The sequence below is a fragment of the Serratia sp. H1w genome, assembly GCF_000633355.1.
GTDB lineage: Bacteria > Pseudomonadota > Gammaproteobacteria > Enterobacterales > Enterobacteriaceae > Chania.
This window is the reverse complement of sequence record NZ_AYMQ01000119.1, coordinates 1-51,450: the sequence shown is the minus strand read 5'-3', so window position 1 is coordinate 51,450 and position 51,450 is coordinate 1. Positions and strand designations below refer to the sequence as shown.

Here is a 51,450-nt window from a genome sequence, read left to right as displayed (position 1 = left end):
CACATTGAATACATGACCGTTTATTGCGCTTTGTTGTTTGGATATCATGGTCAGGGTGGTGTTGTGGTTTGTCGGCTATCAACATCTGGCAGTGTTGTTTCTCTTACTAGGGTTGAGCACCCTGTTTGTCATGATGAGCAACCTGTTCACCTCGGCCATGATTGTTGACACCATTGAATATGCTGAATATCACACCAATAAACGCTGCGCGGCCATCACTTTTTCCGGGCAAACCTTTACCGGGAAAATGTCGGTAGCCGTTGGTGGCGGATTGATTGGCGTCTATTTAACTCTGATTGACTATATTCCGCAGGCGGCAACGCAAACCGAAAGCGTCTTGCAGGGATTGTTCTTTGGTATCAGCCTGTTACCTGCCATCGGCTCAGCTATCCGTATCGGTTTCATCTGGTTTTTTGATTTTACCGAGGATAAACACGCGCAAATCAGCCAGTTACTGGCCGAACGCCATGCGGCGCAACGGACAGATAGTCAACAGGTTGACGACGGGCAAAAAAGCCTTGAGCCAGCCAAGCAAAGTTAAGTGAATACGGAGTGGCCTGTTGATACAGGCCACACTCAAGATCATGCCCGATGCTGCTGGAAACGTTCGCTGCGGTAGAAACTCAAGATACACCAACCAAGCGCAATCAAAGCCAACGGCGCACCGACGAAACCAATGTTTGGCATCCCCAGATGCAGGCTGACCTGATTACCCAGCAACGCCCCACCACCGATACCAAAGTTATACAGACCGGAGAAGATCGCCATCGAGACGTCGGTCGCATCTGGCGCCAGGCTTAATACCTTCGCCTGCATCGAAAGGCCAATCGCCATGATGGCCATGCCCCAAATCACGCACAGCAAAGTCAGGGTCGTTTCATTACCGGAAGCGGGCAACAGCAATAACAGGCTGATAGCCAGCAAACCAATCGCGCCCATAAAGAAACCAGACGGAAAACGCTCACTGTAGCGGCTGAACAATAGGCTGCCGACAATGCCTGCCGCGCCAAACAGCAGCAGCATCAAGGTGGTAAAGTTGGCAGACAGCCCGGCGACGGTCTGGATAAACGGCTCGATGTAGCTGTAAGCGGTAAAGTGCGCCGTCACCACGATGATGGTCAACATATACAGGCTGACCAACTCCGGGCGTTTAAACAGCAGGGGAACGCTGGCCAGTGAACCGGAATGTTCGCTTTTCAGCACCGGTAACAAACGCCACAGCATCACCAACGCCAGGGTGGCGCACACGGCGATACCAATAAATGTCATACGCCAGCCCAACAATTGCCCCACCACCCGGCCTAACGGTAAGCCCAACACCATCGCCAACGCGGTTCCCCCCGCCAGCATACTCAGCGCCTGCGCCTTCTTGCCTGCAGGAGCGACACGAATGGCCAATGACGCGGTGATCGACCAGAATACCGAGTGCGCCAAGGCCACACCGGCACGCGAAATCACCAAGATGGTAAAGTTCCAGGCCACAGCGGTAAGCACATGGCTGGCAATAAACAGGATAAAAACCCCGATCAGCAGTTTACGCCGCTCGATCTTGCTGGTCAGCAGCATGCAGATCAGCGACATCGTGGCGACGATCCAGGCATAAATGGTGATGATCAGCCCCACCTGCTCGGTTTGCATCTCAAAGCTTTGGGCAATATCGCTCAATAACCCGACCGGGATAAATTCGGTGGTATTGAAGATAAAGGCCGAAATGGCCAAGACGACGACACGCATCCAGGCGGTCGAGCGGGAAGTGCTGATTTCATCCATTGTAAGGTGTTCCGGAACAGGGGCTGGCAGTAACGCCATTTTAACCAACCCCTAACCAGAATGCGACCTGCATCACACTTTTGTGGCGCTGTTTTTTTCAACAGTGGTTGCCCCTCACTCCAATCCTCTCCCAAAGGGAGAGGGGGCTGTGCAGTGTCGTATTCAGGAACAGAAGACTTACCTTAACAACTTGATGTATAAGAATAATATTGTAGTTATGATGCGGCGCGGGCGGTCCCCTCTCCCTTTTGGGAGAGGGGACTGTGCAGTGTTGTATTCAGGAACGGAAGACTTACTTTAACAACTTGATGTATAAGAATAATATTGTAGTTATGATGTGGCACAGGCGGTCCCCTCTCCCTTTGGGAGAGGGTTAGGGTGAGGGGGACTTACGCGCCCCCCAAATACGCCTTTCTCACCTCCTGATTGCTCAGCAGCTCCGCACCGCTGCCGCTCAGGCGGATTTGCCCATTGACCATCACATAGCCGCGATCGGATAGCTTCAGCGCATGGTTGGCGTTTTGCTCCACCAGGAAAATCGTCATGCCACTTTTGGTCAGCTCGCGCAGGATGCTGAATATCTGTTTGACGATGAGCGGCGCCAATCCCAGGCTCGGCTCATCCAACAGCAGCAGCTTGGGGCGACTCATCAGCGCACGGGCTATCGCCAGCATTTGCTGCTCACCACCGGACATGGTCATCGCGCGCTGGTTACGCCGCTCTTTCAGGCGTGGAAACAACTCATACATCCGCTGCATATCCTCAGCGGCATACTGGTTGCCGAGGGTGATGGTGCCCATCAGCAAGTTTTCCTCTACGGTCATGTCCGGGAAAATCCGCCGCCCTTCCGGGGCCTGCGCGATACCGCTGCTGGCCACAAAATGCGTCGAACGTTGGCTGATATCGGTCCCCTGAAACAGGATCTGACCACCGCTGATACGAGGTTGACCGAAGATCGACATCAACAAGGTGGATTTACCTGCTCCGTTGGCCCCAATCAACGCCACCGTTTCCCCTTGCCTGACCTGCAATGAAACCTGTTGCAGCGCCTGGATCGGGCCGTAATGCACATCAACCTCACGAAACTCCAGCATTACCTCACTCATCCTGCCAGCTCCTCTTCGTCTGCGCCCAGATAAGCGGCGATCACGCTGTCATTGTGTTGGATCTCCTGTGGCGTCCCCTCGGCGATCACGTTGCCGTGATCCAACACGATCACCCGGTCGGAAATCTCCATCACCATGCCCATATCATGTTCGATCAGCAGCACCGTAATGTCATGGTGCTGGCGCAGAAAACGGATGATCCGGCTCAGCGTGGCGGTTTCCACCGGATTTAGCCCGGCAGCGGGTTCGTCCAGGCAGATCATTTCCGGCGTGGTACACATTGCGCGGGCAATCTCCAGCCGCCGCTGCTGGCCATAGGACATCTCCCCCGCCAGCCGGTTGGCGCAGTCCACCAACTCGACCACTTCCAACCAGTAAAAGGCGCGATCCAACGCATCATTCTCTGCCCGCCGATAGGCTGGCGTATTGAGCACGCCAGCAATCAGGTTGCGGTTGCTCAACCGGTGTTGCGCCACCAGCAAGTTCTCCACTACCGACATTTCGCGGAACAGGCGGATATTCTGGAAGGTGCGGGCCAGCCCGGCACGGTTCACCAGGTGGGTGCCACCAAACATCTTGTAGTACAGGCGTGACCCCAGCTGCGCGGGGTTGATCCAATCCCCTGCGCGGAATTTCTGCCCCAGAATACGGATCACATCGATGGGCCGTTTGTGAGTATTGAGCAGGATCGCCCCACCGCTGGCGCGGTAAAACCCCGTCAGACAGTTGAATACCGTGGTTTTCCCCGCGCCGTTCGGGCCAATCAACGCGGTGATCGAGCCACGCTCCACTTCCAGGTTCACATCGTTCAGCGCCTTGATGCCGCCGAAGTGCATCATCAAATGTTCAACGCGCAAAATGGCATCGCTCATGGTGCAACCCCCTTGCGTGGCGTAAAGCTGGTACGGCTGATACGCACCAGACCGCGTGGCCGCCAGATCATCATCAACACCATCAGCACGCCAAACAGCAATACCCGGTATTCGGCAAAGCTACGCAGCAGCTCCGGGGCCACCGTCAGTACAAAAGCGGCCAGCACGACGCCGATGGTCGATCCCATACCTCCTAACACCACGATCGCCAGGATCAGGGCCGATTCGAAGAAGGTAAACGAAGTCGGATTGACGAACCCTTGGTAGGTGGCAAAGAACACTCCAGCAATACCCGCAGTAGAAGCCCCCATCATAAACGCTGAGAGTTTGACCAACACATGATTAAGCCCAAGCGAACGGCAGGCGATTTCATCTTCACGCAATGCCTCCCACGCTCGCCCTATTGGCATATGCGTCAAGCGGTGTTTGACGAACAGCACCAGCAACACCACCAGGCACAATACGGAGTAGATAAAAATAAACTTCAGGTTGGGGTTGTAGGTCATGCCAAGAAACTCGTGGATCGGTATCCCCCCTTCCTTCGCCCGACGACCAAACTCCAGGCCGAACAAGGTCGGTGCGGGGACCGAAACGCCGTTTGGCCCACCGGTCAACGACACCCAGTTATTCAGCACCAAGCGGATGATTTCACCAAAACCCAGAGTAACAATCGCCAGATAGTCACCGTGCATACGCAGCACCGGGAACCCCAGCAATGCACCAGCTAGCGCCGCCATTAGCGCCCCCAGCGGCAACATCGCCCAGAAACCCAGACCGAGATATTGATAGCCAAGCGCCAGGCCATAGGCCCCTATGGCATAAAACGCCACGTAACCCAGATCGAGCAACCCTGCCAGCCCCACCACAATGTTTAATCCCAGCCCCAACAGCACATAAATCAGGCCGAGGATCGCCACGGTCAGCAGGTATTTGGTCGCCATAAACGGGAACAGTAATGCCAATACCGCCAACAGCGGCAGGATCCAGCGTAGACTGGTTCTGGCACCAACTGGCCGAACATAAACCCCGTCATTGCCGCCCTCAAAACGCGCCGATACCTTGCGCCCCAGCGACGTTTGCAAAAACAGGCTAAGCAGCAAGCGCCCCGCCATGACCACCGCAATAATCAACACCAGGCGGCGTGGCTCAAAGTTGAAACTGTAGCCGTCCAGCACGATGCCAACGATCGGGCCGAATACAATCAGCGCGATCAGGCCCGCCAGAACGGCATCCAACAGGCTGCGTTTAATACTCAGCCCTTGATGAACTGTGGATTGAGACATAGTTTCCCTCACACCTTAGCGACCATTGGCCGCCCCAGCAGGCCCTGAGGGCGGAAAATCAGGATCACCACCAGCAGACCGAATGAAAACACATCCTTGTAATCCGAGTTCACCATGCCGGCAAACTGTGCCTCTGCCACGCCAAGCAGCAAGCCACCGAGCATCGCACCAGGCAATGAGCCAATCCCCCCTAGCACCGCGGCGGTGAAGGCTTTGACGCCAATAATAAAGCCCACGTAAAAATCGAAGGTGCCGTAGTTCATGGTGACCAGCACCCCGGCCAGCCCGGCCATCGCCGCACCAATCACAAACACCAGCGAGATCACCCGGTCGGTATTGATGCCGAGTATCGACGCCATCTTGCGATCTTGTTGGGTCGCCCGGCAGATACGCCCCAGACGAGTGCGTTGGATCACGTAGGTAAACACCGCCATGCCCACTAGCGCGGCCACCAGAATAAACACCTTGGTGTAGGTGATCTGGATCGTCCCGCCATCAAAGTTAAGACGAAAAACCCCGTCCAGTAAGGTTGGGATCCCCTGCTGGCGTGGCCCTTGGCTGATCTGCGCATAGTTTTGCAGTATCAGCGACATGCCGATGGCGGAAATCAGCGGAGCCAGACGCGTGGAATTACGCAGCGGTTTATAAGCAATACGTTCGATCACCCAGCCATAAACGCTGGTGACCACGATGGTGAAGACCAGTGTGCCCAGAATCAACAGCGGGAAAGAGTGCAGGCCAAAGAAAGAGAGTAGCGCCAGGCCAATCGCGCACAGGTAGGCAGAAATCATATACACCTCGCCGTGGGCGAAGTTGATCATGCCAATGATGCCGTACACCATGGTATAGCCGATGGCGATCAGGCCATACACCGCGCCAAGGGTCAGGCCGTTAATCAGCTGTTGCAGGAAGAATACATCCATAATAAGCAATCTCACCTGATGGGCGGGCCGCAAGTTCAGCACCACGCGGCCCAAAGGGGATTTAGGAACGGATCCGCCGCACGCTCGGATCCGTTGATCTTTACATCACAGCTGGTGATATTTGCCTTTGTCATCCCATTGGTAGACCACGTAGTCTGATACTTTCAGGTCACCTTTTTTATCCCAGGCTTTCTTACCCATCACGGTATCCACATCGTGAGACTTCAGCCACTCGCTGGCCTTGGCGCTGTCTTTCCCCCCGGTAGCGTTGAACGCCGCAGCGATAGCCTGGATCGAGGCGTAGGAGTACAGCGTGTAGCCTTCCGGCTCAAACCCGCTGGCGCGGAACTTGGCGATCACCGCTTTCCCTTCAGGGATCTGGCGGGGATCGTTACCGAAGGTCATCAGTACGCCCTTGGTATACTGTGGCCCACCGGCCGCCGTGACCAGTTCCTCGGTGACAATACAGTCGCCGGAGAAGAATTTGGCTTGCACACCCTGCTCACGCATCTGGCGTACCAGCGGACCCGCCTCTGGGTGGCAACCGCCGAAGTAGACCACGTCTGGATTAACCGAAGCGATTTTGGTCACCAGGGCGTTAAAGTCTTTCTCACCGCGTGACAGCCCTTCGTACATCACTTCCTTCACGCCACGTTTATTCATCTCTGCCTTGGCGGCGTCAGCCAGCCCTTGACCATAGGTGTCTTTATCGTGGATGACGGCAATCTTTTTCGCTTTCAGGGTATCGAGCATGTAGTTGGTGGCAATCACCCCTTGCTGATCGTCACGGCCACACATACGGAACATATTATTCATGCCACGTTCGGTAATTTGCGGGTTAGTCGATCCGGGCGTGATGGCAATGATCCCCGCCTCGTCATACACCTCGGAAGCAGGCATGGTAGAAGATGAGCAGAAGTGCCCGACCACGGCGGCAACATGATCCTGATCGACCAGGCGGTTGGCGACTGACACCGCCTGCTTCGGTTCACAGGCATCATCGCCTTGTACCAGTTTGATTTTTTCCCCTTTAATCCCTCCGGCCGCATTGATATCGGCGGCAGCCTGCGAGGCCCCACGCCAGTATTGATCCCCATAGGTGGCATTAGGGCCAGAGAATGGCCCGGCAACGCCGATCACGATATCGGCATGAGCGGAAAAAGCCGTACTAAAACAACCAATAAGCAGAGCAGCAAGCGGGGTTTTTATCACTCTCAATGACATTTTGCATTCCTCAGCACTGTTTTAGCGAAACACCTTAAGCCCGGTCGGTTGCAGATCGCAGGACGGCGGGTATCGACGTGGTGGAGCTGTCACTTTATGTGTAGTCGGGGAAAATAATTTGCGCGAGAGCGCAACCGATTTACCCGCATTTAACTAAGCAAAAATCTAGCCATTGTGACGGCGCATACAAAAATCGCCCCGATTTGCTGACGATCTCAGCCGGAAAATGAGGATGGTCACTGGTTTTAGCAGGCAAAAAGCTTCTGAGAGGAATGAAGAGAGTTTTCTTGCGGGCCATAGACGCACTTTATTGGTGCATATGCGGTGCTCTTTCGATGAACAGAAAACAAAAACGCCCCCCGAAGAGAGCGTTCTGTAACTAAACCTTGTATTCCCGGAACATCTGAATAGGGAGTAGAGTTAAGAACCTACCACGCGCGCGATCAAGGCGTTGGTCAGGTCAGTGCTAATAGCGTTACAGGTTTTAGCGATACGGAACTGGTAACCGGCATCCATGATTTGATGGATTGCAGGACTGACGTTGTCACGAACGCGCATATAAAGCTTGGCCTGCGTCACGATATCGTTCAACTCTACGCTACGGGTTTGATACAACCGCGGGCTAACCTGTTGCAGAGCGTTCAGCTCTTTCATGCATGGGTACATGATGTCATCGGTACCGACGGAAGCCATCGGTGGAGTTGGCTGCGTAACGGTAGCGCTAGGTGTGACTGGTGTTGGAGCAGGTACACCGGCAGCGGTTGTCGGTTTGGTTTTCGCAGTCTGGCACCCTGCCAGCAACACACACAATGTGGCGATTGCGATTGTTTTTTTCATTGCTAAAAAACTCCGGGAAACAAAGGAACGGCGTGGTTTACCGTGACAAAAATGGCTTGGCGTAGCATAGAGTAATAAAGCAAGCATTGACAAGCGCCGTGCTGGCCTGAATACCCCTCTCAGCATAGATTGTCCACTAGAGTAACATAGATTAATCTTAAAAAAAATCGCTCACAACTCACATGGCCATCATATATAATTGATTAATATCAATTTTTAAAGAAACAACAGGCCAAAAACATGAGAGATAAAAAAACCAATAGCGATCACAAATTGGTGAAAAATAGGAAAATAATTTTGTCTTTCATGATGGGCCTTATCCCGACAGATGGCACTAAGCTCTTTCCTGATGAGTTTATAATCGATGATCGAGACTTTACTGAGATCATTTAACGATAGAGTGACTTAAGGTTCTGTCATTACCGGCAAAAGCTGGCTATAGCCAGATGGTTTACTGCAATCGGTCGGTGTACCACTTAAATTTGGACTACAGGCATTCTTTAAGTGCTCATATTGTTGATGCGCTGCATGCTGCGACGTTGATTGCCAAAGCAAAGTGCCGAAAAACGAGCCAATCTGCTCAATCTGGCAGCAAACGCACTTTTTCCTCACTTTAGTGCTTTGACAAACCTAAAACGCCTCGCTATTATTCGCCTCGTTCACACGATTCCTCTGTAGTTCAGTCGGTAGAACGGCGGACTGTTAATCCGTATGTCACTGGTTCGAGTCCAGTCAGAGGAGCCATATTAAAGACGCCTGCTTAAGGAAACTTGAGCGGGCGTTTTGCTTTTTAGCGCGGCCTCAGCAACCCACACTCTTCCCTGCTCAATTCCGGAATGCGCCTGCGAGGTGGTTAACCATCTTGACAAGAAAACTCTACAGCCTGCTTCTTACTGCATTACAAGCAGACTGACTGGTAGTTGGCCACCAGTCATCCGCTATACTACTTGGCTTTGTCGTTGCTCAAGCGGGAGGGGATTAAGAATGAATAATATAGCCATCTGGTACCGTTATTTCGGCATTCCGGAGCAAACGCTTGAACTAGAAACGGCTCCAGTGGGATTACTTACACCCGGGTTCATGCGGGTCAGAATGCAATTTTCTCCCATGAATGCCTCCGATCTGACCCCTATCACTGGGGCATACGGGCATCGTGTTGTACCGCCGTTGGTGGCTGGGTATGAAGGTGTGGGTGAGGTCATCGCTGCACCGGAATCATGGTCTCATCTGGTGGGGAAACGTGTTTTGCCGCTCCGGGGACAAGGAACATGGCAGTCTTTTGTTGATTGCCGATCTGAGTTTGCCATTCCGGTGTCTGACTGGATCCCTAGTGATCTGGCAGCACGAGCTTATATTAATCCTGTGGCTGCGCTGATGATGCTTCGATTATACGTACCTGAAGGTAAGCGTGTTCTCCTTACTGCCGCAGGTTCTGACTGTGGACTTCTTCTGGGACAGTGGGCGATACGGTTAGGAGCGAGATCAGTGACAGGTATTCATCGTTCAACGGCCCATGCCACCAGACTGGCCGCATGTGGTATCACATCTGTCAGCCAAAAAGACGCCGGAGCCATCAGACGTTTCGCCTCTGAATCCGATCTTGTTTTCGACGCCACGGGGGGAGAACTGGCCACAGCGATCCTGCAACAACTTCCTGAGTCATCCACGTTTGTTTGTTACGGCTTGTTATCCGGTATCCCTTTCAAGCAGCAACATCCCCGACCGTTAGTCCGTTGGTTCCATCTTCGCAATTATCTAGATGGCCTAAACAGTCGGCAATGGCATTCTCTGTTTTCTGAAATCTGGCCATTACTGAATACCAGCATGTACAGTGATTCTGTTCGGTATCCGGTTACTTCATGGAAGGAAGCAATATGCTTCTATCGTGAACCCGGACGTTCGGCTAAGCCGTTACTGGTGATGAATTGAATATTCAGGCAGAACAGCCTGAAGGGCACTCATTCCCGGTTTACCAGATGATTAATACACCGTGATGTTTGCAACGCCCGCTTCTGGCACTAAACTGACGCTCAGCTCTGATTGGACTGAGAAAGCTGCCAGATTAAGTACGAATCAAAACACCTAAGAGCGCCGCATGCTGCGCCCAAACTCACAATCATCACAATAAATGATTTAAGCCCCCCGCTACCAACATAATACCTTACCCGAATAGTCAATAAAGCGGTGCCCACCTTTACCGCGCCAGACCAGAACCTGGTTCACAATCCCAGAACAACTTTCTTCGACAGTCAGCGGGGCATTCACACCGCCCATATCCGTCTGTACCCAGCCCGGATGCACCGACAGTAAAGTCAGCTCCCGCTGCTCGGCGGTGTCATGCAATCCACGGGTTAGCATATTCATTGCGGCCTTGCTGGCGGCATACAACGGATAGGTCGCAGCGGCGTTCTCATTTAAACTGCTTAACTCTGACGTCATCAACGCCATCACACCGATTTTCGGTTTAACCAGCGGTATTAGCGCTGCCGCACAGCGGACCGGGGAAAAGGCATTTGTCATAAACAGTTCAACCAGCTCATCATCGTTCACCAAGGCAATGTCCTGATGGTCTGGCCCATAAACACCTGCGTTGATAAAGATAAGATCGAACTGTTGCGACAACAGCCTTTCTTTCAAAGCGGTCCTTTCAGCCTGATGATTGATATCCAACTTCAGCCATTGCGTGTCAGCAGGACTATCGACAGGCACTGCACCGCGACAGGTTGCAACCACCTGCCAGCCCTGTATGGATAGCTGCCTGACAATGCCTAAACCTATTCCGCGTGACGCACCGATGATCAGTGCCGAGAATGGAGATGCCATGATTTTTTCCTTAAGTTCGCTAACCCTGAATTACTCCGACTCAACATGAGTCATCCTGCCCATAACAAAGGCCAGATTAGCCGCCGCAATCAATGCAGCGGCATGAGCATCGGTACTCATCTGTTGCGCATAGAGCAGGCCATTAGCTGCCTCATTGGCCACGGTGATGGTCCCTACCCCGTTCCGATAAGATTCCAGCGCGGCGTCGTAGGTAATAAACGCCGTTTTTACCAGGTTCAATGCTGCCTGGTTGGCTTCTAACGCGGATTGCAACGTATCAGCAGCCACTATGATTTCTCGAACCGCCGCCTCCTGCGTCTTTTGGAAGGTCTCGTTTGCTACGGCAGCGCGTGATTCGGCCTCTTTTACGCGGGCGGCCCGTAATCCGCCATCGTAAAGCGGTACGCTAACGCCCAGGATAATGCTGGAGGAGGAAGTTTGCGGGCCAATCGGTGGCAATCCCTGCATATCAAAGCGTCCATCTCCCCCCGCGATCGCACTGGCCAGGTAGACCTTCGGCAAAAAGTCCGCCTCTGCCGCCTTGATACCTGCGGTGGCGGCCTGAGCTGTGGCATAAGTTGCCAGCACATCTGGCCGCTGGGACAGCGCCAGCTTAATCATCTGTTGGGTTGGCGCACTGGCCGTCTGTGGCAGGGATTTATCTTCTGCATAGCCAACTTTGATTTGTGATGAAGCAGAGATGCCCATGGCTGCCAGCAAGGCCTGCCATGCATCACGTTCCGTACCCTGCGCCACAACGCGATTCAGTTCCGACTGCGCGACCTGCTGGCGGGCCTGTGCCACTTCCACCGTGGTCGCGACGCCATTTTTGTTTCGCGCCAGGGCAGCATCGAGAATTTTCTGGCTATTGCTCAGCGTCTCCTGCGCTATTTTGCGGCGTGATTGCGCTGCACCATATTGGTAATAGCTGCGCGTGACATCATAGATAATCTTTTGATGCATACCGTTAAACGCCACGTTGGCGGCATAGGATGTGTGCTTGGCCGCCTGTTGCAAGGCATTGCGCTGGCCAAAATCGAAGATTAACCACTGCAACGCCAGCGCAGGAACTACGGCACTGCCGGAGGTGTCCAGATCGTGTTGGTCGCCGATATCATAAGGTAACGGCGTTCGCGTGCTTTGATAGCCACCGATCACGCTGGCTGAAATCATCGGCAGAAAAGTCGCTTCGGCCATACCCACGCCCAGAGCTGCCTGCCGCGCCTGCTGCCAGGCAATGCGGGTATCGGGGTTTTGCATCTGGGCGATGTTGATAAGCTCTGGTAACTGGTAGGTCTGCTGCTGGTTGATCGCAGGTGGTGCTGGGAGTTCCGCCACCGCCGGGTTGGCCGGAATCACAAATTCATTACTGCGGATACCGTCTGGTGACCAGGGAGACGAAGGGCTCACCGGAGCCAACTCCAACGAGTCCGTGGCACAACCAGCTAATAAAAACAGCACCGCCACAGTGCCAAGCGTTGTAAGTTTGCAGGTCTTGGTACGCGGCTTCATCCCAGAAGTTCCTCAAGTCGTGTGATACTTTTTTGCATCTCAAGTTCAACCGGCAATGCTGCTGCCCGAGTGTCCCCTGCTGGTTTCAAGGGGCTAACAGCCCTTTCACCTGAGGAGAGTTGGTTAAGTCGCTCCACATCGGAGGCGTTTTTTTCAAAGGGTAAAAACAGCGCCGGGCAGAGGTTTTCCATTTCACCAAGGATGTCCTGCAAACGCCGGTACTCTTCAGGGGACGGGCGTAGCGAGCTTGGCTCAAAAGGCACCAGCCTTAGCGCCTCCCGCGCCTGAGTGAGTTCTTCTTCAACCGCTGCCGCCTGCCTTATCGCTGCTGGCGAGTCAGTTGGCGACAGCGCGGCCAGGCTGCTTAGCCCTGCGAGCAGGCTACGGATACGGGTGCGGACAAAATCGGCAATGGCGACGGGCCACAGATAAGTGAATATCAAATACACCACCAGATTCCCCAGCAGGATCCCGAGCACCCTGTCGAGCGCGACGCCCAAATCGGTACTCGGACTAAAGCCATGTAGCACGGTCAGTAAAAATGCCAGCCCGATTTGTATGCCCGCATAGGCAATGCGCTCATTTCCACTCGATACCCAGGCACTGAGCAGCAATGCGCCGAACACCAGCACCATTAACTGGCCGATATCGGTCAGCGACGGGACAATAAAAATCAACGAAAGCACGCCCATCAATGCGCCTATCAAACAGCCCACGATGCGCAACGTCAGTTTGTGTACCGTCTCCCCCGCGGTGCCGAGTGCGGCCACATAACAGGTGATCATGGCGGTGTGAATGTCCTGCCAGTCCAGTGCGGTATAGACGAGATAACAGATAACGCTGGCGGCGGTGGTCTTTAAGGCAAACTGCTGGTGAACCGGATTGGTAAAGGCGTCGGCGGCAAAAAACGAGGCTTTTGGAGCGCTGCTGTCTGGCGTGCCATCTGGCGTAGCAAGTTGCACCAATGCGCGGGTGATTTCATCATTTTCCCCACGTTGGTTAAACGCGGGTGTTGCAAGCGCCTGCCCTGTGAAATGGCCTGGGCGGCACAATGGCACCAGTCCGCCTGCTCTGACGCCGGTGTGGTTTTATTGAGGGCTGAAATGACCAACAGCAACCGATAGCTACCGTTGACAGCAGCGGTTAACCAGGCGGCTTCTGCGGCAGGGCGCAGATGGAAAATACGCACCAGCATAGCGCGCTGTTGATGTTCGCTCTGTCCTTCCCGGATTAACTCCGCCACTTTACGCAGGTTGACGGCATCCGGCTGACGTAATGCCGCACCAGCAACCTCTAAACGTTCCGCCAGGCTCGCGCGTAACAATTTCCAGGGTGGCCCCCCGATAAAGAGATTAAAAGCCACCAACAGCAGCATCGGTGTCGCAGCCATCAGCCAGGCATACAGCACCGCACGTACCGCTAACTCACCATTCGGAGCATCGCCAAGCAGCGACATGATAAAAGCGATCACCAACGCAATAATGCTGCCCACCGGCCCGAGCTTGCTCGCCGAGCCTAGCCAGAGAAAGGCGAAAGAGCTAAGCACCAGCACCGCCATGCGCAACGGCGCAGACTCCAGCGTATAGGGCAGGATCAGCAAGATCAGCCCCACCACTACGGAAACCAGCAGGGTTACCGCAATGCCCATCGCCATACTTTCGGCAGCGTCTGGCTTCATCACGAACAAAATCAGATAGCAGCTAATCGCTGATTCTGGAATGCCATACTGCATGGCAACCAGCGTCATTAGCGCGCACAGAGCACCGACCCGCCAGGCCATCGCCAATCGGCCAGGGAAGTAGGCCAAGTCGCGCCTGACCTGGCGCAGCATTCTGCCCCAAGAACCGTCAGCAACCATGGTCATCACGTATTATCGCCACCGCGCTGGCACCAATTCGCATCAACTCCGCTGGAGGATCTTGCAAGATGATCCGCACTGGGAAGCGCTGTTCAACCCGCACCCAGTTCAGCGATTTCGGCACATAAGGCAGATTACGTGGAATGTTAAACAGATCCTCGGAACTTATCCCCCAGCCAATACCTTCTACTTTGCCTTGAAGCGCACGTTGACGATCGGCCATGACATAGACCGTGGCGCAGTCCCCCGGTTTAATGTGTGCCAACTCCGTTTCGCGAAACAGCGCCGTAGCGTGCCAGCGTTCACTATTAATCAGCGTAAATACCGCCTGATCCGGGATCACGTATTCCCCCGCAGAAACGTTAAGCCCAACCACCAAGCCATCGTGCGGTGCTCGTATCTGAGTATTTTCCAGCTCTTTTTCAGCGATAGCCAGTGCGGCGCGACGCGCGCTGAGCAAAGCCTCAGACTCCGCAGCGCTGCTGATTAAAGCCTGCGAAGCGACGGTTTGCTTCAGTGCCTGTTTCAGGCTGATTTCCGCATCGTGTTTGGCGGTTTGAGCATCGTCAACCTGTTGGGCAGTGACATAACCTTTGCCCAACAGTGGCTGAATACGCGCCAGCGTCTGGGAGGCAAGCTTGAGGTTAGCCCGCGCCCGGTTGACCTGCTCATCGGTGATCGCCGCATTAGACTGTTCTGCGATCATCGTACGGTGCTGCGTATCCCAGGCAGCTTGCGCCATTTGCAGTTCTGCCCGTGCCTGCTCGACCCGCAAACGGTACAACGTGGGATCGAGAGTGAACATCACCTCGCCCCGTTTGGCCTTGCCGTTCTCTGCCACATTAATTGACTGGATACGCCCAGGTACGGAGCTGCTGACATTCACCACGTTGGCACCGATGACCGTATCTTCCGACGTGGGGTTTAACGAATGATGACGCAGCGACAGCCACCCTGAAATAGCGGCAGCTATAACGATAACTCCCGCGATGACGATCGCTATCCGGCGTTTATTGCCCTGTGGTTTTAACTGGTTCATTTTTTAGCGCACTTAAAATAATAGCGATGACATAAATGCTACGGCGAGTGCCAGGCACGTATAGACGAATAATCGCCACGGCAGGACTTCGTCAATTCCCGCCAAAATCAGCAGCACCCGAGCCACTATCGCAACAATAATCCCAATCCCTGCGCAGGCTAGCCAGGAAGGGAAATAGGAACCGAACAAAGAGAAGGCTGGCGCACCAAAGTCACGACAGCCGATGAGGCCAAAGGTGCTTGCCAGTAGTAAAGCCAACGCCCCATAACGCCTGATCCCCGCACGAAAAAAAACAGGCCTCTGGCGCTGACAAAAGGTGTTTGCGCTTGCCATTTTATCTCCCAAAACCGCAATGCGGTGTGATGCTAAACTGCACTGTTTTTCAGCGTATTTTTATAGATTTGCCCATTCTTCATGATCATCTGGAACGCCCCTTCGGGCTTGGCGATCAATTGAATATCCATTAGCGGATCGCCATCGACAATAATCATATCCGCCAGAGCCCCTGCTTCAATTACCCCCAACTTCTCGGGATAGGGATTGCGCGGGCCGGAAAGCGCGCAGAGCTCGGCATTCACGCTGGTTGCCATCTTCAGAATTTCGAGAGGCGTGTACCAGCGGATCAGCTTGGAGAGTTGAGCCCCCTGGCGCGTAGCAAGCCGGGCATCGAACAGCGTGTCGGTTCCCCAAGCGGTTTTAATCTGGTGCTTTTTCGCTAATTGGTAAGCGTTATCCGTCCCGGCGGACATCACCAGTTGCTTGGCGCGTGAGGCCGGATTAGCCATCGGTACGGCATCCTCGTCGTCCAGGAAGGGTTGCAGGCACCACCACAGGTTTTGTTGCGCCATTAACTCCACGGTCTGCTCATCCACCAGTTGACCATGTTCAATACATTTCACCCCACCTTTGATTGCCATGGTAACGGCACGGGCGGTATAGGCGTGAACGGTCACGTAGGTCCCCCAATTTTCCGCAGCGGTCACCGCAGCCTGGATTTCTGGCACGGAACCTTCGGTCACGTCGATGCCATCATAGAGTGAAGCGACACCACCACCGGCCATAAATTTGATCTGGGAAGCGCCCCTCATCAGTTGCTCCCTGGCGCGCAGCAATACCTGATCGGCACCATCGGCAATGGCGGTTATTCCCACCCGCTCGATATAGCTCAGGGAGTCTCCAGGGGCGCGTGGAACATCGCTGAGCATGCGAAAATCCCCGTGGCCGCCGGTCTGGGAAATGAAGGCTCCAGACGGATAAATGCGCGGGCCCACCGTAATCTGTTCGTCAATCGCGCGTTTCAGGCCAAATACCGGCCCGCCCATATCGCGAACCGTGGTGAACCCACGCAACAGCGTGGCCTGCGCTTCGGCAATCGCCAGCGCCTGGATATAGTTAAAATCGGCGGTCATCGCCGTCATCATGGAAGGGCGAGCCATGATGGCATGCCAGTGTGCGTCAATCAGGCCGGGCATCAGTACGCCGCCATTACCATCTATCAGCGTTGCCTCTGGCGGCAGAGGCGTATCCGCGGGTTCGATTGATTTGATTTTGTTGCCTTCAACGATGACCTGTAACCCTTCGCGCAACTGGTCAGAAACACCGTCAAAAATGCGTACGTTGATAAAGGCTTTCAGCTGTGCCGCGCTGGCTGTTGCACTGGCATGCGGTGATTGCCCTGCCGGTATTGCCGCTGCGACCGTTGCTGACGTTATCGGTGGAGCTTTCGCTGCCTGACGGGTGAGCACCGTATTAATGCGTAAAAACGCCGGGCTATGGCAGAGGCAAGCCTCGGAATGTTCGCAGGCGGGCGGGTTCACGAGATTTAGCTGCATAAAACATCACTCCTGATCAAAATCACACCGATTTAACGGATAACTGCAGGTCTAGTTTAGAGTAATTGTAGAACGAAATCCTTACAATACGTTAATTTACAATAATTTCATATGCGGATGAACCAACCACTCGCCAGCAAAATTAAAAGCTATTTCTTGCTATTAAAAAGATAATTCCCATTAATAATGATTAACGCAACGAGAGTAAAGTCGACACCAGCATTCTCCCCTCCGTCATCACAAAAATTTATTAATTAAATATGTTGTTTATTTTCAATGATATAAACTGAAATACTGCCAAGCCCATGATTAACAAACAGCTTGTTTTAGAATGAATTTTATTTTTGCGACAACCTGTCCTAGACTTAAAATCAAGACCAAAAGCGGTTGCAACTCACAGGATGGCAGTTTGGCATGCTCCCGCCTAGCGTATTGAAAAATAAATATTATGAGGGTTGTCATGAGCAAAAATAGTCAATTAAATAACAGTAACGAAAATGATGATGTTTATTCCTCTATAGATCTGGCCCTATCTTTGCCGAAATCTGAATTTCCTGCCGAAGAACGTAATCCGCGCCACGTATTTAATGCTATTCGTGATGAGTTAATGCTGGATGGTAACTCAAGGCAAAACCTGGCGACATTCTGTCAGACCTGGGTTGATGACGAAATTCGTGATTTGATGGATCTCTCCATCGACAAGAACATGATTGATAAAGACGAGTACCCGCAAACGGCCGAAATTGAAGCTCGCTGCGTGCGTATGCTGGCCGACTTGTGGAAATCACCGTCGCCGGGCACCACACTGGGCTGTTCCACCATCGGTTCGTCAGAAGCGGCGATGTTGGGTGGGCTGGCGTTGAAATGGCAGTGGCGCAAAAAGCGTGCCGCGCAGGGTCTATCAACCGATAAGCCCAATATGATCTGCGGGCCAGTGCAAATTTGCTGGCACAAATTTGCCCGTTACTTCGATGTGGAACTGCGAGAGGTCCCGCTGGAAGGCGAACGGTTGATCATGACCCCAGAGGAAGTCCTGAAGCGAGTTGATGAAAACACCATTGGTGTCGTCCCCACCCTGGGCGTGACCTTTACCTGCCAGTATGAGCCCGTCAAAGCGGTCAGCGATGCGCTCGACAAGCTCCAGCAAGATACCGGGCTGGACATTCCCATCCATGTCGACGGTGCCAGTGGTGGCTTTCTCGCCCCATTCTGTGCCCCTGAAGTGGAATGGGATTTCCGCCTGCCGCGCGTAAAATCCATCAATACCTCAGGGCACAAATTCGGCTTGGCCCCTCTTGGTGCCGGTTGGGTGGTTTGGCGTGAAGCGGCGGATCTGCCAGAAGAACTTATTTTTAACGTCAACTATCTTGGCGGCAATATGCCTACCTTTGCGCTGAACTTCTCGCGCCCTGGAGGGCAGATTATCGCTCAATACTACAACTTCTTACGCCTTGGCCGCGAAGGCTACGCCAAAGTGCATAACGCCTGCTATGCCACGGCCCAGTATCTTGCAGATGAGATCGGCAAGCTCGGTCCCTTTGAAATCCTGTTTGATGGCGACAGCAGCAAAGGCATTCCGGCACTGGCCTGGAAGCTGAAGGCAGGTGCCAACATCGGTGGCTACACGCTGTATGACCTCGCCGACAAATTACGTTCGCGCGGCTGGCAAGTGCCAGCCTACTCCATGCCAGCTAATCGGGAAGATCTGGTGATCCAGCGTATTCTGGTTCGCCACGGGGTGAGTTTTGACCTGGGCTGTCTGTTGCTTGATGACCTGAAACGCGCACTCGAGCATTTCGAAAGTCATCCGGTGGTTAATCCCCTTTCAGAAGATGAAGCAGCCGGTTTCAACCACGGCTGACCCTGATCTGACATGTCAAGAGAGTGGCAAGCACCCACCACTCTCTTCACCATCAGAAGGCTTGTTCGCTTATTTCTGGAGACTTGTCATGGCTACCACACAAACACTAGCCGCGCCAAAACAACTCACGCTACTGGGTTTTTTTGCTATAACGGCGTCCATGGTAATGGCGGTTTACGAATACCCAACGTTTGCAACCTCCGGTTTTTCACTGATCTTTTTCCTGATTGTTGGCGGCTTTCTTTGGTTCATTCCAGTTGGGTTGTGTGCCGCCGAAATGGCGACGGTCGAAGGCTGGGAAGAGGGGGGAGTATTTACCTGGGTTTCTAAAACCCTTGGCGAGAGATGGGGTTTTGCTGCTATTTCGTTTGGCTATTTGCAAATCGCGATAGGCTTTATTCCTATGCTCTACTTTGTGTTGGGGGCACTGTCCTACATTCTTGCCTGGCCGGCGCTGAACAACGATCCACTGGTTAAAACCGTCGCCGCGCTGATTATTTTATGGGGCCTGGCCTTGACTCAGTTCGGTGGCACCAAAAATACCGCGCGCATCGCCAAGATTGGTTTTTTTGCCGGTATCCTGTTGCCAGCGGCAATTCTGGTGATCCTGGCCGTCAGCTATCTGCGCTCTGGTGCTCCCATTGCGATTGAAATGAATGCCGCCACCTTCTTCCCCGACTTCACCAGCATGAGCACCTTGGTAGTGTTTGTGGCCTTCATCCTGAGCTATATGGGGGTGGAAGCGTCTGCAACCCACGTCAATGAAATGAAGAACCCGGGTCGGGACTATCCGCTCGCCATGCTGCTGTTGATGGTTGCGGCGATCTGCCTGAGTTCAGTAGGAGGGCTGTCTATTGCCGCCGTGATACCCCATGAGCAAATCAACCTCTCTGCGGGCGTGATGCAAACCTTCACGGTACTGATCAATCACTTGGGTACGGGTCTTGAATGGGCGATCCGCGTCATCGCTGCGCTGTTACTGTTGGGCGTGCTGGCTGAGATCGCGGCATGGATAGTCGGCCCTTCCCGGGGGATGTTAGTAACGGCACAACAAGGGATCCTGCCTGCCCGCTTTGCCAAAATGAACCAGAATGGCGTACCGGTTGCGCTGGTGATTTCTCAGTTGATCATCACCTCGGTGGCACTGATTGTGCTAACCAATACCGGCGGCGGCAATAACATGTCGTTCCTGATTGCATTGGCGTTGACGGTGGTGATTTATCTCTGCAGCTATTTCCTGTTATTCCTGGCTTATATCCAACTGATCCGCAAACAGCCGAATAACAAACGCACCTTCAATATACCAGGAGGCAACGGGGTTAAAATTGCAGTGGCGGTCATTGGGTTGCTGACCTCTCTGGTGGCATTTGTCGTCTCCTTCTTCCCACCTTCCGGATTACCGGGTGGCGAATCTAACGACGTCTATGCCGGTTTACTGGTCGTTTGTTTCCTGGTGGTGCTGGCCATCCCGTTCATTATTTACGCAGTGCATAACAAAGCTGCTGGTGCGAAAAATATCACGCTGGTACCAATCAATACGGAAACGGCTCAGGAAGGGCATTTCTTCATCCATCCGAAGGCACGCAGCACGCACCACATCATTGTTGATGGCAAAAAACTTCACTGACCTGCGATTATGCGGTGGGGGTGTAGCAATACCCTCCACCGCTTTATTACTGGCGAGACCGTGGTGATTTTGCCAGCTCCAACGGTGTCATCGCCAACAGCGGATGGGTTTTCATCAGCTCGCATGACCAATCGACAAAGCTTCTCACCCGAACCGACAAATGCTTGCCCGTGGGGTAGATAATATGAATTGGCCGTGGCGCAAAGTGCCACTCGGGCAGCACCGGTTGCAAAAGGCCACGCTGCACATAATTTTCTACCGCGAAGGGGGCTCCAGAACAGATCCCCGCTCCAGCAAGGCAGGCACTGATGGCCACATCGGGATCTTCGACCAGCAAACTGCTGTTGCCTGACACCGCCATGCTCTGGTTTGCGGATTGAAGATGCCAGGTAAGCTGCGTACCGCGTTGAGTACCAAAACCACCAACCCATCGATGATGCTGAAGATCTGCAGGATGCTTGATAGACCGCGCCGAGCGCAGGTAAGCGGCTGAAGCATACAGGCCCATCTGCACATCGCAAACGTGCCTGGCCACCAGCGTCGAATCTTCCAGTATCCCGCCACGGATGGCACAATCGATACCTTCTTCGAATAAATTACTGATGCGATCGCTGCTGCCAAGCCGCACCACAATCCCCGGAAACCGAGCCTGAAAGTCATGCAGTCTGGGCGCGAGGATCCAGCGGGCAATCGAGGCCAAAGCCTCAATGCGGATCTTGCCGCTCGGCGTTGTCACTCCGCCAATGAGCCCTCCTTCCAACTCATCAATTTCCGCCAGAATTTGCTGGCAGCGCTCGAAATAGGCGCTGCCGTCCTCCGTCAGGCTCAGCGCCCGGGTGGTTCGATGTAACAGGCGCACGCTCAAGACGCGTTCAAGATCGCTGATACGCTGGGATATCCGCGCTTTGGGAAGCCCCATGGCGATCGCCGCACGGGTGAAACTCCCGGTTTCAACCACTTTGACAAAAGTGGCCATGGCTGCAAGTTTGTCCATTTGTTCACAAATATTGAACAGAGTTAGCTTTTATAGTCTATTTATTAATTTTCGCTGTCAAATATCATGGAGATCGCGATCTCACGGAGCCCGGAGTTTCCATCATGATGCAATGCGATCCCATAACCGGCAGTTGTCTGCTGCCTGATGAGCCCACTGCTACACAACGGCAGCCAACCGCTTCCAGCAATGTCGTTATTCGCTACGTCGGCGATCCGATGTGCTCCTGGTGCTGGGGCATTTCACCGGTGGTGAAGCAACTGGCTGAATTTTGCGATCAACGCGGCCTGAGTTTTATGATGACCACGGGCGGCTTGCGTGCTGGCGGTGGCGATGCCTGGAACTCGGCATTCAAAACCTTCCTGAGGGAAGAATGGAGCCATATCCAGGCGACAACCGGCCAGCCGTTTGGCTTCAGCCTGCTGGAACAAGCGCAATTCAACTACGATACCGAACCGGCCTGCCGGGCGGTAGTAACGGTCTCTCTGCTACTGGCAGATCGCGGGTTGCCTTCCGCGGCGGCTTTGGCGTTTCTGGCAGCAACTCAATATAAGTTCTATGTCCACGGACAAGACCCCAAAACCGAGTCGTTTTATCATGACATCTGCGAGCAGGTTGGCCTGCCCTTCGACGAGTTTTGCCAAACCTTTACCTCACAACGTGCCAGAGAGGCGGTAAACCAGGATTTTGTGCGCTGCCGCCAATGGGGGGTTCGCTCTTTCCCCACCTTGTTGCTGGAACAGCATGGGGAAATAGCTCTGCTCGCCACGGGTTACGTGACTGCCGAGACGTTGCTCAACCGCCTCAACGCTCAGTTACCCGAGGTTGCAGAACGCAGCACGGAATAGCCAGGTTTCCAACACCAACACCCACGACAAAAAGGATAACGACATGAGTGTCATTTTACAGATTGATTTCAGTTTTCCCGCCGATCAGCTTGGCGCAACTCTGTCCAAAAATGCAGTAACGCTGGCAGAAAGCATCAATCAGGAACCGGGTTTCATCTCAAAGATTTGGACTGAGAATGCGCTTACCGGCGAGGCGGGTGGGATTTACTTTTTCGAGAGCCGGGCGTTTGCCGAACAATATGCCGAACACCATGTGAAACGGGCCGAGGCGATGGGGGCTAAAGATATCCATTTGAAAATCTTTGACATCAACCTTCCGCTGACTAGAATCAACCATGGGCAATGCGAGTGATTTTGTGCTCCATATGTCGAGCAAACTGCCACCCCTTCCTACTTGAAGGGGTGATTATGGGCATTAATCATGGATAAGATAATGACATTTTCCCATTGCCTGCTTGCGATGGTGCTGGGCACAACCCTCTCTTTGGCCAACGCTGCGCCCCCCATCAAGCAGGAAGATGTTTCACAGAAACAGCAGGATTCCAATAACGAAGCGAGGGCTGAACCGCAAAGCTCAGGCTTTCCATCATCAGAGTCAAAAAGCACCGCTTTCGTCTATGCAACCTGTGAAGAAACGCATAAACCCAATGGGAAAGTGGAGGAAATCTACTGGACTCAAGGGGATGACAATCAACGAGTCACAACCAATGAGGTCAAACACTATGTCGATCTGAATTTGGTCGTCAGGACGACGGGTTATGCACGCGGGGATTGTATCAAGGTTCAACTTTCTTCTAACGAAGGTGACATCGCCGTTGGAATATCAAAGATAATTTTACTCGACAGGGTTGATGAGCATGGAGCCATCTATTTCAAGCAACCACTGAAAAACTTCACCTTGATCATTCAATAAGCAATGATAATAATGGGCAAGGTTTCGATTAGCACAGCTCACGATAAATCGAAGTTGCTCAGTTATGCCAATTTCCCGCAAGATGTTCGGAATACCACGCTGCAAATTCACTTCCTCGGCGTAATCATATAGTCCGAGGGACAATGATTAAATCAACGAGGTTATCTCAGGAGATACTAATCTTAGCATTGGATAACATCAATGCAACAGTCTTACCGTCACCTCCAATAGGTTACGCCCAACAAAAAAACTTATGAGCGTTTATACCTACATTATTGACTTTACTCAGGAAGAAAAGGACATATAAACTTGTCATCATACGGCCAAAGATCATCATGTGCCTTATCTGTTATAACAAATGAACGATTCACCAGTAATTCGACTCTTTCCTCTTTGTTCAATCCTGCATCATCGAGTAATTCAGGAGGGATCAGCATCAAGTCCTCTGTTCCATCAACATTAAAATAAAGTGTATTCTCAATCTTATAATCACGGCGAAATCTTGTTCGCCATGAAGAATTGCTTCCCCAGCCTTGTGACAAGTCTTGATAAGGCCTGTTCTTCCTACGATAAGCCCAATACAGCGTTGAGGAATCAGCAATACCTGGACGCAATACTGTAGGAGAAGCTGAGAGAGTAACACCCGCTCTCAACATTCGCATATTCCCCAACATTAGCCCGGCCCAGTGATGTTGAATAATTTGCGGGAAACGGTTTGAAATGGGAATTAGCTCGACGACTTCATGCGAAAACGGATGATAATTAGCTAGATACTCAACACGAATCCCCAAACTTTCAGCAAAGAGATCAAACTGTTGGCGAGAAATCTCAGGGCCAGGCCAATCCGTTCCATCACCTTTTTGAAAATGTAGTGCAAGCAATTCCAATACCCGACTTAACGCATATAAGCGCCACAATTCTTCATCCGTTGCTTTTGGAATCGACGTTACAGCCCTTTGTGACAATGAACATAACCAACCAACTTCACTCTGATTTTCTTTAAGCCAAGGCATAAGGATTTCGACATAGCAGTTCTCTCCTTTGTACCCAAGCAAGAGGTCATGAAGCATACGCATTGGCATTAACACTCTCCTAGTAATGGACAAAGGCAAACCATGCTCCAGCACAGGTTACACTCACTTCTTCAATGTCACCACATACGCCGACAACGCAGCGATATCCTCGTCGCTGAGGCGAGCCTTAGCCTTATTGCCTGCCCCCACGATTTCGCCCGCCTTGCGCGCTCGCAGACCTTCTGCGATTTCCTGCTGACTTAAGTCTTTCAGCGGGCGGGCTTTACCCAGCGCGTTCTTTTCACCATAGCGGCCATGGCAGGAGGCACAGCTGTTTTTATAGATCACCTCAGGGGTCTGGGCCATCGCCGGACCGGCACCTACCAATAACGTCACTAGTAGCGCTATGTGTTGCTTGTTCATTAATTACTCTACCGTTGTATGCTTGGTCATTGCCGTAAGTGAAGAGTTCATCGCCCTCACCCTAACCCTCTCCCCCAAGAGAGGGAACCGTCTGTGCTACCAATCAGTCCTGCGCCTGGCCTTCACACGGGCGCAGCATGCAGCGCCCCTACGCAACGCTGAACTGGCCCCCTCTCCTTTTTGGGATAAGGGGAAAATAATGGCAAGCAATCAGCCTTTCTGTCTGGTCTGTTCAAAGATCGTCTTAAGATCGGCTTCCTTCAACATACCCACATACTGCCCAATCAGTTTGCCCTGCGGATCGATCAGGTAGGCGGTTGGTGTGCCGATAACCTGATATCGCTCCTGGGTGATTGCCAGTTGGTCACGCACGTTGGGAAATGACACCTGTCGCTCATCCAACAACGCCTGGATATTCATCTCATCCTTGTCGGTGTTGATGCCCACCACCACCATGCTATCGCCAAACTCTTTGCTCAGCTTCTCCAGCGCGGGCATTTCGGCCAGGCAGCCACCGCAGCTCGAGGCCCAGAAGTTCAGGAAGATATGCTTGCCTTGCCATTGGCTCAGCGCAACCTGGTTGCCCTGCAAGTCGTAGGCCGCCAACGCAGGGGCCGCAGCGCCGATTTCGGCCTTCTCTTCTTTACAGCCGTTCAGCAGTAATGCGGCACCGATTAACAGGATACCGCCGATCTTTTTGGCATTAGCCAACATGCTCCACCTCATCCTGTGCATTAAGCTCCTCACCCTGATACTTGCCGTGCTGCAAGCGGACAATACGATCGGCAAACTTCCCCAGTTCCGGGTTGTGAGTGACCATCACAATAGTGCGCCCCAGCTTGTGCAGCTCGGTTAGCAGGCCCAGGACCATTTGTTCGTTTTGCTCGTCCAGGTTGCCCGTCGGTTCATCGGCAAAGATCACCGGAGGCTCATTCACCAACGCCCGGGCGATACAGACCCGCTGCTGTTCACCACCGGAAAGCTGGCTTGGCAGGTGATCAAAGCGGTGGCCCAAGCCAACCTGATCCAACACCTTGCGAGCGGCCACTTCATCCACCACGCTATGATAATGCTGAGCCAGCATGACGTTCTCCAACGCGGTCAGGAACGGGATCAGGTGGAACTGCTGGAATACCAGGCCAATTTTGTCAGAGCGGAAGGCTCTGCGCCCTTCTTCATCCAGCCCGGCGGCGTCTACGCCATCCAGCAGCACCTGGCCGTCACTGACGGTATCCAGGCAGGTCAGGATATTCATCAGCGTCGTTTTGCCGGAACCCGAAGCCCCCATAATGGCGACAAATTCCCCGCGCTTGATCTTGAGGTTGATATCCTCCAGTGCCACCACCTGACCAAAGCGCTTGTAGAGATGGCGGGTCTCAATCACCCAGGGTGAGAGTTGCTGATCGTTCGTCGGTTGCTGTTGAGTCACCGTTACTCTCCTTTTAACACTTTAGCCGGCTCAATATTCACGGCGCGATAGGTTGGCAGTGCGGCTGCTATCAGGGCAACCAGCAATGAAAGAATGATCGTCAGTGGGATAACCTGCATCCGTAGCCCGATGGAGGCAGAGAACACGGTATGCCCCAGCACCTGAGCCAGGATATAACCGGCAATAATGCCGACCACCACGGCAAACAGCGCGATAATCAAGGTCTCGGCCATAATCTGGCGCACGATATCGCTGCTTTTGGCCCCTAACGCCTTTTGTAAGGCAAACTCTCGCGACCGCTCGCTGACGATCGCCATCAGGGTGGTATTTACACACAGCGTTGATAGCACCAGAATCACCACCGACACCAGCCCCATCAGCCCTTTGATCTTGTCCAGTACCTGGCCTTCGGAAGCCGAAACCTTGCGGATCGGGCGGATTTCCAGGTCGGGATAACTTTTTTGCAGTTGCTCGGCAAATTGCTCGACCTGCCCGCGTTCATTGTTAACGCTGAACAAGGCATGGCTGATCAGATCCGGCTGATGCAGCCAGCTCTGGGCCAACGGCAAGTTGATTATCAGCACGTTATCCGTGGCGTCACCGGCTTCGACGATGCCTTTGATCTGCAATTTTTTCTTCTGTTCGCCTTCCACCAGCACCACCGAGTCCCCCACCTTGAGTTCAAGGCGGTTGGCCAGCTTGTAGCCGATCATCGCATTACGGTCATCAAAGCTGACGCCAATCCAGTTGCCGGTCACCTGCCAGTAAGGAACGATCTGCTTGAGCGATTCGAACCACACGCCCATCACCACGACCTTTTCCAGTTCGGTACGCGCCATACCGTACAGATAGGGGCTGTAGGCCGTCACCAGTCCTGGCGGAGCATTATCGACAATCTGCTGATAACTCTTCTCCGGCATGGAATTGCCCATCCCCGGCCCAACGTAAAAGTTGGCGCCGAAGGTGCGTAGCTCCTGGCTCATTTTGGCGTTGATATCAAAATACACCGCCGACATCGCGGTGACGATCGCCGCCCCTACCGCCAACGCAGCAAACACCACCGCCACTCGTTGCATCCGTAAGCGCAACGCGCGGAACACCAGCCGCCAGAACATACTTTGTGAGGCATTAACGGCCATACAGCACCTCCACCGGGTAGAGATGAGCAATGCGACGAGCCGGGAACCACGTCCCCACCAGCGCAATCAGCACCGACAACACCAGCACGCACGGCACCACAATCCAGGCAAAGCTCAGCGGCGCTCCGAACAGCATTAAACCGACCCCCTTGGCCAATCCCCAACCGGCAATGCAGCCGAGCAGGCCACCAATAACGCCGCTCATTGCCGCCTCCAGGTAAAACAGCATCATGATCTGCCACTGTCTGGCTCCCAGCGCTTTCATCAGGCCAATCTCTTTGGTGCGCTCCATAATATTGCTGGTCATCAACGAAGCGATGCCCATGGCAGAGGCCAAGAGCGCAGCGAGCGTCACTACCGCTAACAGCAGTTGGATCTTTTCAATCACAATCCCTTCCGAGGCGGCCACCTGCCAGATCGGGCGCACGCCGGAGCCGGATATCGCCTCTTCCAACTGATGAGCGATAGACGAAACGTACGCGGTGCAATACCACAGGTCATACTCTTCCGCATCCAGGGATTCCAGATCGGCCCTGGCTTTGCGCGATAGTTCGTTCTCCGGCACCGTCAGGGCAGAGACGCGAATAGCCTGCACCTTGCCTTTCAGCCCCAGCAGGCTCTGCACCTGCGCCAATGGCAGTACCAGTTGCTGTTCTTCATCGCCGCCGCTGGCCAGAATGCCGCTGATCGTCACGGCCAGCGTCGCCCCTGGGCCTTTGACATTAATGGTGTCACCGATCTTCCAGCCGCTTTGCTGAGCCAGCTGTTGGCCAACCAGCGCCTGATTGGCCGTGCCGCTTTCATCTGGCCACTGGCCGGTCACCTGCCAATACGGGCTGATAATCTTCTGGCCGGTCTGATAGTTTTCCTCATCCGGTACGTCGACCTTTTGCTCAAAGAAAGTGCCCAACACCGGCACCACTCGTTGCTGAACGCTAACCTCGCCACTCAATAACGGAGCAAAGCCGATGATGTTATTGCGCCAGAAAATGTCTTTGATATTGGGCAGTTCGGCCTCGTCGAGAAAATCCTGGCCGGCCAGCGGGTTGTTTTTCTCACCGAACAGCGAGGGCAACGTCGCCTGCCCGGCCGGTTCGATCAGGATGTTGGCCCCATAGGATTTCATCTCCCGGGCCATCTTGTCGCCAATATCGATCGAGACCGCCAGCAGGGCCGAAACCAGGCCCGCCGCCAGAAAGATAGTGATCACCGCCAGCGACTTTTTGCGGAGATTGCGATACCACGACTGTTGCAGCATGCGCCATAACATGGTTATTCCCCTTCCTTGATGAACTTCTCTGGCGTGTCGCGGAAGGCTTCATAGTTGGCCGCGCTAGAGAAGAAGTAGGTTTTACCCGCGTAGTTGTAACGGTGCTCGGCCTTGGTGTTGGTCAGCTTGCTGCCATCAACCGGGTCGGTGACTTCCAGCGTAATAATGGTGCTGAAATAGTTAAGGCCGGATTCCAGCGATTTCTTGCCGATCACCAACTCCGTGTCGGTCATTTCCCACTCTTCGATCGGCACCGGGTTACAGCCGCCCGGCTTGCCGATCGACGGAATAAAGATGCGTACGTCGCAGGCTACGCAAATCACCTGATTGCCTTCCATCACGTAGCCCTGATCGCCACACAGCAGGCAGGCATCAAACACCACGCCCAGGCGCAGCTTGTCCGGGTAGCGGTTGATCACAAAGAAACGCACGGCCTTACCGTCGTCAGCCACCCAGACGAAACGGTGCAGTTTGCCATCTTTGACCTGTTCGATCGGAATATGCACCAGCCCATCGGCATTTAACGTTACCGGCAAAGCTTCGGATAAACGTGGGGGCTGGGAAGCAATCTTGTCCCAGTAAAGTTGGCAACCCGCAGCGATTACCGCCAGCAGCAAGGTCATCACCAACACTCGTCGGGAGTTTTGATAGTGGGCGACGGCCTTACGGTGTTCGATGGGCCGCTGCTCCGCTTGGGCCCGGCGACGTGGTACGACGATTTTCAGCAGATAAATCAGGGCCGTCAGCAGCAGCAATCCGCCGCAGAGGTAGTTAATCAAACCGTTGGCATTGGTGACCTTGGCCACATAGCTCAACAACGCTTTGGTCAGTTCCAGCACCTGAAGCTTCATCAATGCCAGCATCAGTTCGCCAGAGAGCGGTGCCAGCAGCAGCAACGCCAACAACAGCAGTAGCGGCCAGCGCAGCATGCGCACCTGACGCACACAGGCCGCCAACAGCGCCCCGGCAAACGCCACGACAATGATGCCTGCGATCACCGCACTGATATTGAGCAACAGCTCGGTGTTAACGACGTCGGTAGCGGTAATAGCCCCAAGATTCGGGGTTTTGCCCCAACGTAGCGAGGCCACCAGCACCAGGATAAATTGCCAGACATATCCCGAGCGCGAACCGGCACTGAACGGGTTGAGCAGGAACAACAGGATCAGAGCGATTTGCAGGCCGGTAAACCACAACCCCCATTGCTGTGAATCAGGCAGGTGAGCCGCAGTAAAGGTGCCGGCAAAAAAGCCGATCAGGCTCAGCAGCACCATCGGGCGTACCAGGGGAGTTTTGCGTACCGTCCAGCTTAGCCCCAGCAGGAGGGCTACGGGCAGGAAAGATTGCAGTACCGAAACGAGAAAATAGCTCATGATTACCGTGCACCCCGCTCACTGACAAGCTCTGCCTGAGCGGCAATTTTTTTCTTCACCGTTATCCGTTAATGATGAGCTTGTCCAATCATGGTAACCAACGGAGAACGTCGCGTGGCGTGGGTATTTAAACGCCAACGGCCGGGGAAACTTGGAGGTTTGCCCGGCCTGGTAGTGGTGATACCTTTACCGCTAAATCAGTTCAGACCGACATATTTAAAGTCGAAGCTGACATCGAAAGGTTTCCACCAGCGGCCAACGCCAGTGTCGCTGTCGGTATGGCGATGCAGGCCGGCTTTGGATGGCGGATCGATATGATAGGTCACCTTATAGTTGCCCACGCCCATCATCTTGATGTTGGCACCGTAGTGCGGGCCATCGCTGGCAACCATTGGCATAAAGGTACCTTCCTGCTTCTCACCGGTATCGGTGTTGGTCAGGGTGTAGGCAATCGTCAGGTAAGGCATCCATTCGCCAGCACCAAAGCCGTTTTTGTTGCCCTCAACCGAATGGATATCCGCTTCCAGATGGATGTCGGCTTTCGCCGCTGGCAGGCCCATCCCACGCGGATCCATATCGATCGGTTGTAAATAAACGGCGGCGATTTCCAGTTCGTTCATTTTTACCGGCTCACCAGCAGGGTACTCTTTGAAGGCAAACGCCGCTGGTGCGGTGAAGATCCCGGCGATCAGTGCGCCACTGATTAATGTTTTGTTCATAGCCATGTTGTTATCATCCTCAGAGTAATAATCTATCCACGATTAAAAAGGTTTATGCCTGGCTGGTTGCCACGGTTCCCCGCTTCATAACCCACAGTGCAAACACGGCGGCAATCAGCAGGATCGCTTGCGGTATCAGCGTTTCGACATAGGGGTAAATACCCAGCCAGGAAATTTCCGGCACGCCTGACAGCAAGGTAGGTTCGAACAGTTTGCCTTCGATCAGCTCCAGTACGCCCTTGCCCGCAAACACAAAGGCCATCAGGTACATAAAACTGCCGGTAAACATAAAGAACGGTTTGAGAGGTAACCTGACGACGCTAAAGCGCATGATCAGGTAGGCGATCAGCAAGATCACACAGCCGATCAGGAATCCGCCCAGGATGGACAGATGCCCTTCCATCGAGCTGGAATCCCCCATCAGAGCAAAGTAGAACAGGACGGTCTCTGCCCCTTCACGGTAAACCGCCAGGAAGCTGGTCAGCCACAGCCCAATCATCGAGCCGCTGCTTAATGAGTGAGAAAGCTTGCCTTCCAGATAGGCCTTCCACTGCCTGGCTTCCACTTTTGACAGCAGCCAGTAGCTCATGGAGAACAGCATCACCACCGCGATCAGCATGGTGAACCCTTCCAGCAGTTCACGGCTGGCACCGGAGTTAGAGAACAGCCACTGGAAGATCACCGCGGTCACTACGCTGGCCAGTAACGCCACATACACCGACTGACGGATGAGCGGCAGTTTGTCGTGATGATTGTTCTTCACCAGATACGCCACAATAGCCGCAACGATCAGCAAGGCTTCCAACCCTTCGCGCACAATGATTAACAGGCTGTAAATCAGCAGGCTCCAGTTGGTCTGGCCGCCGGTGCCCAACATCTCTACCGCCGTCGCCAAATCGGTTTGCAGGGACTGCGACTGCTCTTTCACCGTATCAAGCGGCTGCCCGGCCTTAATCTGGCTGACCATGCGCGTGAAGTAGCCTTCGATGCGGGTTTTAAACGCCGAGTCGCGGGAACCGATCTTGTTCTCCATGCCGCTGGCTTCAAACAGGTCGAAGTAGGCATCCTGGATCGCCATCATGGCGCCTTTGGCATCACCGCTGGCGTATTGTGCAATGGCGGCATTCACCGCTTTATCAATCTCGTTAGTCACTTTCTGCCAGTCGGCATCCGCCGTGGCATCATCCCCCTGAGACGGGGCAACTACTACCTGATCTTCACGGGTGGTTGGCAACCCAGGCAGCAAATCTTCAAGATCTTGCAGCAAGGCGGTAACACGGTAGCCGACCTCGTTCATCTGCTCCGGCTCACCGCTCAGTTTGATCAACTCGGAAAACTGGCGGTTAATATCACCGGCCTGCTGTGAGGAGCGATTCTGCCGCAGCGAGGTTTCCATTTCGGAGTTTTTAAAGCCGTCATACTGCGCCTGTTGCACCTTTTTACTGGCTTCGGCGTAGCTCTTGCTTTGATAAAGACCAACGGCTTCGGCCAGCAGGTCATCGATGGTTTTAAAGCTCTGCTGCCAATAAGGGGCGATTTGTTCGTTGTCGTAGGCGCCGTGCTGCTGTTCCGCCGTGAGCTTGTGCCCACCACTCAACACCGGCAATACGCCGTTTAATTCGTTTTTCAGCCAGGCGATTTTGGCGTCAATTTCGGCCTGCGGCTTGCCGTCGCCGATCATCTTGCGGATTTCGCCAAAGGCGGCTTCCATCTGATAACTTTTTTGCGCGGAGATGTTAATGCGGACCGGACCTTCAAGGTTTTCGAACACCTCAAAATAGGCCATCTGCACTTCGCTACGGGCTTCAGCAATCTGTTGTTGCTGGTAGAACTGCGAGGTTTTGTCCAGGCGCGACTGAATGTCGTCGCTCAGCTGTTGGTAGTCTGTGGCCGCCAGAGCAGCAGAGCTGAGAAGAAACCATCCGGCGCAGAGAAACAGGATCCGTCCAATAATACGCATGGTCATGATATGCATTCTTATAATGGGAGTAATTCTCATTATGACGAGTGCATCAAGCCGATACCCTGATCGAGGTCAAACTATGGCAACGATTTGTTACTCTTGTTTAGATATCGCCCCCTCACCCCAACCCTCTCCCACAGGGAGAGGGAGGCAGTTAGGTGTCGTGGGCAGGCGCAGATGATCATTTGTGGCACGTTCGGTCCCCTCTCCTTTTGGGAGAGGGTTAGGGTGAGGGGCGTACTATGCAGTGTTAGCGTTTAGCCGCAGCGAGGTACTTGGCCATTTCTTCTTCGGGTACCATGCCACCACCGGTTGCCCAAACCAAATGCGTCGCATTACCGATCCGTTGGACATCAATCTGCTGGCTGTCCAGATAGTGTTGATCGGCGCAGACTCGAGCCGGTCCTGCCATGCCAGCCAGCGCAGAAGGCTCCAACTGAATGTTCTCAACAGCGGCCAGCAAACCAAGCAGATCGTACATTTCCTGATCGCTCAGGGTGTAAAAACCATCCAGCAAGCGTTCCATCGCGCGTCCGACAAACCCGGAAGCCCTGCCAACGGCCAAACCGTCCGCCGCCGTGACGTTATCAATCCCCAAATCCTGCACCGCGATATTGTCATGCAGTCCAGTATGGATCCCCAGCAACATGCAAGGTGAGTGTGTCGGTTCGGCAAAAATGCAGTGAACGTGATCACCAAAAGCCAGTTTCAGACCAAACGCCACGCCGCCAGGCCCCCCCCCCACGCCACAAGGTAAATAGACAAATAACGGATGCTCTTGATCGACGCGGATATTCATCTGTGCAAACTGGCGTTTCAGGCGGCCACCGGCCACCGCATAGCCCAGGAACAGGGTTTGCGAGTTCTCATCATCGATAAAGAAGCAGCGCGGGTCGGATTCCGCCTGCTTGCGCCCTTGCTCCACCGCCACGCCATAATCCTGTGCGTACTCCACCACGTTAACGCCATGCTCACGCAGCTTGCGTTTTTTCCAGGCGCGGGCATCGGCAGACATATGCACGCTCACGCTGAACCCTAGCTTGGCGCTCATGATGCCAATCGACATCCCCAGGTTACCGGTTGAACCTACCGCAATGCTGTACTGGCTGAAGAACTGGCGGAACTTGTCACTAAACAGGATGCTATAATCATCGTCCACCGACAGCATACCGGCCTCAATGGCCAGTTTTTCCGCATGAGTCAGCACTTCATAGATGCCGCCACGGGCCTTGATGGAGCCGGAAATCGGCAAATGGCTGTCTTTTTTCAACCACATTTTGCCCGCGATAGCCTGCTCATAGCGCTGCTCCAGTGCGCCCTGCATTGCCGGGATCGCCACCACCTCAGACTCGATAATGCCGTTGGTTTGCTGCGTTTCGGGGAACGCCAGGCACAGATACGGCGCAAAGCGTTGCAAACGTGCTTCGGCATCGCTGACATCGCTCTGCGTCAAACCCACGTAAGGTAAGCCTTCCGCTAACGTGGTCGTATTAGGGTTAAACCAGGTCACCGCCTCCAAATCGATCAGTCGTTGCACCAAAGGAGATTTCACTACCAGATTTTCAATTTCTAACGTATTCATATTTAATCTCTTTTTGGTCAGATCACATAAGAAAGCAGGAACGTGGTCCCCAGCGCAATCAGCGAAGCGATAAAGGTGGCCGAGGTATAATACTTAAACATCTCGCTGAGCGTCGCCCCGCAGTACTGTTTTACCAGCCAGAACAAGGAGTCGGTCACGATGGTGCAACCAATGGCACCCGAGCCGATGGCCAGCGCGATGATTTCAGGGCTGACACCGGGATAATGCGGCAGCACCGGGGCAACAATTGCCGTCGCCCCCATCATGGCAACGGTGGCCGATCCCACTGCCGCATGCAGGCAGATAGCCACCAGCCAGGCCAGCAAAATCGGGTGCATATCCATATTCGACAGGATCACCGCCAACGTATCTGCCAGCCCGCTGGCTTTTAAAATGCCGTTGAATGCACCACCAGCGCCGATAATCAGCAAGATGTTGGCGATGGAAGAGAAGCCGTTTTCCGTTCTGGTCAGCAACGCCCCCATACTCATATTGCGGCGTAGACCCAGCACGTAGTAGGCAACGAAGGCGGCAATAAACATCGCAGTGATCGGATTGCCGATAAACTCAAGGAAGGTATACAACGCGCTGTCTTTTGCCATGTAAAGTTCGGCAGCGGTTTTAACCAGCATCAGGATGATCGGTAACAGCACGGTAAACAGCGTCGCGCCCAGCGAAGGCAAGTCCTGTTCGTTACGCACCTGTACGGAGGAGAATTCGGCTGGCACCGGTTTGAACGGCAGACGTTTGCCCACCAGCTTGAGGAACAGCGGCCCGCCGATCAGCGAAGCGGCCAGCCCGACAATCAGACCATAAACAATCACCGAGCCCACATCGGCACCCAGTTTGTTGGTCACAAACAGCGCCGCCGGATGAGGAGGAACGACACAGTGCACGGCCATCAGCGCGGTACACAGCGGAATGGCCAGTTTCAGCAATGAGGTATTGGTTTTTTTGGCAATCGAGAAAGCCAGCGGGATCAGCAACACCACGCCCACTTCAACAAACAGCGTAATGCCGCAGACCAGCCCCACCAGCACTATAATCACGTCAGCTGACAGCCAACGGCACTTTTGCAAGGTGATGCCGATGCGTTCGGCCGCGCCGGACACTTCCATCATGTTGCCCAGGATGGTGCCCAAACCAATCACCGCCGCCAGGAAACCCAAGGTTCCACCGATGCCGCCTTCAATGGCATTGACCATTTCCAGCGGGTTCATGCCCATCAGGGCACCCACATAAAAACTGGCCAGCAGCAGCGCCAGGAACGGGTGGATCTTGAATTTTACGATCGTGAGAATAATGATAAAAATGCTGCTTAATAACGTAGCGACTACCCAGATCTGCGAGTCCATGTTCAGCGTCCTTCCAGGATGAATTTCACCTCTATTGGAAACTAACGCCCCTGCGCTGACAAACGATCAAAATGCCCTTTCACATGAACCAGATTCAATCAATCAGGTGATTTCCGTCAACATTTGGCACTATTTAGCCTTTTGACTCAGATTGATTCATCTTTAAGCCGCGATTTCGTGATATTCATTGATGCTATAAAACGGGGGCAGCATGCGGCGCCCCTACTGATCACAGGCGATAACCATGTACGATGAAAAGCACCAACTCGCTCGCAACAGGCACCTGAATGGCTATCAGTTGGCCAAGCTCCATACCTTTGAGATTGCCGCGCGGCAAGGCTCTTTCGTACTGGCTGCCGAAGATTTGGCAATCACCCCCAGCGCCGTCAGCCATCGGATCAACAACCTGGAAGCCGAGTTGGGTTTTAAGCTGTTCCAACGCTTTCATCGCCGGATCGAGCTGACGCCAGAAGGCGAGCGGCTGTTTTGGGTGTTGAAATCGTCACTCAGCTATCTCAATCAGGAAATATTGGAGATTAAAAGCCAGGAGTTGTCTGGCACCCTGACCATCTATTCACGCCCGTCGATTGCGCAATGCTGGCTGGTGCCCAAGCTGGCGGATTTTGATCGCCAATATCCGGCCATCAGCCTGAATATTCTCACCGGCAACGAAATGGTGAATTTCCACGGCGCGGGCATCGATCTGGCGATCTATTTTGATGACAAAACGCCGGAGAAACTCACCTGTGAGCATTTGATGGATGAGTCGATCGTGCCCGTGTGCAGCCCAGAATACGCCAAATGCCATGAGTTGCTTGGCAACCCCGCTAACCTGCGGCGCTGCACGCTATTGCACGATCGTCAGGCGTGGAGTTACGACTCGGATATCGGGGAATGGAATACCTGGGCCAAGCACTTTGAACTGGAGTTTGCCGAGGGCCAGCGCGGTATGGGATTTGATCGCTCAGATCTGGCGGTGATCGCGGCCATGAACCACGTGGGGGTTGCCATGGGGCGCAAGAAGTTGGTCAGCAAGCGCCTGGAGAATAACGAACTGATTGTTCCCTTCCCCGGCATGGAAATGCAATGCGCCCAGCGCTACTACATTTCCACGCTCTCGGAGCGGCAATGGCCCAAAATCAATGCCTTTATTCAGTGGTTAAAGGCCATGGCCGATGAGTCCTAATTAGCCGCCTGCTGATGAGCCCATGCCAACGTCTGCGCCGCCAGCTTATCGCTGGCCAGGCCAAAGGCCTGCACGACGTTATCCATCGATTTACCATGAATTGGCTCACGGATCACAAAGCTGCGGCTGGCAATGACTCGGCGGTCAGAGGTGCGTACCAAGCGCGCATCAAAGCGGATCACCACTTCACCTTGGTCTCCGTGATACACACCTTGGAATGACGGCAAATCGCCGCCTAACTCAAGATCGGCCTGCAGATTGTCATCGTCGCTGCTCACCGAACGGAAGTGGCCATTGGTGCGAAACTCCTGGATCAGGCGATTACGCAGCAATAACGGTGCCGGATCGCTCCAGCGTGAACCACTAAATGCAGTGATCTCCGAGCCCTGTGGCTGCACGGCAATACGTGTACCGTTCAAGAACTGGTTGGAATTAGGTTGAACGATACGTAATGACCGATCTAACGTCTGTCCCCCAGACATGGCCGTTGGCTGAGCAGGCAGCAGATACACCTGTTGTATCGGGCTTTGCGGCAAGATAGTGCAAGCGGCCAGCGGTAGCGCGGCGACCAGCACCCATAGCCGTAACGTCTGGCGAAGTTTTAACTTAATCATTTAGGGGTAAACTCCTTGGTACGTTCGCGGCCCCTGAGCAAGGCGGACGGATTCTCTTCCAGGCGGCTCATGGCGCCGCGTAAGGTCAATAAGGTTCTGCGCAGTTCATCCACCGCCGGGCCAAGATCGTTGAACCCCTGGATGCCGCTGTTCAATGACTGTTGATTCTCACCGATCAGCTTATTGAGTAGCGCACTGGTTTTCTCAAGCGATGCCATGGTGTTGGCGGCATTGGTGACCAGTTGCTTGCCCTGCCCATCCAGCAAGACATTGGCATTGCGTACCAGACGATTGGTCTGCACCAGCGTGTCATTGCTTTGCTTGGTCACCAGCGCCAACTGTTGCAGGATGGTGCGGATATCTTCGCGCTGCCCGGCCACGGTGTCGGTAATTTTCTCCAGATTATCCAGCGTATTGACCAGGCGCTGCTGATTATCCGGCGTCATCAGTTGATTCAGGCGCACCAGCACTTCGTTGACATTGCTCATCACATCTTCGCCGTTGGAGAGCAACTGCGTCAGCGGCGATGGCGTGGCGATAATCACCGGGATTTCACCATCCACGCCCGTCAGCATCGGGCTGCTTTCGCTGCCACCGCTGAGTTGAATATTGGACGTACCGGTAATGCCAGCAATCGCCAGACGGGCCTGGGTATCTTCACGAATGGGTGCAGAGGCCGTGACCCGAATGCGCGCCCAGACCTTGGTCGGCACGTTGGGATCCAACCGCAGCAGAGTCACTTCGCCCACGCGGATCCCGCTGTAATTGACCGTGCTGCCCTGTGAGAGGCCGCTAACGGCCTCATTGAACACAATGTCATACTGTTTGAACTGGCGATCGGTGCCAGACTTGGTGAGCCACAGGCTGAACAACAGCACGGCGGTGAAAATAATGAGAGTAAATAAACCAATCAGAACATGATGCGCACGGGTTTCCATTTGTTATTGCCTCTCTGGGATATTCGTTACGGCCTGCTGTGCCGCCCGCCCACGCGGGCCGTGGAAATACTCTTGGATCCAGGCATCGTCGGTGGCGGCCACCGCCTCCAGCGTATCCACCACCAGCACCTTCTTCTGCGAAAGTACCGCTACCCGGTCACAGATCGTATACAGCGTATCGAGATCGTGGGTGACCAGAAACACCGTTAGCCCCAAGGCATCCCGCAGCGTGCGGATCAGGCTGTCAAAGGCGGCGGCACCAATCGGATCCAGCCCGGCCGTCGGCTCATCCAGGAATACAATCTCCGGATCCAACGCCAGCGATCTGGCCAGCGCGGCACGTTTAACCATACCGCCAGAAAGCGATGCCGGATATTTATTGCCAGCGCTGGCGGGTAGACCGGCCAGCGCCAGTTTCACCTGTGCCAACTGCTCTGCATCGCGGCGTGGCAAGCCTGCGTATTCTATCAGCGGTAAAGCCACGTTTTCCATCACCGTCAGCGAACTGAACAGGGCACCGCTCTGAAACAGCACGCCAAAACGCCTTTCCAACACCGAGCGACGCGTACCGGAGAGCGCCATCAGGTCTTCACCAAAGACGTGGATCTGGCCAGCGGTTGGGCGGCGCAGACCCACGATACTGCGCAACAGCACGGATTTACCGGTGCCCGAACCACCGACCACGCCCAAGATCTCTCCACGGCGTACGTCCAGATCGAGATTTTCATGCACGCATTGGGTGCCAAAGCAGTTGCGCAATTGACGGATGCGAATAATGGCTTCCGGGGTCGCCTGGCTCACACGCCCATCTCCATGAAGAACAGTGCAGCAACCGCATCCAGCAGGATCACCACAAAGATTGAATGTACGACGCTGGCGGTGGTATGGGCCCCCACCGACTCGGCGCTACCGGTCACTTTAAATCCTTCCAGGCAGCCGATAATGGCAATGAGAAACGCAAACACCGGCGCCTTGCTCATCCCCACCAGGAAATTCTGAAAACCGCCGCTGCTCTGGGTGATGGTTAAAAACATGGTCGGTGAGATATCCAGCGTCAGGGCGCAGACAACCATTCCGCCAAAGATGCCGCTGATCATGCCGATAAAGGTCAGCATCGGCAGTGCCAGCAGCAGCGCCAGCACGCGTGGCAGCACCAACAGTTCGACCGGGTTCAGCCCCATCGCCTGAATGGCGTCGATTTCCTCATTGGCTTTCATCAGGCCGATTTCGGCGGTAAAGGCGCTGGCGGTACGGCCCGCCATCAGGATAGCCGTCAGCAGTACCGCGAACTCACGCAGGAAGGAAAACACCACCAGTTGCACGGTAAAAATACTGGCACCGAAGGTAGACAGGACGGTTGAGCCCAGGAAAGCGATGACGGCCCCCACCAGGAAGGTCAACAGCATGATGATCGGCACCGCATTCAGGCCGATTTGCTGGAGGTTGGCCACCAGCGAGGTGATCCGCCAGCGCGTAGGGCGAAGCAGATTGGCAAACAGGGTTTGCAACGTCAGGCCGATGAACCCCAACAGGGCAACCATATGATGCCAGAAATCTTCTACCGATTTGCCGATGTTACCCAACAGTTCAGTCGCCAGACCGGGCGGTTTCTCTGCCGGTGGGGGCGCATATCCTTGCAGGGCACGGCCAACGGTTTCCAGCAGTACGCGGCGCTCCACTGGAAGCGTAGGAGCTAACTGTTGCAGTTCTGACACCCGTTGATCACCGAGCAGATTGACCAGCAAGGTGGCTCCCGCCGTATCCAGGCTGCCCAATTGGCTGAGATCAAATACCACATCGGCAGGCAGGCGAGTTTGCAGTTGCCCCACGGCGGGTTCCAACAGGCGATAATGTGCCAGCACCCAATCCCCAGATGCCAAGATACGGGGAGGATGAAGCGTCTCGTCCAGATTGAGTAATGTGCTGAGTTGCTGTTCTGCCATGGTGACAGCCTCTGCTGGCAAAGAAATCTGATACCCGTCGTCTTGCAAGCCAAAGCTTGCAATCCCAAGGGCAAATTCTATTTATAACACTAGCGTAGCGGCTTTAAGCAGATTTGCTATAGCACGATAAAATATCGTTATTGTTGCCGACGGTTCGCGGCGCTGAGCCCCTGAAAAGAGGCAGGGCCGGGAAATCCCCAGCCCTGCTTGACGCGAATTACTTCACTTCGCCCATCGCTTTCAGCTTTTTGGACAGCTCGCGACGTTCTTTCGACAGATCGGCATTTTTGATGATGTAATCATCAACGCGATCTTCATAGTCACCGCGCATGTTGGCGATGATGCCCTGAATATCTTCAATGCTCATACCCGGCTTGATGTACTCGCTCAGGTTGTCGAGCAGCAGCACACGCTTCTGGTTGTCACGAATTTTCTTTTCGTTGTCGACAATTTCACGCTGTAACTTGTTTTTACGGCGGAACATACGCACAAACTCCAGCACGTCCTGGAAACTCGGCTTAGTTGCATTATCCATCTTTATACCCTTGCTTTAGTAATACACAGATTCATTTGCTTACGGCCACAATGCTACCAAGATACAGGGTTGTGGCCGTCAGACACAACTGTCATTGCCTTATCTTACCCACTTTAGCGCCTTGACCCTATCCCGATGCGCCTGCTTCATGATCTGAGCCACTATTCGTGCCCGCTAGCCGTACAGACCTTGAGCAGATCGCCCAGTTCTTCCAACTGCTGCGCCAGTTCCATACTCAGCCAGACATAACCATAGATCGGTGCTTCGCTGGGTTGTGCGGCGCTGGCCTCCTGCATTAGAGCCTTCAATTCTTCGGAGATATCGCCTACCTCTTCGGCAACGGCCTGTGCATGCAGAGGTTCACCATCTCGCATGATATTGGCCAACGATTCGATGGCGCGCTGCGTCAGCAGCTGCGAACTGCGCAGGGTTTTGGCATTGAGCATAATAAAATGCGTTTCACGCGAAGCCCAGTAGGCATCGGCCAGCAGTTCCAGCGTACACACCAGATTGCGGCTCAGGGTCTGTATCGCCTCAAAGACCGGTTTGGCGATATGTGTCTCTTTGCTGGCGGGAGCAATCAACCCGCGTAACTTAACCACATCGGCCAATAAGCTTTTAAGCCGGGGTTCCAGCCGTGGCCGTTCCACCATATTAGGCGAAAGATAGGCGCCGTAAACCTTCCCCACCGTCTGCAAGCAATCCGCCATTTGCATCCGCCACAGTACATAGGCCCGCTGCGGATAGATGCTGGTAAACAACAGCGCCAGCAACGAACCAAAAATGACGTCACCGCTGCGCCAGAGTGCGGTAGACATATCGCCCGGTCCGGCACCACAGACTACTGCCAGCGTAATGCCGATCAACAACGCCATGTAGGGCCGCTTGCCGAGCGTCAGATAACCGCAGACAAACATCACCACTCCGCACCAGGCCAGCATTACCGGCAGTGAATACAGCTCCAGGTAAAGCGCAATCAGGCCAGAGGCGGCACCAAACACCGTCCCGGCAATGCGTTCCAGCGCCCGTTGCAGCACGTTGCCCCAAAAAGAGATCGGCCCCATCACCACCACCAGCGTGATTAACGGCCAGGTGCCTTCCGGCACTGCCAGCAGGCGGATCAGCAGGAAGGTCAGGATAAAGGCCAAGCCGATCCGGATCCCGTGGACAATACGGTAATTGCGGTAGATCAGTTGTTCAAATGAAGAGATTTTTTTGCCTAGACGCACGCTTGTGCCCACCGACCCAGCTGTAAAACCTTTATTTTAGTGGCAAAGACCGGCTGGCGTACAACATAAGCGGTAGAAAGATGTCTGCTGGTTGCAGGCAGGTTTAAATTGACGCTAAAGATTTTAGCGGCAGAGGATTTACCTTTTTGCTAAAGAGTGAGACCATCGGCGGATGGAAACCAAAGAAATCAGGCGCAACAATCTGCGCGATCTAATGGCGCGCTATGCCCGCCAAGGCACCAACCAGAATGAGTTCGCCATGCTGGTGGGTTCCTCTGCGCCAACGCTCAGCCAGATCACCGGTGAAAAATCTTCGCGTAATCTGGGCGATAACCTCGCCAGACGCATAGAGGCCAAACTGGGCTTGCCCAAAGGCTGGTTCGATGTGTTCCAGGAGAAATCACTGGCACAGCCGTTTGCCAACGTGGCAGCCGACTCTGACTTCCAACCGGCACGGCTCAAACCCGTGGTCTGGGAAGATACCGAGCAGGACAAGGAAGAGTTTGTGGAGATCCCCTTGCTGGATATCGATTTCTCCGCCGGTGACGGCTGTTACGAAATTGTCGATAGCGAAGAGTTTTCGCTCATCTTCCGCCGCTACTATCTGCACAAGATGGGGGTACCGGTGAACGCGGCACGCATTATCCGCATCTCCGGCTCCAGCATGGAACCCCGGTTACAGGATGGCGATGTTGTGGGCATTAATACCGTGGATACCCGCATCCGCGAAGGCAAAACCTATGCGATCCGCCACGGCAATCTGCTCCGGGTCAAGATCCTGATCGAGCAGCCCGACGGTGGCGTGGTCATCCGTTCTCTGAATCGGGAAGAGTATCAGGATGAACAGCTCAGCTACCCACAGCGCAAAGACCAACTGGTGGTGCTGGGGCGCGTATTCTGGTCATCCTCCTCCTGGTAAGATCCTGAGATCGGGCGCGGCATACCATGCAGCGCCCCGTAATAGCAATGCCCTGCCCGTTATTTGAAATCCACCTCCATCTGCTGCGGTATCGACAGCCCACGGGTCGATTGCACACAACGGCCAATATAGTCGGTAAAGCGTGGCGGTTTTGGCATGCCCAGCTTGAGGATCTTCTCGTTGCTAAAACGCACGTTCAGCATGGCAAAGGAACCGTAAAGGCGCATGGCTTTCAGCATCAGGCGTTCATTACACGGTCCGAAAATATCTTTTAGCTGCCGGCGCATTTGCAACAAGGCTTCGTAGCTGACCTGGGCATAATGATCGCCTACCGGTGGCTCCTCCAGCGCAGCGGCGATAGCATGATCGATGTCTGCAAAGCTGACGCTGCTCTCCTCCCCCGCCGAGATATGATAAACATCGTTATCCAGGCTCTCGCGGTTGAGCAGCATCACTAGCGCATCGGCACAATAGTCCACCGGGATCACATCAATACTGTCCTGCAAAGAACACATAAACTTACGCAGCATCAACGCCATGCTGAATACCCAGAAAATGCTGCTGGACGGTTTGCACCCCAGTTGCGTATGCCCTACCACGATCGAGGGCCGGGCAATCACCAGCGGCAGCTGCGGGCAGGTTTGCCGCATCAGTTGTTCAATGGTTGATTTGGAGCGGGTGTATTCCACTAAATGCTCGGCGGTTGCCTCAAACTCGGCGCTTTCTGCCACCAGCGAACCGACTTGTGGTGCACAGGACATTGCCGTGCCCACATGCAGGAATCGTTTTAATCCAACCACCTGCGCCATTCGCTGCGCAAACGCCAGAGTGCCTTCAACGTTAACCTTCCAAATAAGCGGGTTATTACCAAATGACGCTACCGCGGCACAGTTAACGACATGCGTCACCATATTAATCCGCGCATCGGACAGGAAATACTCCGGCTCACTTAGATCACCCAGTAAAATATTGTCTACCGTCAATCTTTCCAGAATATTTTCATCCAGACTGAACTTCTCCATATTAGTGAGAATACGGTTTAAACCCTGCAACTCAGTTTCCGCACGCACCAACAATAGATAATTAATATCTTGATTTTCTGTCAGTAATTTTTCTAGCACCGCACCACCGAGAAAACCGGTAGCGCCAGTCAACAGTAGCGTTTTCATCTTGGACACCCACATTGGCATTGAATGAGATGGAGTGTATTCCCATATTTATAAACCAAGATTAAATAGAAACTCACTGAATGCTGAATTAATTTTCTTAATATTATCTTAAGGAATTCACTGAAACATTCACCAGAGATTGGTAACACTTTATCGCACCTTTATCTCCTTTGTTTAAATAACATTGATGTTAACTCTGATTTAATTAACGAGATTAATCCTAACGCCTTTCTTCAGGAGCTATTATGAGTTACAACCAAAAAGTCTGGCTGGCAGTACTCACCGTTTGCGCCCTTTTCTGGTTAACCCTGATAAGCGCTATCTTTAGCTACAACACGGCTCATAAGCACGAGCAAGGCCAGCAAGAACAAGCGATGAATCCCCATCAGGCAAAGCACAACCCCGCGCTGGCACAGGCGCTCTGACCACTCTGCCCTGAATGAGGTAGCGACAAATTCTCTTCAGCCTTTTATTATGCGCTATCGAATAGGGAGAAAGACATGTCGCAACCACTGGATGGCCTACCCCAGCAAGAACGTGAAAAAATCCAAACCGATTTGCTGGCACTACGCATTATTTATAGCGAACGCTACGGCTACGCCTCTGAATGGGAAAGCGCCGAAGTGCACGTCCCCACGCATCTGCGCGGCTACTTTCAGCAACGGCTGAACTTCTATCGCACTGCGTAGCACCACGCAATTTCGCGTTTAGTATCAAGCAATACTTGGCATCGGTTATCACGCCGTTACAATAGGGCAATTCCCTACGCCAACAAGAGATGCGATTTTGAGCAGCAAGGCACTGGCCACATTCTACATCCACGACTATGCTACACCGCACATTCAATGTTGTTTTTAAATGATTTTATTTAAAATAACATTGAATGTGTACGCAATTTGGTACACAGTAACTAAACTCCCAATCTGCTGATACAGCCACGCCTAAGTGAGTGTAAAATCGTCAACATCGAAGTCATCAACATGTGGCGCGATGCGCTTGATAAGTATGATGTAATCGATCCCCTCCCCCAACGAAACCGGCCTTTCAATCTCGAAGATGAAGGCGTTATCGTATGCTCTACCCAGCCAAAAACCACCACCGCATGCTTTTGGCCGCTGGATGAATATCAGTCTGCCGGGTGGGATGTAGTCCCGAGTTTCCCCACGATACAAGATGTCATACCCACCATAGTCTTTGCTGCCCATACAATCCCCTTCACACCAAAAAACACTGTTCATACATACAGTATAAACACGGTGAATTATGCGCGTGAAGATACATTTGGCGGGTGAATTGTAGAGCGCTGATCAGGAAGGAAAGAAAGTTGGCCGGGATCACTCCCGGCCGCATCGTTACGCAGTTCTCATCCATGCCCGAAGCTGCACGAATTTGCTGACAACAGAGAACGCCTGGCCGCTACCCGCAGATCCGATTGTGCCGGATACCGGGTGGGTATGGTTTTGTACTGGCGTGATCAGGTCATCACTGGTATTAAAAGCCGCCGTATAGTCAACGCTTAACCGGTTAGAAGTGCCGCTATCTAAAGCAGTATTTGAACGGTATGCACGCAACCCGAGAGTTTGCGCCCCAGCAGCCCCGGTGCTACCCGCAAATGCGTGTATGTGTGGCGCAAGGTTTGCCTCGCTTAGCGTTGCGGTATCGCTTCCCCCAGTGGTGAGTGGCGCGCCGCCGATCATGATGGAGCGTGAGCCATAGGTTGCATTGAGATCAACCCACGTCGTACCTGGGTACCGGACATTGGGATCAGTGTTGTTCCCTTTGAAAATAACGTCCCCAACTTCGTGCGGGCAGTCTGGGATGCCAAGATTCTTTCTGGCCTCGGCCTTATCTGGAATGTCGGATAGGTTCTTCGACTTCTCAAGAAACTTGGATGCGTCGGAAAGCCCCTTGCCTGGATTGGTCACGAAGAAACACGACAGCTCCGGGGAGAACGCGAGCATCACCGGAACGCTGACAGTGATATCCCCGGCCTCGAGGGGGCTGTTAACCCCTTTCAATATCGGGTATGTTCCCACCACCCGCCCGGATACCGTCAGTTGTACGGTTGCGGCATCGGTATTGGCCAGCGTTGGCGTAATCAGCAAAGGCGCACGCAGTGCAAAGGTATTGCCCCCGGCCACGTAAAACGTAGACGGGATCGACACGGTAAGCGCGTTTGCCGTTCCGCCCGCTTTCGCTGACAGGTATTTGCCCGCCTGCAGATCCTCAATCTGGACGAAGTTGTTTTCCGATCCCCGCGTAGGGAAGTTTGAGACAACATCATTCAGCGACCACCCTTTTTTCTTCGTATCCTCCTGGCCGCGAATTACCGTGAGGTTGTCCCCGCTTACGCTGACCAGGTGGCAAACCTCGAATACGGTTTCCAATTCATCCGTAAGCGTGAGCTTTGAGTAAAGCGCATTGCTGTATGAGGGGTTTACCAGCGCGGGATCAGCCTCCAGGGTTTTCGCAAACAATGCGCCGGTGCCTGGCATAACGGTGATGACCGTCTGTGTTGAGTTGATGTCGGCGGCCAGCGCTGACCGGATGTTATTACCGAAGCCAAGGATCATTGCTCACCCTCTATCTGGACAGGATTCAATTCATCATCCAACTGGATACCAAACACGGCTGCCAGTCTGGTATAAAAATCATCACTAACCTTATTTCCAACGATGTCGCCATCATTAATCTGAATGACATCGGCTTCATTTAATTGCATTAAGTAGTCACGGAACACACTATCGGTCTGCTGATAACCTATTAGTGATTTTATTTTATAAAAAGTTTTCACTATGCACCGCCTCCGCCCCAAGCTGCAGGGATTCGATTGTAATCGGTTAAACTTGTGTTTTGATAAAATGCATTAGTTTTATTTCCTGCTGCCGTTACGTTTGGAACTGCGGAAATAAAATCAAGCCCTTTACCTTTCATTAAATTGCAATTATAAAACGCCGTGCTTGCACTTGTTATTGATGGATAATTGGTCAAGCTGAATATCTGGTTTAAATTACCCTCCAAAAGCCTGCAAGAGTTGAACATTCCGCTAATTATCTGCACGGCAGTATTGTTAAGTAGACCAGCCCCTACCGTTTTCAAGTTGAAACAATAATAGAATGTATTGCTAAAATTAGTTGCCTTGGTGTTATTCCTGAACAAACCAGCAGGGATGGCTGATATGTTTGCTTGGAAAAATGTGTTACTAAATGAAATGGCGTTTGGATTATTAACAAACAAATCCTCTGGAATTTCAGATAAATTAACGCATCCATTCACGAATGAATCAAAATATATCATTAGCGGGCAAGTGGCGAACGTGTCCACCGGAATAGCTCTAATATCACAGTCTGTAAACATACCACTGACAGTTGTCAGCTTTACGTTATATTTAAACATCGCTGACGGCAACGTGGTCAGCTTTTTGCAAGACATGAACGAAGACGTCAACACTGTTAAGTTCACGCACTTATCGAAAAATCCAGCAGGTATCCCAATCAGTGCCGTACAGGCGCCAAACATGCGACCTGTATTTGATTGCAATGCAGTAAACCAATTTAATAGCGTTGTCGGCAATGACGGCAATGATGTGCAGCTATCAAACATATATTGAACATCATTTGTTTTAGTACAACCTTCGAACATATCTCCTGAAATTGAAGTCAAGCCCGTGCAATTCTGGAATGCGTATGAGAAGGACGTCGCCGCGATACAGCCTCTAAAAACGCCTTGCGGAATGGTGGTTAAGGATGAGCAACCGTAAAATGTATACTGGAACGTGCTACATAGCGCCTTGCCATCAAATGCATATGGCGTAATGGCTGCCAACGACCGACAAGACTGGAAGCAGGATGCAAAAGACGTCACCTTGTTGCAGTCGGTAAACAATGGCATATTTTTAAGTGCGCTACAGCCTGAAAACGTATTTAAGAATGACGTTGCGCTAACGCAACCGGAAAATATATCCAGACCAACACTTGTTAGCGCCGTGCAATTGGTGAATATATAACTAAAATCCGTATTAAAAGAGCAGCCTTTAAATACTCTGTTTCCGACTGTTTTTAAAGCCACACAGTTGAAGAAGGTTTGATAAAAGCTGTTGGCACTAGACAACCCTTCGAACAATCCATCCGGCACAGATTGCAGTGATTTGCATTGATAAAACGTGTTTCTAAAATATCCACCAGCGATATTTTTAAAAAGCCCCTCTGGAATGCTAGTAAAGGTATCGCATCTAAGGAATGTGCCTTCAAAACTAAGTGCCTGGATGCAGTCATCAAATAATCCTGCTGGGATAGCTGCTAGCAATACCGCCCCGGCAAATGTATTATAAAATGACGTTACCGAATAATTCCCTTTGAATACGTTAGGCGCGATTGTTGCTATCTTCCCGCAGTTACTAAATGTGTTATAGAAAGAAAGATTGGATGTACACCCAATAAACAAACCATCCGGCAAGGCCGTCAGAGACGAACATTGACCGAACGTCAACTGGAAATCCATCACTTTAGTCAGGTTAGCGAACAATCTAGGCGGTAAACTAATTAGGCCGCTACAAACGTTAAATGTTTCTCTAAATGACGTGGCGTTGACGCATTTATCAAACAGGCCGCTAGGTAAAAGAGTAAGGGCTGTGCATTGCCTAAATGTCTGGAAGAAAGAATCAGCGGAAATACATTTATCAAACAAACCTTTCGGAAGCGTCAATAAACTTGTGCAACCATTAAATGAAGACCTGAAATCGGCCGCATTTGGAAGATAATCGAACACGCCATCATGAAGCAAGTAGAGGCCGGTGCAATTCATGGCGAAATATGTCATATCAGTCCGACCACTGGCCACGATAATGACTTCTCTCAACGTGTTAAATACCATTCCGCTAGTTAGTGTGGTATTGCTACAGAATCGAATAGTATCGCTACGCTTTACAGTGATAGTGTAATCAGCACCCACTGATAATGCGCGTGTTGATATAACCCAACCCCATTTTTTTTCGGGACTATACTCGTCTTGAACGAAACTATAATCTTTACTATCTACACCATCGCCATAATCAACAGTAAAAACCTCATCCATTCTGGCGTAAAATATTGGCCGAGTGGCGCTATCAATGCGCATAATAAACTTAGTTGCGCTAATTACATTGGTTACTACGGTGGCAGTATGGCCGCCATCTTCGGTTGTTACAGTAACGTTTGTAGTTCCAAATTTCTTACCGCCAGTAATAACTATTTGGCCGTCAGCCATGGTAAACCCTCCAGTAAAGGATTATTTATTCTTGCCTTGATGATTTATTCTTCCGGTATGGTGACCGTGGCTATAGAGGTGTCTGCCGAAGCGGCGGTAAAGTTTTTGTTCGTCGCGTCTTTTGGCAAAATAGTGACATCGAGAATTCGAGTTTCACCAGGCAATAAATCAATAGTGGTATCTGACAATCTAACGCCTGTAACCGGCACAATTTTGTAAACCACAACATCGTAGTTATACATGAATGGCAGTTTCACAAACTTCTGCTCTATGCATGCCTTTAACGCCTGGGCGACGCCATCATCGTAATCGGGTATGCGAACGTAGAAGGTACCGTTCTTCGGGATGATGCTGATATCGAATGTTTGCTGAACCGGCGGATCAATGCCGTCCGGGCCTTGAATAAACCTCGCTATTCGCCGCTTGAACCACGGCACGGAAAAATGGAACCCGTCGCCCTTGTAAAAGTTCCACGTCAGCACCCGCTTGAACAGGTCGTCGGATAGATAGCTGTATTGGCCAGCGATGTAGCTCGAAAGCGTGGCGTAAGGGATCGAGTTATACTCAACCGAGTTATAGTCGCCCTTCTGCGTTTGCTCTTTGACGATTTGCAGCGTCGGTCTAACCTCTCCGTAGATCCCGTGCGCTATCCAGTCCAACAGGTAGCCGGTTATGTAGGGCGACGTCCAGCACGGTAGCGCCAGGTTATTAAACGCCGTGAGGTATTCTTGGCTCAGCTCGTTGGTTGCATCGAAGAACGCGCAAACATCCTCATCATCGTTATATTGAATAAACGGGTAAGCTGGAATTACTTTGGTTTCAATTTGTTCCATCGTATTTTTGCACCGTTACGTGTGAGGCGTCAGTCGTGAAATACTTGTAATAGTCGCCAGAAACCAAGCCGGTATTCGGGTCTGGTTCGACGATGGCGCCATCGATAGCAACCCGGATCTTTATCAGGGAAATCTGTTCAACGCTGAGTATCGAACTTACTGCCTTTTGAAACAGGGTTTGCAACTGGTAGATGTTTATCGGCTGCCCCACATAGACGCTGTTGATGTAATCGACAATCACAGGCACCGCCAGCACTGACACACTGGCCGGATCGGTGAACGTTGAACCCGCCAGCGTATCCCACGTAAGCATCACCGTGGCGGCCTGTGACGACGGCACGATGTAGGGGATGACATAGAAGTCAGGGAAATCGTTAAGCGTGATTGTTTCGCTATGCGGGATATAGCCGCTGCCGCTCACTACATCGCCCGTCAGCATCGAGATGTCAGGAACCGATTGATAGATTGCCCTGGCCACTTCGTACGGATCGCCGCCGCCAACGACAATGGCCCACTTACCCAGCGCTACCTGGCGGAACGCAATCAGATTAGCGTGTACGCCATCAACATTGGCCAGTGCTGATTTCAGCTCGTCAGGAGTCCCCTGTACGGCGAACATGCCCGCCTGCATCACTTGGGTACGGTAATCACCGATCGTCTGTTCTTCGAGTCCTGGCAAGCCTTCAACCGTGTTTGTTACGGCCAGCGTAATCTTGGCCGGTATCGAGGTGATGATTTGCGTTACGGTACCGGCGGGAACAGCCCAGGAGCCGGATGCCGTGGCCAGGCAGTAAACCGAGGCACTCTGCCCGCTAGCCGGAAGGATCGCGTTGTTCTGCACCGCGTATTGGTGGTTTCCGTCACTGACGATCAGCCCACGCGGAACCACGAACCCTGGCGAGCCCATGAAGACCACCAGCACAGAGGTATTAGTGCCTATGCCACGCTGTACGCCGTAGATGCTGCCCAGTTGCTGCAGTAGAGGGATATTGGCCCCGTATGGCGTCACCGAGTTGATGGTATCCACCAGCGCGTGATCGATCAGGGCTATGGCACCGGTCGAGGTACTGGCCAGATCGGTGATCAGCGCCGGTGGCAGATTCGCGGTGTAGCCTGGTACCTTAGCGGCCACACTAGTGATCAGCTTGTCGTAAAGCTCTTGCGGCGGCGTAGGCTGAGCCCCTGCTTGTGTGACGACTACGGGTAAATCGGACATGGTTACTCCAGGCGTAAAAAATCTATGGTCACCCCC

General features: G+C 53.0%; 47 protein-coding genes, 1 tRNA gene and 2 pseudogenes. 12 read left to right on the top strand and 38 right to left on the bottom strand.

Features of this window, described 5'->3' with window-relative positions; all coding sequences use genetic code 11:
* Positions 1 to 19 precede the first annotated feature (19 nt).
* Positions 20 to 541: pseudogene (locus U869_RS0125335) on the top strand (MFS transporter); the annotation flags it as partial.
* A gap of 41 nt (positions 542 to 582) precedes the next feature.
* Here the strand turns inward: U869_RS0125335 and U869_RS0125330 are convergent.
* The 7 genes from U869_RS0125330 to U869_RS0125300 all read right to left on the bottom strand — a co-directional run bounded on the left by U869_RS0125330 (position 583) and on the right by U869_RS0125300 (position 8,015).
* Positions 583 to 1,770, bottom strand: coding sequence for a sugar transporter (locus U869_RS0125330; protein WP_025123909.1), 1,188 nt, complete (start codon positions 1,768 to 1,770; stop codon positions 583 to 585).
* A gap of 389 nt (positions 1,771 to 2,159) precedes the next feature.
* Positions 2,160 to 2,876, bottom strand: coding sequence for an ABC transporter ATP-binding protein (locus U869_RS0125325; protein ID WP_025120585.1), 717 nt, complete (start codon positions 2,874 to 2,876; stop codon positions 2,160 to 2,162).
* Positions 2,873 to 3,748, bottom strand: coding sequence for an ABC transporter ATP-binding protein (locus tag U869_RS0125320; RefSeq protein ID WP_025120584.1), 876 nt, complete (start codon positions 3,746 to 3,748; stop codon positions 2,873 to 2,875). The genes U869_RS0125325 and U869_RS0125320 overlap by 4 nt, the downstream gene beginning before the upstream one ends.
* On the bottom strand, positions 3,745 to 5,031 hold the full coding sequence (livM, locus tag U869_RS0125315) for a high-affinity branched-chain amino acid ABC transporter permease LivM (RefSeq protein WP_025120583.1): 1,287 nt from the start codon (positions 5,029 to 5,031) through the stop codon (positions 3,745 to 3,747). The genes U869_RS0125320 and livM overlap by 4 nt, the downstream gene beginning before the upstream one ends.
* A gap of 8 nt (positions 5,032 to 5,039) precedes the next feature.
* Positions 5,040 to 5,954: a branched-chain amino acid ABC transporter permease gene (locus U869_RS0125310; RefSeq protein ID WP_025120582.1), complete on the bottom strand. Its 915-nt coding sequence runs from the start codon at positions 5,952 to 5,954 to the stop codon at positions 5,040 to 5,042.
* Between the two features lie 105 nt (positions 5,955 to 6,059).
* The gene (locus tag U869_RS0125305) at positions 6,060 to 7,178 is read right to left on the bottom strand and encodes a branched-chain amino acid ABC transporter substrate-binding protein (RefSeq protein WP_025120581.1); all 1,119 of its coding nucleotides are present in this window, start codon (positions 7,176 to 7,178) and stop codon (positions 6,060 to 6,062) included.
* A 420-nt stretch (positions 7,179 to 7,598) separates the two neighbouring features.
* Positions 7,599 to 8,015: a hypothetical protein gene (locus tag U869_RS0125300; protein WP_157834765.1), complete on the bottom strand. Its 417-nt coding sequence runs from the start codon at positions 8,013 to 8,015 to the stop codon at positions 7,599 to 7,601.
* Between the two features lie 668 nt (positions 8,016 to 8,683).
* Here U869_RS0125300 and U869_RS0125290 point away from each other — a divergent pair.
* Together U869_RS0125290 and U869_RS0125285 are read left to right on the top strand one after the other, a co-directional pair.
* Positions 8,684 to 8,759: transfer RNA gene (locus U869_RS0125290), tRNA-Asn, on the top strand.
* Positions 8,760 to 8,999: 240 nt separating this feature from the next.
* Positions 9,000 to 9,944: a zinc-dependent alcohol dehydrogenase family protein gene (locus tag U869_RS0125285; RefSeq protein ID WP_025120579.1), complete on the top strand. Its 945-nt coding sequence runs from the start codon at positions 9,000 to 9,002 to the stop codon at positions 9,942 to 9,944.
* Between the two features lie 216 nt (positions 9,945 to 10,160).
* Here U869_RS0125285 and U869_RS0125280 read toward each other — a convergent pair whose 3' ends face one another.
* The 6 genes and pseudogenes from U869_RS0125280 to U869_RS0125255 all read right to left on the bottom strand — a co-directional run bounded on the left by U869_RS0125280 (position 10,161) and on the right by U869_RS0125255 (position 17,079).
* Positions 10,161 to 10,838, bottom strand: coding sequence for an SDR family oxidoreductase (locus tag U869_RS0125280; RefSeq protein ID WP_025120578.1), 678 nt, complete (start codon positions 10,836 to 10,838; stop codon positions 10,161 to 10,163).
* Between the two features lie 30 nt (positions 10,839 to 10,868).
* Positions 10,869 to 12,350 carry a TolC family protein gene (locus U869_RS0125275; RefSeq protein WP_025120577.1) on the bottom strand — a complete coding sequence of 494 codons (1,482 nt, stop codon included), beginning with the start codon at positions 12,348 to 12,350 and terminating at the stop codon, positions 10,869 to 10,871.
* Positions 12,347 to 14,214, bottom strand: a pseudogene (locus U869_RS29695) (FUSC family protein). Before U869_RS29695 ends, U869_RS0125275 begins: the two are co-directional and overlap by 4 nt.
* Positions 14,198 to 15,247, bottom strand: coding sequence for a multidrug transporter subunit MdtN (mdtN, locus tag U869_RS0125265; protein WP_025120576.1), 1,050 nt, complete (start codon positions 15,245 to 15,247; stop codon positions 14,198 to 14,200). The pseudogene U869_RS29695 and the gene mdtN overlap by 17 nt, the downstream one beginning before the upstream one ends.
* A gap of 12 nt (positions 15,248 to 15,259) precedes the next feature.
* The gene (locus U869_RS29690) at positions 15,260 to 15,580 is read right to left on the bottom strand and encodes a YtcA family lipoprotein (protein WP_081795966.1); all 321 of its coding nucleotides are present in this window, start codon (positions 15,578 to 15,580) and stop codon (positions 15,260 to 15,262) included.
* Between the two features lie 32 nt (positions 15,581 to 15,612).
* Entirely contained in the window at positions 15,613 to 17,079 is a 1,467-nt protein-coding gene (locus U869_RS0125255; protein WP_025120574.1) for an amidohydrolase family protein, read from the bottom strand.
* 460 nt (positions 17,080 to 17,539) lie between these two features.
* Here U869_RS0125255 and U869_RS0125250 point away from each other — a divergent pair, with 460 nt between their 5' ends.
* Together U869_RS0125250 and gadC are read left to right on the top strand one after the other, a co-directional pair.
* Positions 17,540 to 18,940, top strand: coding sequence for a glutamate decarboxylase (locus U869_RS0125250; protein ID WP_025120573.1), 1,401 nt, complete (start codon positions 17,540 to 17,542; stop codon positions 18,938 to 18,940).
* Between the two features lie 88 nt (positions 18,941 to 19,028).
* Positions 19,029 to 20,567: a glutamate:gamma-aminobutyrate antiporter gene (gene gadC, locus U869_RS0125245; protein WP_025120572.1), complete on the top strand. Its 1,539-nt coding sequence runs from the start codon at positions 19,029 to 19,031 to the stop codon at positions 20,565 to 20,567.
* Between the two features lie 46 nt (positions 20,568 to 20,613).
* Here gadC and U869_RS0125240 read toward each other — a convergent pair whose 3' ends face one another.
* Entirely contained in the window at positions 20,614 to 21,561 is a 948-nt protein-coding gene (locus U869_RS0125240) for a LysR family transcriptional regulator (protein ID WP_025120571.1), read from the bottom strand.
* 104 nt (positions 21,562 to 21,665) lie between these two features.
* Here U869_RS0125240 and U869_RS0125235 point away from each other — a divergent pair, with 104 nt between their 5' ends.
* The 3 genes from U869_RS0125235 to U869_RS30210 all read left to right on the top strand — a co-directional run bounded on the left by U869_RS0125235 (position 21,666) and on the right by U869_RS30210 (position 23,322).
* Positions 21,666 to 22,409 carry a DsbA family protein gene (locus U869_RS0125235; protein WP_025120570.1) on the top strand — a complete coding sequence of 248 codons (744 nt, stop codon included), beginning with the start codon at positions 21,666 to 21,668 and terminating at the stop codon, positions 22,407 to 22,409.
* A 43-nt stretch (positions 22,410 to 22,452) separates the two neighbouring features.
* Entirely contained in the window at positions 22,453 to 22,761 is a 309-nt protein-coding gene (locus U869_RS0125230; RefSeq protein WP_025120569.1) for a monooxygenase, read from the top strand.
* Positions 22,762 to 22,830: 69 nt separating this feature from the next.
* On the top strand, positions 22,831 to 23,322 hold the full coding sequence (locus U869_RS30210) for a hypothetical protein (protein WP_051590101.1): 492 nt from the start codon (positions 22,831 to 22,833) through the stop codon (positions 23,320 to 23,322).
* 281 nt (positions 23,323 to 23,603) lie between these two features.
* Here U869_RS30210 and U869_RS30205 read toward each other — a convergent pair whose 3' ends face one another.
* From U869_RS30205 to dsdX, 11 genes are all read right to left on the bottom strand, one after another.
* Positions 23,604 to 24,404 (bottom strand): hypothetical protein, encoded by an 801-nt coding sequence (locus tag U869_RS30205; protein WP_025120568.1) that lies wholly within the window; start codon positions 24,402 to 24,404, stop codon positions 23,604 to 23,606.
* Between the two features lie 54 nt (positions 24,405 to 24,458).
* Positions 24,459 to 24,758, bottom strand: coding sequence for a c-type cytochrome (locus U869_RS0125215; RefSeq protein WP_029987475.1), 300 nt, complete (start codon positions 24,756 to 24,758; stop codon positions 24,459 to 24,461).
* A gap of 210 nt (positions 24,759 to 24,968) precedes the next feature.
* Positions 24,969 to 25,472: a TlpA disulfide reductase family protein gene (locus U869_RS0125210; protein ID WP_029987473.1), complete on the bottom strand. Its 504-nt coding sequence runs from the start codon at positions 25,470 to 25,472 to the stop codon at positions 24,969 to 24,971.
* The gene (locus tag U869_RS0125205; RefSeq protein ID WP_025120565.1) at positions 25,462 to 26,187 is read right to left on the bottom strand and encodes an ABC transporter ATP-binding protein; all 726 of its coding nucleotides are present in this window, start codon (positions 26,185 to 26,187) and stop codon (positions 25,462 to 25,464) included. Before U869_RS0125205 ends, U869_RS0125210 begins: the two co-directional genes overlap by 11 nt.
* A gap of 2 nt (positions 26,188 to 26,189) precedes the next feature.
* Entirely contained in the window at positions 26,190 to 27,302 is a 1,113-nt protein-coding gene (locus U869_RS0125200) for an ABC transporter permease (protein WP_025120564.1), read from the bottom strand.
* A gap of 13 nt (positions 27,303 to 27,315) precedes the next feature.
* On the bottom strand, positions 27,316 to 28,596 hold the full coding sequence (locus U869_RS0125195) for an ABC transporter permease (RefSeq protein ID WP_025120563.1): 1,281 nt from the start codon (positions 28,594 to 28,596) through the stop codon (positions 27,316 to 27,318).
* Positions 28,597 to 28,598: 2 nt separating this feature from the next.
* Positions 28,599 to 29,969: a Fe-S-containing protein gene (locus tag U869_RS0125190; RefSeq protein ID WP_025120562.1), complete on the bottom strand. Its 1,371-nt coding sequence runs from the start codon at positions 29,967 to 29,969 to the stop codon at positions 28,599 to 28,601.
* Positions 29,970 to 30,166: 197 nt separating this feature from the next.
* The gene (locus U869_RS0125185) at positions 30,167 to 30,694 is read right to left on the bottom strand and encodes an iron transporter (RefSeq protein WP_025120561.1); all 528 of its coding nucleotides are present in this window, start codon (positions 30,692 to 30,694) and stop codon (positions 30,167 to 30,169) included.
* Positions 30,695 to 30,740: 46 nt separating this feature from the next.
* Positions 30,741 to 32,648, bottom strand: a complete 1,908-nt coding sequence (locus U869_RS0125180; RefSeq protein WP_025120560.1) for an FTR1 family protein — start codon at positions 32,646 to 32,648, stop codon at positions 30,741 to 30,743.
* A gap of 253 nt (positions 32,649 to 32,901) precedes the next feature.
* Positions 32,902 to 34,233 (bottom strand): D-serine ammonia-lyase, encoded by a 1,332-nt coding sequence (locus U869_RS0125175; protein WP_025120559.1) that lies wholly within the window; start codon positions 34,231 to 34,233, stop codon positions 32,902 to 32,904.
* A 17-nt stretch (positions 34,234 to 34,250) separates the two neighbouring features.
* Positions 34,251 to 35,588 (bottom strand): D-serine transporter DsdX, encoded by a 1,338-nt coding sequence (dsdX, locus tag U869_RS0125170; protein ID WP_025120558.1) that lies wholly within the window; start codon positions 35,586 to 35,588, stop codon positions 34,251 to 34,253.
* Positions 35,589 to 35,832: 244 nt separating this feature from the next.
* On the opposite strand from dsdX, the gene dsdC reads away from it, so the two are divergent.
* Complete coding sequence (gene dsdC / locus U869_RS0125165) at positions 35,833 to 36,774, top strand: DNA-binding transcriptional regulator DsdC (RefSeq protein WP_025120557.1); 942 nt, start codon at positions 35,833 to 35,835, stop codon at positions 36,772 to 36,774.
* Here dsdC and U869_RS0125160 read toward each other — a convergent pair.
* From U869_RS0125160 to U869_RS0125135, 6 genes are all read right to left on the bottom strand, one after another.
* A complete protein-coding gene (locus U869_RS0125160) occupies positions 36,771 to 37,388 on the bottom strand; it encodes an ABC-type transport auxiliary lipoprotein family protein (protein ID WP_025120556.1) in 618 nt (205 codons plus the stop codon). The two genes, dsdC and U869_RS0125160, sit on opposite strands and share 4 nt — an antisense overlap.
* Positions 37,385 to 38,326, bottom strand: a complete 942-nt coding sequence (locus U869_RS0125155; protein ID WP_025120555.1) for an MlaD family protein — start codon at positions 38,324 to 38,326, stop codon at positions 37,385 to 37,387. The genes U869_RS0125160 and U869_RS0125155 overlap by 4 nt, the downstream gene beginning before the upstream one ends.
* A gap of 3 nt (positions 38,327 to 38,329) precedes the next feature.
* On the bottom strand, positions 38,330 to 39,127 hold the full coding sequence (locus tag U869_RS0125150; protein ID WP_025120554.1) for an ABC transporter ATP-binding protein: 798 nt from the start codon (positions 39,125 to 39,127) through the stop codon (positions 38,330 to 38,332).
* Positions 39,124 to 40,269, bottom strand: coding sequence for an ABC transporter permease (locus U869_RS0125145; RefSeq protein WP_025120553.1), 1,146 nt, complete (start codon positions 40,267 to 40,269; stop codon positions 39,124 to 39,126). The genes U869_RS0125150 and U869_RS0125145 overlap by 4 nt, the downstream gene beginning before the upstream one ends.
* A 217-nt stretch (positions 40,270 to 40,486) precedes the next feature.
* On the bottom strand, positions 40,487 to 40,804 hold the full coding sequence (gene tmaR, locus U869_RS0125140) for a PTS system regulator TmaR (protein WP_025120552.1): 318 nt from the start codon (positions 40,802 to 40,804) through the stop codon (positions 40,487 to 40,489).
* A 161-nt stretch (positions 40,805 to 40,965) separates the two neighbouring features.
* Positions 40,966 to 42,033 carry an FUSC family protein gene (locus U869_RS0125135; protein ID WP_025120551.1) on the bottom strand — a complete coding sequence of 356 codons (1,068 nt, stop codon included), beginning with the start codon at positions 42,031 to 42,033 and terminating at the stop codon, positions 40,966 to 40,968.
* A 172-nt stretch (positions 42,034 to 42,205) separates the two neighbouring features.
* On the opposite strand from U869_RS0125135, the gene U869_RS0125130 reads away from it, so the two are divergent.
* Positions 42,206 to 42,952, top strand: coding sequence for a helix-turn-helix transcriptional regulator (locus U869_RS0125130; RefSeq protein ID WP_025120550.1), 747 nt, complete (start codon positions 42,206 to 42,208; stop codon positions 42,950 to 42,952).
* Positions 42,953 to 43,011: 59 nt separating this feature from the next.
* On the opposite strand, the gene U869_RS0125125 is transcribed toward U869_RS0125130, so the two are convergent.
* A complete protein-coding gene (locus tag U869_RS0125125; protein ID WP_025120549.1) occupies positions 43,012 to 44,121 on the bottom strand; it encodes an SDR family oxidoreductase in 1,110 nt (369 codons plus the stop codon).
* Positions 44,122 to 44,366: 245 nt separating this feature from the next.
* On the opposite strand from U869_RS0125125, the gene U869_RS29685 reads away from it, so the two are divergent.
* Positions 44,367 to 44,546 (top strand): hypothetical protein, encoded by a 180-nt coding sequence (locus U869_RS29685; protein WP_025120548.1) that lies wholly within the window; start codon positions 44,367 to 44,369, stop codon positions 44,544 to 44,546.
* Positions 44,547 to 44,621: 75 nt separating this feature from the next.
* Entirely contained in the window at positions 44,622 to 44,810 is a 189-nt protein-coding gene (locus U869_RS0125115; protein WP_025120547.1) for a DNA polymerase III subunit theta, read from the top strand.
* Positions 44,811 to 45,062: 252 nt separating this feature from the next.
* Here the strand turns inward: U869_RS0125115 and U869_RS0125110 are convergent, their stop codons facing one another.
* The 6 genes from U869_RS0125110 to U869_RS0125085 all read right to left on the bottom strand — a co-directional run bounded on the left by U869_RS0125110 (position 45,063) and on the right by U869_RS0125085 (position 51,414).
* Entirely contained in the window at positions 45,063 to 45,326 is a 264-nt protein-coding gene (locus U869_RS0125110; protein ID WP_025120546.1) for a hypothetical protein, read from the bottom strand.
* A gap of 147 nt (positions 45,327 to 45,473) precedes the next feature.
* Complete coding sequence (locus tag U869_RS30200) at positions 45,474 to 46,694, bottom strand: hypothetical protein (protein WP_025120545.1); 1,221 nt, start codon at positions 46,692 to 46,694, stop codon at positions 45,474 to 45,476.
* Positions 46,691 to 46,915: a hypothetical protein gene (locus U869_RS0125100; RefSeq protein WP_025120544.1), complete on the bottom strand. Its 225-nt coding sequence runs from the start codon at positions 46,913 to 46,915 to the stop codon at positions 46,691 to 46,693. The genes U869_RS30200 and U869_RS0125100 overlap by 4 nt, the downstream gene beginning before the upstream one ends.
* A complete protein-coding gene (locus U869_RS29680; protein WP_051588655.1) occupies positions 46,915 to 49,365 on the bottom strand; it encodes a hypothetical protein in 2,451 nt (816 codons plus the stop codon). The genes U869_RS0125100 and U869_RS29680 overlap by 1 nt, the downstream gene beginning before the upstream one ends.
* A gap of 44 nt (positions 49,366 to 49,409) precedes the next feature.
* Complete coding sequence (locus tag U869_RS0125090; RefSeq protein ID WP_071998289.1) at positions 49,410 to 50,198, bottom strand: Ig-like domain-containing protein; 789 nt, start codon at positions 50,196 to 50,198, stop codon at positions 49,410 to 49,412.
* Positions 50,185 to 51,414: a baseplate J/gp47 family protein gene (locus U869_RS0125085; protein ID WP_025120543.1), complete on the bottom strand. Its 1,230-nt coding sequence runs from the start codon at positions 51,412 to 51,414 to the stop codon at positions 50,185 to 50,187. The genes U869_RS0125090 and U869_RS0125085 overlap by 14 nt, the downstream gene beginning before the upstream one ends.
* Between the last annotated feature and the right edge of the window lie 36 nt (positions 51,415 to 51,450).

Bases quoted from the DNA above. Each gene is read 5' to 3' on its own strand.
- U869_RS0125330 (WP_025123909.1), bottom strand. From the start codon at position 1,770: ATGGATGAAATCAGCACTTCCCGCTCGACCGCCTGGATGCGTGTCGTC.
- U869_RS0125325 (WP_025120585.1), bottom strand. From the start codon at position 2,876: ATGAGTGAGGTAATGCTGGAGTTTCGTGAGGTTGATGTGCATTACGGC.
- U869_RS0125320 (WP_025120584.1), bottom strand. From the start codon at position 3,748: ATGAGCGATGCCATTTTGCGCGTTGAACATTTGATGATGCACTTCGGC.
- livM (WP_025120583.1), bottom strand. From the start codon at position 5,031: ATGTCTCAATCCACAGTTCATCAAGGGCTGAGTATTAAACGCAGCCTG.
- U869_RS0125310 (WP_025120582.1), bottom strand. From the start codon at position 5,954: ATGGATGTATTCTTCCTGCAACAGCTGATTAACGGCCTGACCCTTGGC.
- U869_RS0125305 (WP_025120581.1), bottom strand. From the start codon at position 7,178: ATGTCATTGAGAGTGATAAAAACCCCGCTTGCTGCTCTGCTTATTGGT.
- U869_RS0125300 (WP_157834765.1), bottom strand. From the start codon at position 8,015: ATGAAAAAAACAATCGCAATCGCCACATTGTGTGTGTTGCTGGCAGGG.
- U869_RS0125285 (WP_025120579.1), top strand. From the start codon at position 9,000: ATGAATAATATAGCCATCTGGTACCGTTATTTCGGCATTCCGGAGCAA.
- U869_RS0125280 (WP_025120578.1), bottom strand. From the start codon at position 10,838: ATGGCATCTCCATTCTCGGCACTGATCATCGGTGCGTCACGCGGAATA.
- U869_RS0125275 (WP_025120577.1), bottom strand. From the start codon at position 12,350: ATGAAGCCGCGTACCAAGACCTGCAAACTTACAACGCTTGGCACTGTG.
- mdtN (WP_025120576.1), bottom strand. From the start codon at position 15,247: ATGAACCAGTTAAAACCACAGGGCAATAAACGCCGGATAGCGATCGTC.
- U869_RS29690 (WP_081795966.1), bottom strand. From the start codon at position 15,580: ATGGCAAGCGCAAACACCTTTTGTCAGCGCCAGAGGCCTGTTTTTTTT.
- U869_RS0125255 (WP_025120574.1), bottom strand. From the start codon at position 17,079: ATGCAGCTAAATCTCGTGAACCCGCCCGCCTGCGAACATTCCGAGGCT.
- U869_RS0125250 (WP_025120573.1), top strand. From the start codon at position 17,540: ATGAGCAAAAATAGTCAATTAAATAACAGTAACGAAAATGATGATGTT.
- gadC (WP_025120572.1), top strand. From the start codon at position 19,029: ATGGCTACCACACAAACACTAGCCGCGCCAAAACAACTCACGCTACTG.
- U869_RS0125240 (WP_025120571.1), bottom strand. From the start codon at position 21,561: ATGGACAAACTTGCAGCCATGGCCACTTTTGTCAAAGTGGTTGAAACC.
- U869_RS0125235 (WP_025120570.1), top strand. From the start codon at position 21,666: ATGATGCAATGCGATCCCATAACCGGCAGTTGTCTGCTGCCTGATGAG.
- U869_RS0125230 (WP_025120569.1), top strand. From the start codon at position 22,453: ATGAGTGTCATTTTACAGATTGATTTCAGTTTTCCCGCCGATCAGCTT.
- U869_RS30210 (WP_051590101.1), top strand. From the start codon at position 22,831: ATGGATAAGATAATGACATTTTCCCATTGCCTGCTTGCGATGGTGCTG.
- U869_RS30205 (WP_025120568.1), bottom strand. From the start codon at position 24,404: ATGCCAATGCGTATGCTTCATGACCTCTTGCTTGGGTACAAAGGAGAG.
- U869_RS0125215 (WP_029987475.1), bottom strand. From the start codon at position 24,758: ATGAACAAGCAACACATAGCGCTACTAGTGACGTTATTGGTAGGTGCC.
- U869_RS0125210 (WP_029987473.1), bottom strand. From the start codon at position 25,472: ATGTTGGCTAATGCCAAAAAGATCGGCGGTATCCTGTTAATCGGTGCC.
- U869_RS0125200 (WP_025120564.1), bottom strand. From the start codon at position 27,302: ATGTTCTGGCGGCTGGTGTTCCGCGCGTTGCGCTTACGGATGCAACGA.
- U869_RS0125195 (WP_025120563.1), bottom strand. From the start codon at position 28,596: ATGTTATGGCGCATGCTGCAACAGTCGTGGTATCGCAATCTCCGCAAA.
- U869_RS0125190 (WP_025120562.1), bottom strand. From the start codon at position 29,969: ATGAGCTATTTTCTCGTTTCGGTACTGCAATCTTTCCTGCCCGTAGCC.
- U869_RS0125185 (WP_025120561.1), bottom strand. From the start codon at position 30,694: ATGGCTATGAACAAAACATTAATCAGTGGCGCACTGATCGCCGGGATC.
- U869_RS0125180 (WP_025120560.1), bottom strand. From the start codon at position 32,648: ATGCGTATTATTGGACGGATCCTGTTTCTCTGCGCCGGATGGTTTCTT.
- U869_RS0125175 (WP_025120559.1), bottom strand. From the start codon at position 34,233: ATGAATACGTTAGAAATTGAAAATCTGGTAGTGAAATCTCCTTTGGTG.
- dsdX (WP_025120558.1), bottom strand. From the start codon at position 35,588: ATGGACTCGCAGATCTGGGTAGTCGCTACGTTATTAAGCAGCATTTTT.
- dsdC (WP_025120557.1), top strand. From the start codon at position 35,833: ATGTACGATGAAAAGCACCAACTCGCTCGCAACAGGCACCTGAATGGC.
- U869_RS0125160 (WP_025120556.1), bottom strand. From the start codon at position 37,388: ATGATTAAGTTAAAACTTCGCCAGACGTTACGGCTATGGGTGCTGGTC.
- U869_RS0125155 (WP_025120555.1), bottom strand. From the start codon at position 38,326: ATGGAAACCCGTGCGCATCATGTTCTGATTGGTTTATTTACTCTCATT.
- U869_RS0125145 (WP_025120553.1), bottom strand. From the start codon at position 40,269: ATGGCAGAACAGCAACTCAGCACATTACTCAATCTGGACGAGACGCTT.
- tmaR (WP_025120552.1), bottom strand. From the start codon at position 40,804: ATGGATAATGCAACTAAGCCGAGTTTCCAGGACGTGCTGGAGTTTGTG.
- U869_RS0125130 (WP_025120550.1), top strand. From the start codon at position 42,206: ATGGAAACCAAAGAAATCAGGCGCAACAATCTGCGCGATCTAATGGCG.
- U869_RS0125125 (WP_025120549.1), bottom strand. From the start codon at position 44,121: ATGAAAACGCTACTGTTGACTGGCGCTACCGGTTTTCTCGGTGGTGCG.
- U869_RS29685 (WP_025120548.1), top strand. From the start codon at position 44,367: ATGAGTTACAACCAAAAAGTCTGGCTGGCAGTACTCACCGTTTGCGCC.
- U869_RS0125115 (WP_025120547.1), top strand. From the start codon at position 44,622: ATGTCGCAACCACTGGATGGCCTACCCCAGCAAGAACGTGAAAAAATC.
- U869_RS0125110 (WP_025120546.1), bottom strand. From the start codon at position 45,326: ATGGGCAGCAAAGACTATGGTGGGTATGACATCTTGTATCGTGGGGAA.
- U869_RS30200 (WP_025120545.1), bottom strand. From the start codon at position 46,694: ATGATCCTTGGCTTCGGTAATAACATCCGGTCAGCGCTGGCCGCCGAC.
- U869_RS29680 (WP_051588655.1), bottom strand. From the start codon at position 49,365: ATGGCTGACGGCCAAATAGTTATTACTGGCGGTAAGAAATTTGGAACT.
- U869_RS0125090 (WP_071998289.1), bottom strand. From the start codon at position 50,198: ATGGAACAAATTGAAACCAAAGTAATTCCAGCTTACCCGTTTATTCAA.
- U869_RS0125085 (WP_025120543.1), bottom strand. From the start codon at position 51,414: ATGTCCGATTTACCCGTAGTCGTCACACAAGCAGGGGCTCAGCCTACG.